49 protein-coding genes, 5 tRNA genes and 1 pseudogene (2 of these 55 cut by a window edge) are annotated in these 57,010 nt (G+C 73.1%); 26 read left to right on the top strand and 29 right to left on the bottom strand.

Annotation, left to right across the window (positions count from 1 at the left end):
* Nucleotides 1-837: the 5' portion of an aldehyde dehydrogenase family protein gene (locus tag FHU34_RS25825; RefSeq protein WP_145784827.1), read on the bottom strand. It extends 729 nt beyond the left edge of the window; 837 of the gene's 1,566 nt are visible here — the first part of the coding sequence; it begins with the start codon at nt 835-837; its stop codon lies off the left edge, out of view.
* Nucleotides 838-1,173: 336 nt separating this feature from the next.
* On the opposite strand from FHU34_RS25825, the gene FHU34_RS25820 reads away from it, so the two are divergent.
* Both FHU34_RS25820 and FHU34_RS25815 read left to right on the top strand, forming a co-directional pair.
* A complete protein-coding gene (locus FHU34_RS25820) occupies nt 1,174-4,071 on the top strand; it encodes a glycoside hydrolase family 9 protein (RefSeq protein WP_244311835.1) in 2,898 nt (965 codons plus the stop codon).
* 114 nt (nt 4,072-4,185) lie between these two features.
* Nucleotides 4,186-4,713: a DUF488 domain-containing protein gene (locus FHU34_RS25815; RefSeq protein ID WP_244311834.1), complete on the top strand. Its 528-nt coding sequence runs from the start codon at nt 4,186-4,188 to the stop codon at nt 4,711-4,713.
* Between the two features lie 9 nt (nt 4,714-4,722).
* Here FHU34_RS25815 and FHU34_RS25810 read toward each other — a convergent pair whose 3' ends face one another.
* The 3 genes from FHU34_RS25810 to bioB are packed head-to-tail and all read right to left on the bottom strand — an operon-like array spanning nt 4,723 to nt 6,424.
* A complete protein-coding gene (locus FHU34_RS25810; RefSeq protein ID WP_145784825.1) occupies nt 4,723-5,229 on the bottom strand; it encodes a GNAT family N-acetyltransferase in 507 nt (168 codons plus the stop codon).
* A 5-nt stretch (nt 5,230-5,234) separates the two neighbouring features.
* Nucleotides 5,235-5,423, bottom strand: coding sequence for a biotin synthase auxiliary protein BsaP (gene bsaP, locus FHU34_RS25805; protein WP_145784824.1), 189 nt, complete (start codon nt 5,421-5,423; stop codon nt 5,235-5,237).
* 5 nt (nt 5,424-5,428) lie between these two features.
* A complete protein-coding gene (gene bioB, locus FHU34_RS25800) occupies nt 5,429-6,424 on the bottom strand; it encodes a biotin synthase BioB (protein WP_124819840.1) in 996 nt (331 codons plus the stop codon).
* 153 nt (nt 6,425-6,577) lie between these two features.
* Here bioB and FHU34_RS25795 point away from each other — a divergent pair, with 153 nt between their 5' ends.
* Genes FHU34_RS25795 through FHU34_RS25780 form a run of 4 tightly spaced genes read left to right on the top strand, consistent with a single transcriptional unit; the run spans nt 6,578 to nt 10,867 of the window.
* Nucleotides 6,578-7,774 carry an 8-amino-7-oxononanoate synthase gene (locus FHU34_RS25795; RefSeq protein WP_145784823.1) on the top strand — a complete coding sequence of 399 codons (1,197 nt, stop codon included), beginning with the start codon at nt 6,578-6,580 and terminating at the stop codon, nt 7,772-7,774.
* A 55-nt stretch (nt 7,775-7,829) separates the two neighbouring features.
* Nucleotides 7,830-8,555: a dethiobiotin synthase gene (gene bioD / locus FHU34_RS25790; protein ID WP_145784822.1), complete on the top strand. Its 726-nt coding sequence runs from the start codon at nt 7,830-7,832 to the stop codon at nt 8,553-8,555.
* Between the two features lie 54 nt (nt 8,556-8,609).
* Entirely contained in the window at nt 8,610-10,190 is a 1,581-nt protein-coding gene (locus FHU34_RS25785; protein WP_244311833.1) for a sensor histidine kinase, read from the top strand.
* Entirely contained in the window at nt 10,190-10,867 is a 678-nt protein-coding gene (locus FHU34_RS25780) for a response regulator (protein WP_145784820.1), read from the top strand. Before FHU34_RS25785 ends, FHU34_RS25780 begins: the two co-directional genes overlap by 1 nt.
* 35 nt (nt 10,868-10,902) lie before the next feature.
* Here the strand turns inward: FHU34_RS25780 and FHU34_RS25775 are convergent, their stop codons facing one another.
* From FHU34_RS25775 to FHU34_RS25755, 5 genes are all read right to left on the bottom strand, one after another.
* On the bottom strand, nt 10,903-11,673 hold the full coding sequence (locus FHU34_RS25775) for an ABC transporter permease subunit (protein ID WP_145784819.1): 771 nt from the start codon (nt 11,671-11,673) through the stop codon (nt 10,903-10,905).
* Nucleotides 11,670-12,602 (bottom strand): ABC transporter ATP-binding protein, encoded by a 933-nt coding sequence (locus tag FHU34_RS25770; RefSeq protein ID WP_145784818.1) that lies wholly within the window; start codon nt 12,600-12,602, stop codon nt 11,670-11,672. The genes FHU34_RS25775 and FHU34_RS25770 overlap by 4 nt, the downstream gene beginning before the upstream one ends.
* An 85-nt stretch (nt 12,603-12,687) precedes the next feature.
* Nucleotides 12,688-13,542 (bottom strand): polysaccharide deacetylase family protein, encoded by an 855-nt coding sequence (locus FHU34_RS25765; protein ID WP_244311832.1) that lies wholly within the window; start codon nt 13,540-13,542, stop codon nt 12,688-12,690.
* A gap of 35 nt (nt 13,543-13,577) precedes the next feature.
* Nucleotides 13,578-14,756, bottom strand: a complete 1,179-nt coding sequence (locus FHU34_RS25760) for a cytochrome P450 (protein ID WP_145784817.1) — start codon at nt 14,754-14,756, stop codon at nt 13,578-13,580.
* A gap of 9 nt (nt 14,757-14,765) precedes the next feature.
* On the bottom strand, nt 14,766-15,434 hold the full coding sequence (locus tag FHU34_RS25755; RefSeq protein ID WP_145784816.1) for a class I SAM-dependent methyltransferase: 669 nt from the start codon (nt 15,432-15,434) through the stop codon (nt 14,766-14,768).
* A gap of 151 nt (nt 15,435-15,585) precedes the next feature.
* Here FHU34_RS25755 and FHU34_RS25750 point away from each other — a divergent pair, with 151 nt between their 5' ends.
* Nucleotides 15,586-16,473, top strand: a complete 888-nt coding sequence (locus FHU34_RS25750) for a hypothetical protein (protein ID WP_244311831.1) — start codon at nt 15,586-15,588, stop codon at nt 16,471-16,473.
* Nucleotides 16,474-16,514: 41 nt separating this feature from the next.
* Here FHU34_RS25750 and FHU34_RS25745 read toward each other — a convergent pair whose 3' ends face one another.
* From FHU34_RS25745 to FHU34_RS25735, 3 genes are all read right to left on the bottom strand, one after another.
* Nucleotides 16,515-19,445, bottom strand: a complete 2,931-nt coding sequence (locus tag FHU34_RS25745) for a M36 family metallopeptidase (RefSeq protein ID WP_208745077.1) — start codon at nt 19,443-19,445, stop codon at nt 16,515-16,517.
* Nucleotides 19,446-19,674: 229 nt separating this feature from the next.
* Entirely contained in the window at nt 19,675-20,256 is a 582-nt protein-coding gene (locus tag FHU34_RS25740; RefSeq protein ID WP_145784815.1) for a TIGR03086 family metal-binding protein, read from the bottom strand.
* Between the two features lie 79 nt (nt 20,257-20,335).
* Nucleotides 20,336-20,938, bottom strand: a complete 603-nt coding sequence (locus tag FHU34_RS25735; protein WP_145784814.1) for a TetR/AcrR family transcriptional regulator — start codon at nt 20,936-20,938, stop codon at nt 20,336-20,338.
* A 388-nt stretch (nt 20,939-21,326) separates the two neighbouring features.
* Here FHU34_RS25735 and FHU34_RS25730 point away from each other — a divergent pair.
* From FHU34_RS25730 to FHU34_RS25720, 3 genes are all read left to right on the top strand, one after another.
* A tRNA-Gly gene (locus FHU34_RS25730) sits at nt 21,327-21,399 on the top strand.
* 34 nt (nt 21,400-21,433) lie between these two features.
* Nucleotides 21,434-21,504: transfer RNA gene (locus FHU34_RS25725), tRNA-Cys, on the top strand.
* A 13-nt stretch (nt 21,505-21,517) separates the two neighbouring features.
* Nucleotides 21,518-21,592 (top strand) — tRNA-Val (locus FHU34_RS25720).
* Between the two features lie 60 nt (nt 21,593-21,652).
* On the opposite strand, the gene FHU34_RS25715 is transcribed toward FHU34_RS25720, so the two are convergent.
* Both FHU34_RS25715 and FHU34_RS25710 read right to left on the bottom strand, forming a co-directional pair.
* Nucleotides 21,653-22,159 (bottom strand): winged helix-turn-helix domain-containing protein, encoded by a 507-nt coding sequence (locus FHU34_RS25715; protein WP_244312007.1) that lies wholly within the window; start codon nt 22,157-22,159, stop codon nt 21,653-21,655.
* 177 nt (nt 22,160-22,336) lie between these two features.
* Nucleotides 22,337-23,071: a GNAT family N-acetyltransferase gene (locus tag FHU34_RS25710; RefSeq protein ID WP_167524904.1), complete on the bottom strand. Its 735-nt coding sequence runs from the start codon at nt 23,069-23,071 to the stop codon at nt 22,337-22,339.
* Nucleotides 23,072-23,174: 103 nt separating this feature from the next.
* On the opposite strand from FHU34_RS25710, the gene FHU34_RS25705 reads away from it, so the two are divergent.
* On the top strand, nt 23,175-23,756 hold the full coding sequence (locus FHU34_RS25705; protein ID WP_145784812.1) for a TetR/AcrR family transcriptional regulator: 582 nt from the start codon (nt 23,175-23,177) through the stop codon (nt 23,754-23,756).
* Nucleotides 23,757-23,801: 45 nt separating this feature from the next.
* The gene (locus FHU34_RS25700; RefSeq protein WP_145784811.1) at nt 23,802-24,758 is read left to right on the top strand and encodes an NADP-dependent oxidoreductase; all 957 of its coding nucleotides are present in this window, start codon (nt 23,802-23,804) and stop codon (nt 24,756-24,758) included.
* Between the two features lie 171 nt (nt 24,759-24,929).
* On the opposite strand, the gene FHU34_RS25695 is transcribed toward FHU34_RS25700, so the two are convergent.
* Nucleotides 24,930-25,172, bottom strand: a complete 243-nt coding sequence (locus FHU34_RS25695) for a DUF6458 family protein (protein WP_091400768.1) — start codon at nt 25,170-25,172, stop codon at nt 24,930-24,932.
* A gap of 148 nt (nt 25,173-25,320) precedes the next feature.
* On the opposite strand from FHU34_RS25695, the gene FHU34_RS25690 reads away from it, so the two are divergent.
* A tRNA-Gly gene (locus tag FHU34_RS25690) sits at nt 25,321-25,393 on the top strand.
* Between the two features lie 48 nt (nt 25,394-25,441).
* Nucleotides 25,442-25,516 (top strand) — tRNA-Val (locus FHU34_RS25685).
* A 67-nt stretch (nt 25,517-25,583) separates the two neighbouring features.
* Here FHU34_RS25685 and FHU34_RS25680 read toward each other — a convergent pair.
* Genes FHU34_RS25680 through FHU34_RS25665 form a run of 4 tightly spaced genes read right to left on the bottom strand, consistent with a single transcriptional unit; the run spans nt 25,584 to nt 33,181 of the window.
* A complete protein-coding gene (locus FHU34_RS25680; RefSeq protein ID WP_244311830.1) occupies nt 25,584-28,358 on the bottom strand; it encodes an FtsX-like permease family protein in 2,775 nt (924 codons plus the stop codon).
* The gene (locus FHU34_RS25675; protein WP_145784809.1) at nt 28,355-31,522 is read right to left on the bottom strand and encodes an FtsX-like permease family protein; all 3,168 of its coding nucleotides are present in this window, start codon (nt 31,520-31,522) and stop codon (nt 28,355-28,357) included. The genes FHU34_RS25680 and FHU34_RS25675 overlap by 4 nt, the downstream gene beginning before the upstream one ends.
* 7 nt (nt 31,523-31,529) lie before the next feature.
* Nucleotides 31,530-32,252 carry an ABC transporter ATP-binding protein gene (locus tag FHU34_RS25670; protein WP_145784808.1) on the bottom strand — a complete coding sequence of 241 codons (723 nt, stop codon included), beginning with the start codon at nt 32,250-32,252 and terminating at the stop codon, nt 31,530-31,532.
* On the bottom strand, nt 32,249-33,181 hold the full coding sequence (locus FHU34_RS25665; protein WP_145784807.1) for an ABC transporter ATP-binding protein: 933 nt from the start codon (nt 33,179-33,181) through the stop codon (nt 32,249-32,251). The genes FHU34_RS25670 and FHU34_RS25665 overlap by 4 nt, the downstream gene beginning before the upstream one ends.
* Nucleotides 33,182-33,407: 226 nt before the next feature.
* On the opposite strand from FHU34_RS25665, the gene FHU34_RS25660 reads away from it, so the two are divergent.
* Nucleotides 33,408-34,400, top strand: coding sequence for an NAD-dependent epimerase/dehydratase family protein (locus FHU34_RS25660; protein WP_145784806.1), 993 nt, complete (start codon nt 33,408-33,410; stop codon nt 34,398-34,400).
* Between the two features lie 16 nt (nt 34,401-34,416).
* Here FHU34_RS25660 and FHU34_RS25655 read toward each other — a convergent pair whose 3' ends face one another.
* Complete coding sequence (locus FHU34_RS25655; protein WP_145784805.1) at nt 34,417-35,391, bottom strand: Acg family FMN-binding oxidoreductase; 975 nt, start codon at nt 35,389-35,391, stop codon at nt 34,417-34,419.
* Between the two features lie 200 nt (nt 35,392-35,591).
* Here FHU34_RS25655 and FHU34_RS25650 point away from each other — a divergent pair, with 200 nt between their 5' ends.
* Complete coding sequence (locus tag FHU34_RS25650; protein ID WP_145784804.1) at nt 35,592-36,230, top strand: response regulator; 639 nt, start codon at nt 35,592-35,594, stop codon at nt 36,228-36,230.
* Nucleotides 36,231-36,240: 10 nt separating this feature from the next.
* Here FHU34_RS25650 and FHU34_RS25645 read toward each other — a convergent pair whose 3' ends face one another.
* Together FHU34_RS25645 and FHU34_RS25640 are read right to left on the bottom strand one after the other, a co-directional pair.
* Nucleotides 36,241-37,917 carry a sensor histidine kinase gene (locus tag FHU34_RS25645; protein ID WP_145785802.1) on the bottom strand — a complete coding sequence of 559 codons (1,677 nt, stop codon included), beginning with the start codon at nt 37,915-37,917 and terminating at the stop codon, nt 36,241-36,243.
* Nucleotides 37,918-38,014: 97 nt separating this feature from the next.
* The gene (locus tag FHU34_RS25640; RefSeq protein WP_167524978.1) at nt 38,015-38,998 is read right to left on the bottom strand and encodes an Acg family FMN-binding oxidoreductase; all 984 of its coding nucleotides are present in this window, start codon (nt 38,996-38,998) and stop codon (nt 38,015-38,017) included.
* 253 nt (nt 38,999-39,251) lie between these two features.
* Here FHU34_RS25640 and FHU34_RS25635 point away from each other — a divergent pair.
* Nucleotides 39,252-41,114, top strand: a pseudogene (locus tag FHU34_RS25635) (heavy metal translocating P-type ATPase); the annotation flags it as partial.
* A complete protein-coding gene (locus tag FHU34_RS33885) occupies nt 41,097-41,597 on the top strand; it encodes a hemerythrin domain-containing protein (protein WP_280116519.1) in 501 nt (166 codons plus the stop codon). The pseudogene FHU34_RS25635 and the gene FHU34_RS33885, both read left to right, overlap by 18 nt.
* A 35-nt stretch (nt 41,598-41,632) precedes the next feature.
* Here FHU34_RS33885 and FHU34_RS25630 read toward each other — a convergent pair whose 3' ends face one another.
* From FHU34_RS25630 to FHU34_RS25620, 3 genes are all read right to left on the bottom strand, one after another.
* Nucleotides 41,633-42,478 (bottom strand): universal stress protein, encoded by an 846-nt coding sequence (locus FHU34_RS25630; RefSeq protein WP_145784801.1) that lies wholly within the window; start codon nt 42,476-42,478, stop codon nt 41,633-41,635.
* Between the two features lie 11 nt (nt 42,479-42,489).
* Nucleotides 42,490-44,883, bottom strand: a complete 2,394-nt coding sequence (locus FHU34_RS25625) for a phosphoketolase family protein (protein ID WP_145784800.1) — start codon at nt 44,881-44,883, stop codon at nt 42,490-42,492.
* A gap of 64 nt (nt 44,884-44,947) precedes the next feature.
* Nucleotides 44,948-45,808: a universal stress protein gene (locus FHU34_RS25620; protein WP_145784799.1), complete on the bottom strand. Its 861-nt coding sequence runs from the start codon at nt 45,806-45,808 to the stop codon at nt 44,948-44,950.
* 153 nt (nt 45,809-45,961) lie between these two features.
* On the opposite strand from FHU34_RS25620, the gene FHU34_RS25615 reads away from it, so the two are divergent.
* The 7 genes from FHU34_RS25615 (at nt 45,962) to FHU34_RS25585 (ending at nt 52,384) form a co-directional block, all read left to right on the top strand.
* A complete protein-coding gene (locus tag FHU34_RS25615; RefSeq protein ID WP_007457155.1) occupies nt 45,962-46,198 on the top strand; it encodes an HTH domain-containing protein in 237 nt (78 codons plus the stop codon).
* On the top strand, nt 46,198-46,776 hold the full coding sequence (locus tag FHU34_RS25610; RefSeq protein WP_145784798.1) for a Clp protease N-terminal domain-containing protein: 579 nt from the start codon (nt 46,198-46,200) through the stop codon (nt 46,774-46,776). Before FHU34_RS25615 ends, FHU34_RS25610 begins: the two co-directional genes overlap by 1 nt.
* Before the next feature lie 93 nt (nt 46,777-46,869).
* Nucleotides 46,870-47,874 carry a diacylglycerol/lipid kinase family protein gene (locus FHU34_RS25605; protein WP_145784797.1) on the top strand — a complete coding sequence of 335 codons (1,005 nt, stop codon included), beginning with the start codon at nt 46,870-46,872 and terminating at the stop codon, nt 47,872-47,874.
* Entirely contained in the window at nt 47,867-48,868 is a 1,002-nt protein-coding gene (locus tag FHU34_RS25600; protein ID WP_145784796.1) for a YihY/virulence factor BrkB family protein, read from the top strand. The genes FHU34_RS25605 and FHU34_RS25600 overlap by 8 nt, the downstream gene beginning before the upstream one ends.
* 71 nt (nt 48,869-48,939) lie before the next feature.
* Nucleotides 48,940-50,430, top strand: coding sequence for a phosphatase PAP2 family protein (locus FHU34_RS25595; protein WP_145784795.1), 1,491 nt, complete (start codon nt 48,940-48,942; stop codon nt 50,428-50,430).
* Nucleotides 50,431-50,438: 8 nt separating this feature from the next.
* Complete coding sequence (locus FHU34_RS25590; RefSeq protein ID WP_145784794.1) at nt 50,439-51,239, top strand: endonuclease/exonuclease/phosphatase family protein; 801 nt, start codon at nt 50,439-50,441, stop codon at nt 51,237-51,239.
* Between the two features lie 47 nt (nt 51,240-51,286).
* The gene (locus tag FHU34_RS25585; RefSeq protein ID WP_145784793.1) at nt 51,287-52,384 is read left to right on the top strand and encodes a hypothetical protein; all 1,098 of its coding nucleotides are present in this window, start codon (nt 51,287-51,289) and stop codon (nt 52,382-52,384) included.
* 113 nt (nt 52,385-52,497) lie between these two features.
* On the opposite strand, the gene FHU34_RS25580 is transcribed toward FHU34_RS25585, so the two are convergent.
* Together FHU34_RS25580 and FHU34_RS25575 are read right to left on the bottom strand one after the other, a co-directional pair.
* Nucleotides 52,498-53,358 (bottom strand): alpha/beta fold hydrolase, encoded by an 861-nt coding sequence (locus tag FHU34_RS25580; protein ID WP_145784792.1) that lies wholly within the window; start codon nt 53,356-53,358, stop codon nt 52,498-52,500.
* The gene (locus FHU34_RS25575) at nt 53,355-54,317 is read right to left on the bottom strand and encodes a TIGR03557 family F420-dependent LLM class oxidoreductase (protein ID WP_145784791.1); all 963 of its coding nucleotides are present in this window, start codon (nt 54,315-54,317) and stop codon (nt 53,355-53,357) included. Before FHU34_RS25575 ends, FHU34_RS25580 begins: the two co-directional genes overlap by 4 nt.
* Before the next feature lie 377 nt (nt 54,318-54,694).
* Between FHU34_RS25575 and FHU34_RS25570 the strand changes: the two genes are divergently transcribed.
* Complete coding sequence (locus tag FHU34_RS25570; protein WP_145784790.1) at nt 54,695-56,056, top strand: cellulase family glycosylhydrolase; 1,362 nt, start codon at nt 54,695-54,697, stop codon at nt 56,054-56,056.
* A 73-nt stretch (nt 56,057-56,129) separates the two neighbouring features.
* On the opposite strand, the gene FHU34_RS25565 is transcribed toward FHU34_RS25570, so the two are convergent.
* Together FHU34_RS25565 and FHU34_RS33130 are read right to left on the bottom strand one after the other, a co-directional pair.
* On the bottom strand, nt 56,130-56,450 hold the full coding sequence (locus FHU34_RS25565; RefSeq protein ID WP_145784789.1) for a DMT family transporter: 321 nt from the start codon (nt 56,448-56,450) through the stop codon (nt 56,130-56,132).
* Between the two features lie 376 nt (nt 56,451-56,826).
* Nucleotides 56,827-57,010 carry the 3' portion of a hypothetical protein gene (locus FHU34_RS33130; protein WP_167524903.1) on the bottom strand. The gene runs 53 nt beyond the window's last position, so 184 of the gene's 237 nt are visible here — the last part of the coding sequence; its start codon lies beyond the right edge, outside the window; the stop codon is at nt 56,827-56,829.

The following is a 57,010-nucleotide window of genomic DNA, read 5'->3' as shown; positions in this document are numbered from 1 at the left end:
CCACTGGGAGAAGTTCCAGATGCCCCAGGCGTTGAGGCCCTCCTGCTCGATGAAGTGTCGCTTGTCGCTGTCAAGCAGCGCGGCGGCGACCTTGCCGCCGTTGGACCGGCCGCCGACGAAGGCGACGGCACCGATCTCGGGCGCCCGGACCAGCACCTCGGACAGTTCCTCGCCACCGCCGCTGACGAGGGTGGCGGGCAGACCGGCGCGGCGCATCAACGCGTGCGCGACGGTCAGACAGACCGCGCCGCCCTGGGACGGGGTCTTGGCGATGACGGCGTTGCCGGCCAGCAGCTGCACCAGCTCGGCGTGCACCAGGACGCTCATCGGGTAGTTCCACGACGCGATGTTGCTGACCGGGCCCGGCAGCGGCTCGCGGCCGTCGGCGAGCATCCGGTCGATCTCGTCCGCGTACCAGCGGACGCCGTCGAGCGCCCGGTCCACGTCGGCGCAGGCCAGCCGCCAGGGCTTGCCGATCTCCCAGACCAGCAGCATGGCGAGCAGGTCGCGGTGGGCGGTGAGTGATTCCAGCGCCTCGCCGACGCGGGCCTTACGGTCGGCGAGCGGGGTCCGGGCCCACGCCCGGTGCGCGGCGGCGGCGTGGGAGACCGCGGCGCGGGCGGTGTCGGCGTCGAGTCGGGGCAGGTTGATGACGACCGTGTTGTCCACCGGGGTGCGGACCGGGGCGGGCTGGCCGTCCGCCCGCCATTCGCCCTCGATCAGGTTGTGCAGAGTGGTGACACCGTCCACCTCGGCGCCGAACGCCTCCGGTGTGGCGGCCACCGCGCGGGCCAGGACCTCGGACCAGGCGGTGCCGTCGGCGAGTCGTAATGCCATCGCTTCTCCTCAGGGTCGACCGGGAACGGCGGCGTCGATGGCACCGCTGATGGTCGTACTGTCTCGCGCGAAGTAGCAGGTCGGCAACGGTGTGTCCCCTTTTCTGGGGTCGCCGGCCCGGGTGCCTGGGGGAGTCCGAGACCGCCTCGTGGACCGCGGGCGTCGACGTGCTGGCTCTTCACAACACGGCAGCCGACAGCTAGATTGACGCTCATCTGTGGGAGCGCTCCCGAGCGCGTCCCGGCTCCACCACCACCGCCGCCGGGCACCCGTTGCACCCCGAAGCCGTCCCGCCTCGGTCGGGCTGCCCGGCGGCGCCACCGACAGGAGTCCGCGATGTCCTACCCGGAACGGATCCGCCGGCGGTCTGCTGCGCAGCCGGTGCGAGATCAGCCCTGGCCGCGGCGGCTACTGGCCGCCGGGGTGGCCCTGCTCACCGGTCTGTCCCTCGTGGTCACCGGGCCGACGTCGTCGCCGGCCTCGGCCGCGCCCGCTACCTACAACTACGCCGAGGCGTTGCAGAAGTCGCTGCTCTTCTACGAGGCGCAGCAGTCCGGCCGGTTGCCGGACTGGAACCGGGTCTCCTGGCGCGGCGACAGCGCGCTCACCGACGGCGCCGGCGCGGGCCTGGATCTCACCGGCGGTTGGTACGACGCCGGTGACCACGTCAAGTTCGGCTTCCCGATGGCGTTCAGCGCCACCATGCTCGCCTGGGGAGCGGTGGAGTACCGCAGCGGCTACGCCTCCTCCGGCCAACTGCCGCACCTGCTCAACAACCTGCGCTTCGTCAACGACTACTTCATCAAGGCGCACCCGTCAGCCAACGTCCTCTACGGGCAGGTCGGCAAGGGCGACGACGACCACAAGTGGTGGGGCCCGGCCGAGGTGATGCCGATGGCGCGGCCCGCGTACAAGATCGATGCGAGCTGTGGCGGCGCGGACCTGGCGGGTGAGACGGCCGCGGCGATGGCCGCCTCCTCGATGGTGTTCCGACCCACCGACGCGACCTACGCGGACAAGCTGCTCGGCCACGCCCGGCAGCTGTACACGTTCGCCGACACGGTGCGGAAGTCGTACCACGAGTGCATCACCGACGCGACGAGCTTCTACCGGTCGTGGAGCGGCTGGCAGGACGAGCTGGTGTGGGCCGCGATCTGGCTGCACCGGGCCACCGGCGAGGCCAGCTACCTGGCCAAGGCCGAGAGCGAGTACGACAAGCTCGGCACCGAGAACCAGACCACCACCCGCTCCTACAAGTGGACGATCGCCTGGGACAACAAGCAGTTCGGCGCGTACGTGCTGCTGGCCAACCTGACCGGCAAGCAGAAGTACGTCGACGACGCCAACCGCTGGCTGGACTACTGGACGGTCGGCGTCAACGGGCAGCGGGTGCCGTACTCGCCCGGCGGGATGGCGGTGCTCGACTCCTGGGGCGCGCTGCGCTACGCCGCCAACACCTCGTTCGCCGCGCTGGTCTACAGCGACAAGACCACCGACACGACCCGCAAGGCGCGCTACCACGACTTCGCCGTCCGGCAGATCAACTACGCGCTCGGCGACAACCCGCGCAACTCCAGCTACGTGATCGGGTTCGGGGCGAACCCACCGAAGAACCCGCACCACCGCACCGCGCACGGCTCCTGGTGGGACAGTCAGACCGTGCCCGTGGAGACCCGGCACACCCTCTACGGCGCGCTGGTCGGCGGCCCGTCCTCGGCCAACGACGCGTACAGCGACAGCCGGTCGGACTACGTGATGAACGAGGTCGCCACCGACTACAACGCCGGCTTCACCTCCGCGCTGGTCCGGCTGACCTCCGAGTACGGGGGCACGCCGCTGGCGAACTTCCCGGTCGCCGAGACGCCGGACATCGACGAGCTGACAGTGGAGACCACCGTGGCGCAGGCCGAGCCGCGGGCCACCGGGCTCAAGGTGATGGTCTACAACAAGTCGGCGTTCCCGGCCCGCGCGCTCACCGACGGGAAGTTCCGGTACTACTTCCGCCCCGACGGCACCGGCACGGTCCAGGTCACCGCCGGGTACACCCAGGGCTGCCCGTCGCCGACCACCGCCAAGCAGTACAGCGGGGACATCTGGTACGTCGAGGTGGACTGCACCGGGTACACCATCGCCCCGGCCGGGCAGTCGCAGCACCGGATGGAGGTGCAGTTCAAGGTCGGCGTGCCGGAGGGCGGCACCTGGGACCCGACGAACGACCCGTCGTACCAGGCCACGGCCGGACCCAACCGCAAGGTGCCGCTGTACTCCGGCACCACCCGCGTCTGGGGCGAGGAGCCGGGGCCGGTCGTGCCGGACACCACCGCGCCGACCGTCCCGGGCACCCCGGTGGCGTCCGCCCTCGGGCCCCGCACCGTCACCCTGAACTGGACACCGTCGACCGACAGCGGCGGCAGCGGCCTGGCCGGCTACGACGTCCGCGAGGTCCAGGTCAACAGCGACACGGTCCTGGTCCGGCCGGTCACCGGCACGACGTTGACCATCACGACGCTGCTGCCAGCGACGTCGTACGAGTTCACCGTCGTGGCCCGCGACGGCGCCGGCAACACGTCGGCCGCCTCGCCGAAGCTCACCGTGACCACGCCGCCGGCCGGCACCGCCGACACCACAGCGCCGACCACGCCCGGCACGCCTGTCGCGTCGGCGGTCACTGCCACCGGCCTGACCCTGGCCTGGACCCCGTCGACCGACAACGTGGGCGTCACCGGGTACCGGGTCTACCGCGAGGCCGGTGGCACCGACGTGCTGGTCGGCTCGCCGACCGGCACCACCCAGGCGGTGTCCGGGCTGACCGCCTCCACGGCGTACCAGTTCTACGTGGTGGCCGTGGACGCGGCCGGCAACACCTCCGCGGCGTCCGCGCCGGTCGCGGTGACCACCGCGGCCCCGCCGGTCGGTGGGGCCTGCTCGGTGGGGTACGCCACGACCGACTGGAACACCGGCTTCACCGCCAACGTGACGATCACCAACACCGGCACCACGGCGATCAACGGCTGGACCCTGCGGTTCAGCTTCGCAGGCGGGCAGACCGTCAGTCAGGGCTGGTCGGCGGCGGTCAGTCAGAGCGGCGCGGCGGTCACCGCCACGAACCTGTCCTACAACGGCACGCTCGCGCCCGGAGCGTCGGTGAGCTTCGGCTTCAACGGCGCGCACAGCGGCACCAACCCGAAACCGACGGCCTTCACAGTGAACAACGCCACCTGCACCATCGTCTGACCCCATCACCGACAGTGCTGCCTCCTGTGTTCGGAGGCAGCACTGTCGGTGATGTTGTGCGGATCTCGCCTGTCGAGCGGGATAACCGCCCGGGATTCCGGGCAAGCCAGCCGTGTGGGGGAGTTGCTGACCGTGGGGCACGGCACGGCCGACCGGGTGCGGCTGGGTGAGCTGCTGACCGCGGGCGGGGTGGCGCTGCTGGTCGACGTGCGGCGGTACCCGGCCAGCCGCACCAACCCCGACGTCCGCCGCGAGGAACTCGAACGATGGCTGCCCGAGTACGGGATCGACTACCGCTGGGAGCCGCGCCTCGGCGGACGCCGGCACGTCCCGGCCGGAGAACCCGAGCCGGACACCTGGTGGAAGGTCGAGGCGTTCCGGGCGTACGCCGCGTACACCCGCACGTCGGAATTCGACACGGCGCTGACCGAGGTGCTGGCCGACGCGGCAGGGCGGACCACGGCGGTCATGTGCAGCGAGAGCCTCTGGTGGCGCTGCCACCGCCGGCTCATCGCCGACGTCGCGGCACTCGGTCGCGGAACACCTGTGGCGCACCTCATGCCGGACGGGCGGCTCAGCCCCCACCAACCCGCCGAAGGCGCCCGCCGACTGCCCGACGGGCACCTGTGCTGGGACGGTTGAAGCGCCCGCTCACTCCACCAGGTCGTCGGCGAGCAGATCCATCAGCAGACCGTCGTGCCACCGCCCGTCCTCGCCGCGCTCGTATCGGCGCAGCACCCCCACCGGACGGAAACCCGCCTTGGCGTACGCGCGGATCGCGGCGCTGTTCGCCGCCGCCGGGTCGATGGTGAAGCGGTGATGGCCGTACTCGTCGATGAGGTGCCGGGCCAGGGTGCGGATCGCGTCCACGCCCAGACCGGCGCCGCGTACCGCCGGGTCGAGGAAGACGTCCAGGCTGGCGTGGCGGTAGTCCGGGTCGGCCTCGGCGTACCACTGGATCGCGCCGACCACCTGGCCGTCGTGCTCGATCGCGTACACGTGCAGGTCGTCGTCGCCGAGGTCGGCGCGGACGGCACCGGTCAGGTCGTCGCTGCCGCGCCACCACCGGCGCACCTCAGGGTCGGCCCGGATCGCCGCGAGGGCCTGCACGTCCGCTTCCGTCGCCGGTCGCAGGGTCACCGCCCGCCCACGCAGCATCGGCGTCAGCCCCGCACTTCGCCGTGCTCGACGCAGATCGCCGACCAGCCCACCGGCAGCACCTGGACCTTCATCCGACGCCGGCACCGGGGGCAGAACCGGGGCGGCTCCAACTGACGAGCCGTGGCGCAGGCCGGGTGGGCGGCCGTCGCCGGCTCACCGCACCTGTCGCACCACAGCCCGGTCGTCGTCATCGTCGTCACAGCGTGGCGGAGAGGGCCTTGACCGGCATCTTCAGCTCGTCCAGCAACTCCAGGTCGGCGGTCGCCGGTCGACCCAGCGTGGTCAGGTAGTTGCCGACGATGACCGCGTTGATGCCACCGAGCAGACCGTCGCGGGTGCCCAGGTCACCGAGGGTGATCTCCCGGCCGCCCGCGTACCGCAGGATGGTGCGCGGCATGGCCAGCCGGAACGCGGCGATGGCCCGCAGCGCGTCCTTGCCCTCCACCACCGGCCGGTCACCGAGCGGAGTGCCGGGGCGCGGGTTGAGGAAGTTGAGCGGCACCTCGTGCGGGTTGAGTTCGGCGAGCTGCGCGGCGAACTCGGCCCGCTGCTCGACGGTCTCGCCGAGGCCGAGGATCCCGCCGCAGCACACCTCCATGCCGGAGTCGCGGACCATCCGCAGCGTCTCCCAGCGCTCCTCCCAGGAGTGCGTGGTGACCACGTTGGGGAAGTACGACTTGCAGGTTTCCAGGTTGTGGTTGTAGCGGTGCACGCCCATGTCGACCAGGTCGTCGACCTGCTCCTTGGTGAGCATGCCCAGCGACGCGGCGACCTGGATGTCGACAGCCGCCTTGATGGCCGCGACGCCCTCGCGCATCTGCTTCATGAGCCGGGCGTCCGGACCGCGGACCGCCGCGACGATGCAGAACTCGGTCGCCCCGGTCGCGGCGGTCTGCTTCGCCGCCTCGACCAGCGACGGGATGTCCAGCCACACCGAGCGCACCGGGGAGGTGAACAGGCCGGACTGGGAACAGAAGTGGCAGTCCTCCGGGCAGCCGCCGGTCTTCAGCGAGACGATCCCCTCGACCTCGACCTCCGGGCCGCACCAGCGCATGCGCACGTCGTGAGCGAGCTGCAGGGCGGCGGGAAGGTGCTCGTCGGGCAGGTTCAACACGGCAAGGATGCCGGCCTGGTCGAGGCCGACACCGTCACCGAGGACCTGGGTCCGGGCCTGGTCGAGGATCTCTGGCATGGCTCGTACCCTACAAGGCGGCCCGATCAGCCGGAATGACCTGGCAGCCCCTATACCTGCCGGCGAGTGGGATCCGTCGGGCGTCGGCGGCGGGTGGTAATTTCGCCCGGCGGGTGTCGGGCTGACCGGCACGGACGGCGGTGAAGGGGTGACGTGGCGGACTGGCTGGCGGCGCTCGACCGCCGCGCGGATCTGCGGGCGAAGGCTGGGCTGACCCGGCGACTGCAACCGCGTCCCGCCGCCGACGGGATGACCGATCTGGCCGGTAACGACTACCTCGGCCTGGCCACCCACCCGGAGGTCACCGCCGCAGCCACGGCTGCGCTGTCGGCGTACGGGCTGGGGGCGACCGGGTCGCGCCTGGTGCGGGGTTCCACCGACGCGCACGAGGCGTTGGAGACCGAGCTGGCGCAGTGGCTGGGCACCGACCGCGCTCTCGTGTTCTCGTCCGGCTACCTGGCGAACCTGGGTGCGCTGCGGGCGCTCGTCCAACCTCGGACGCTGCTCGTCTCGGACGCCCACAACCACGCGTCCCTGATCGACGGCTGCCGGATCTCCGGTGCGGAGACGGTGGTCACCCCGCACGCCGACGTGGACGCGGTGGCCGCCGCGCTCGCCGCCGCCCCGGGGCGCCCGGCGGTGGTGGTGACCGAGTCGGTGTTCTCGGTCGACGGTGACCTCGCCCCGCTGACCCGGCTGCACGCCGTGGCCCGCCGTCACGGCGCGCTGCTGCTGGTCGACGACGCGCACGCGCTGGGCGTGACAGGTCCGGCCGGCGCCGGTGGGGTGGCGGCGGCGGAGCTGGCCGGTGAGCCGGACGTGGTGGTCACCGCCACCCTGTCCAAGGCGCTCGGCGGCGCGGGTGGCGTGGTGGCCGGCCCGGCCGAGTTCGTCCGGCACCTGGTCGAGACGGGGCGTACGTTCATCTTCGACACGGCCCTGCCCCCGGCTGTCGCCGCCGGTGTGCACGCCGCGCTGCGGCTGACCCGGGTCGGCGACGACCTGCGCGTGGAGCTGGCCGACCGGGTGGCGTTGGCGGTCGGTCGACTGCGGTCGGCGGGGTTGACCGTCTCCGCGCCGGACGCGGCGGTGATCTCGGTGACGGCTCCCGGCCCGGACGCGGCGACCGCCTGGGCCGCCGACTGCCGGGACCAGGGTGTCGCGGTGGGTTGCTTCCGGCCGCCGTCCACCCCGGACAGCCGGTCCCGCCTGCGACTCACGGTCAGCGCCGGGGTGCCGCGGGCGGCGTTCGAGCGGGCCCTGGAGGTCATCGTGGACTGTGCGCCCGTGAGCGCGAGGAGTGAGCCGGGTTTGCGAGCCCCGCAGTCGCGAACAGCGGTGACACAGTGAGCGCGAGGAGTGAGCCGGGTTTGCGAGCCCCGCAGTCGCGAACAAAGGTTGCGCAGTGACCGGGTGGGAGGGGCCGGTTCTGGTCACCGGGACCGACACCGAGGTCGGCAAGACCGTGGTGACGGCGACGATCGCGGCCGCCGCGCAGGCTGCCGGGTTGCGGGTGGCGGTGGTCAAACCGGGTCAGACCGGTACGGCGGGTGGTGAGCCGAGCGACGTGGACGCGGTCAACCGGCTGGCCGCCCCACTGACCGGGCGGACCCTGGCCAGTTATCCCGATCCGCTGGCTCCGTTGGCTGCCGCCCGGGTCGCCGATCTACCGCCGTTGGAGCTGTACACGGCGGTGGACGCGGTGCGTGACGAGGTCGACAAGCACGACCTGGTGTTGGTCGAGGGCGCGGGTGGGCTGCTCGTGCCGATGGGGCTGCGTCCGTCGGGGGAGCCGTGGACGATGGCCGATCTGGCGGTGTCGCTGGGCGCGCCGGCGGTGGTGGTCGCCCGTGCCGGGTTGGGCACGCTCAATCACACGGCGCTGACCCTGGAGGCGCTGGACCGGCGTGCCGTGCCGGCCGGTGTGGTGATCGGCGCCTGGCCGGCGCGGCCGGAGCTGGTGCACTGGACGAATCTCACCGATCTGGTGCCGAACCTGCTCGGCGCGGTGCCCGACGGCGCCGGCGCGATGGACCCGGGGGTGTTCCGGCGGTCCGCCCCGGGTTGGCTCACCCCGGCGCTGCACGGTGTGCTCGACGACTGGCGGGTCTGGGCCGAGGAGAGCGGCTGAACACCTGACTTTCGTCAGTGTCCGCGCAGGTCGGGCGTGGGTAGCCTGACCGCCGTGCGGATCCTCGACTCCTCGTCGCCGGGCCGGCTGGACCGGCGGCGTCGCCTGTTGTCGGACGTGCTGCTCTGGGCGGTGGTCGCCGCCCCGGTCGGGTACGCCGGCTTCAGCCCGCCCTACGCGCCGTACGCGGTGCCGCTGGTCGTCGGCAAGTTGGTGATGCTCGGCGCGGCGGTGGTGGCGAGTCGACGTCAGCCGTTGCTCGCCCCCGTGCTGGTGGTTCTGGGTTCGGTGGTCGACGGCAACTTCGCGTTCGCGATTCCGGTCTTCAGCTACCTCGCCGGGCGGCGCACCGCGTCGGTGGGGCCGGCGGCCGGTGTCTTCGTGCTGATCGTGGGCGGCGGCACGGCGCTCAACCTGGGGCTGCTCGGCACCGGCGCCGCCACCTGGTTCCTGCTCGCCTCGGTGCTGCTCTTCGCCGCTGTGTTCCCCTGGTTGGTCGGCCGGTACCGGCGTCAGCAGCAGGAGTTGGCGGACGCCGGTCGGCGGCACGTTGAGGCGTCGACCCGTGAGCAGCGCGGCGCCGCCGAACGGATCCGGCTCCGCGAGCGGGCCCGGATCGCCGGGGAGATGCACGATTCGCTCGGTCACGACCTCAGCCTGATCGCGTTGCGTGCCGCCGCCCTGGAGGTCGCTGCCGACCTCGACGACCGGCACCGGGCGGCGGCGGGGGAGTTGCGGGCCAGCGTCTCCGCCGCCACCGAGCGCCTGCACGAGATCATCGGTGTGCTCCGTGAGGAGGGGGGCGCGTCGGTGCGGCCGAGCGGGGAGACCGTCGCCGAGCTGGTCGAGGGTGCCCGGGAGGCCGGCATGGCGGTACGGATGGAGGCAGCCCCGGGGGCTGCGGAGCTACCGGCGATGACCGGTCACGCCGCCCACCGGATCGTGCGGGAGGCGTTGACCAACGCTGCCCGGTACGCGCCCGGCGCTCCGGTCGAGGTGTCGGTGACCCGCGTGGGCGACCGGGTGGAGGTGGCCGTCGTCAACGACGCCCCGCCGGCGGGGCCGTTGCCCGCTCCGCCGTCGCAGGGCAGCGGGTTGCTCGCCCTCGCCGAGCGGGTTCGTCTCGCCGGTGGAACGCTGCACGCCGGCCCCCGTACCGACGGTGGTTTCGCCCTGCGGGCGGCGTTGCCGGTCACCGGGCCGGTGGAGACCGCCGCTGGGACGGGGCTGGCGGCACCGTCCGACGCGGCGCAGCCCGACGCGGTGGTGGAGCCCGATCCGTCGGAGCGGCCGGTGGACGCGGAGCGGCGGCTGCACGACGCCCGCCGACGGGTGCGGCGCAGTCTGCTGGTGGCTCTGGTGGCACCGGTCGGGTTCGCCCTGGTGCTTTCGCTCGTCTACTACCCGGTGGCGACGGCGGGCACGGTGCTGGACCGGGCCACCTTCGACCAGATGCGCCTCGGTACGGCCCGGTCGGAGCTGGCCGGCCTGCCCCGCCGGCAGTTGGAACGCCCGACGACCGCCGACCGGGACGGCTGCGAGTACTACACCGACGGCAACTTCCCCCTCGCGCAGCCGACCTGGCGGCTCTGTTTCACCGACGGCCGGTTGGCCAGCAAGGAGTGGATCGCGTAGTGAACAGCGACACGGCCGGCGCGAAGCGGGTCCGGGTGGTCCTGGCCGACGACGAGGCGATGATCCGCGCCGGTGTCCGGGCCATCCTCGCCACCGATCCCGGTATCGAGGTGGTCGCCGAGGCGGGCGACGGGCACGAGGCGGTGGAACTGGTCCGCGCGCACCGACCCCGGGTCGCGTTGCTGGACATCCGGATGCCCCGGCTGGACGGTCTGGCGGCGGCCGCCGAGATCCGTCGGGTCGTGCCGGACACCGCGACGATCATGCTGACCACGTTCGGCGAGGACGACCACGTGGCGCGGGCGCTCGGGCACGGCGCGAGCGGGTTTTTGCTCAAGGCCGGCGACCCGCGTGAGTTGATCTCCGGGGTGCACGCGGTCGCGGACGGTGGCGCGTACCTGTCGCCGACCGTGGCCCGCCGGGTGATCGAGCTGGGCGCCGGGCGGTTGGCCCGCCGACCCGTGGCGCGCGACCGTACCGCCGGGTTGACCGAGCGGGAACGGGAGGTGCTGGCCCTGGTGGGGGCGGGGTTGTCCAACGCCGAGATCGCCCGCCGGCTGCACCTGGTGGAGGGCACCGTGAAGAGCTACCTGACCAGCATCTTCACCCGGTTGGACGTGCGCAACCGGGTGCAGGCGGCGATCCTCGCGTACGAGGCCGGGCTGGTCGACGGCTGAGCGAGGGCCGGGCAGCCCTCGCTCAGCCGCGGTCGTCACGCGTCGCGACGGCGCAGGGCGACCCGGCCCAGCAGGAGCGCGGCGCTCGCCCACCCGGCGAGCAGGAGCAACCCGACCAGCCGTGGGTACGGAGCCGCGTCGCCGGACATGAAGTGACCGCCGGCCACGCCGGGGAACACGTCGGCGATCCGGGTCAGCACGTCGATGTCCGGCTCCTGGAGGGACCGCGGCACGATCATCAGGGTCGCCAGGAGCACGGTGATCGTCAGGACCGCGCTCCGCAGCGCGGCGCCGAGGCCCAGCGCGAGCACGCCCACCAGCGCCAGGTAGACCGCCACCGCGGCGATGTCGCCGATCGTCTCGGCGGCCGGGGCGCTGCCCCACTCGCCGAGCACCGGCCAGGCGACCAGGGCGCCGACGCCGCCGAGCAGCAGACCGAGGGCGAAGGTGACAGCTCCGGCGACCACTGCCTTGCCCAGCAGTACGCGGCCACGCGACGGGGTGCACTGCAACGCGGTCCGGATGGTGCCGCTGGTGAACTCGGAGGTGATCGCCAGCAGGCCGAGCGCCAGCACCACGTACTGGGTCATCTCGACCGAGTCGATCAGCACACTGCCGACGGTGACGACACCGGCGTTGTCGGCCGGATCGTCGTTGGTGTTGCCGTTGGCGACGTAGATGGCCAGTTGGCCGGCGCCCGCTGCCGTCACCAACAGCCCGGCCAGAGCCGTCCACCAGGTGCTCCGCACCGAGGAGAGCTTGGTCCACTCGGCGGCCACGATGCCACCACGGGTACTGGTGCTCATCGCGCGCCACCTCCGGTCGGTCCGCCCGCGTACTCGACGCTGTCGGCGGTGAGTTCCATGAACGCCTCTTCCAGTGACGCGCCGTGCGGGCTCAGCTCGTGCAGTCGTACCCCCAGTTCGTGGGCCAGGTCCCCGACCCGGTCCACTGTCGCGCCGGTGACGGTCAGCTCGTTGCGGTCGGCGGCCGTGACTGTCGCGCCGGTAGCGGTGAGGCGCGCGGCGAGGGCGGCCAGGCCGTCCCGGTGCGGGCTGCGGACCCGCACCGCGACCGCACTGCCGGCGATCACCTCGTCGGTCGGCGCGTCGGCGAGCAGCCGTCCCCGACCGATCACCACGAGCTGGTCGGCGGTGAGCTGCATCTCGCTCATCAGGTGGCTGGAGACGAAGACCGTCCGTCCCTCGTCCGCCAGCGAGCGCATCAGGTGACGTACCCAGCGCACCCCGTCCGGGTCGAGGCCGTTCACCGGCTCGTCGAACATCAGCACCGGTGGGTCGCCGAGCAGCGCGCCGGCGATGCCGAGCCGCTGGCCCATGCCGAGGGAGAGGGTCCGCCCCGGCTTGCGGGCGGCCCGCGCGTCCAGGCCGACGGTGTCCAGCACCTCGTCCACCCGGCGGGTGGGGATGCCGTTGCTGCGGGCCATGGCCAGCAGGTGTGCCCGGCCGGAGCGGGTCGGGTGGATGGCCCGGGCGTCGAGCAGTGCCCCCACCTCGTGCAGCGGCCGGCGCAACTCCCGGTACGCGCGCCCACCGACCAGGGCCTGCCCGGCGGTGGGGCGGTCCAGCCCGAGGATCATCCGCATGGTGGTGGACTTGCCGGCGCCGTTGGGGCCGAGGAACCCGGTGACCCGGCCGGGCGCGATGTCGACTGTCAACGCGTCGACAGCGACTGTCGCGCCGAAGCGTTTCGTCAACCCACGTAATGTGATCATGTGTTGACGCTAGGCGAGCGACCCACTGCCGCACCGCGCCCGAACGGCACCTCCCGACCCTGACTTTCGTCATGCCCCGGCGGGCTCAGAGCACGTAGTCCTCCAGCAGCGCCGGGGTGAGCCCGGCACGGTGGATCGCCTTCAGCGCAGCGAGGAGGTCGTCCATAAGCGCCGGCCGGAAGTGCATGAGCAGCACGTCACCGGGTTGCACCACCTTCTCCGGGGTCTGGTAGCGCACCTTCCCCTCGTGGACGGTCTCGGTCCAGTGCAGGACCGCCTTCGCGCCGCAGTCGTGGGCGGCCTTCAACGTGGTGCTGTCGTGTTCGCCGAACGGTGGGCGGAACAGTGTCGCCCGCTTGCCGAACAGTGCCTCCAGCTTGTCCGCCGCCCCGCAGATCTCCCGCTTCTGGTAGTCGTACGACCGGCCGGCCAGCGAGTTGTGGGTGATGGTGTGGTTCTCGACGACCCCGCCCGCGACCTGGATCTGCCGGAAGTACTCGGGGTACTCCTCCGCCGCCGGTGAGTTCAGGAACATGGTGACCGGTATGCGCGCCCGCCAGACGAAGTCGGCCACCTCGCTCGGGCGGGCCAGGCCGCCGTCGTCGATGGTGATGAACGCGACCTTCTGGTCGGTCGGCAGGCGGTGCCAGAACGGGGCCGCGCCGGTCGTGGGCAGCGGCACCGGTTGCGGCGGCGGCGCCTCGGGGAAGGTCGGCACCTGGGACAGGTACCAGTCCAGGCTACCGGGAGCGGGCTTCGCCGTCGCGGACGGAGAGGTGGACGGCGAGGCCGACGGCGCGAACGGCGAGGCCGACGGCGCCGGCTGGTGCGCGCTGATCCGTCGGGCGTGCAGTGTCGGACCGGCTGTGCAGCCACTCAGCACCAGCAGGGCCAGAAGCGTTACGGCGGCGAGGCTCCGACGAGCAGGGGTCGCTGACACGCCCGGAAACCTACCGAAGCGATGTGAGGATCCGGTCAGGCCGGTACGACCGGCGAGCGCCGGACGACGAAGGCGTCGGGCATCCGGAAGGTGAGATTGTCCGGGCACCAGGGCGGACGGACCACCCGCACCCCGTCCAGCAGCCGAGCGGCCTCGGCCACCACCACTGCCGCCTCCATGCGGGCCAGCACGTCGCCGACGCAGCGGTGCGCGCCCGCCCCGAACGCCAGGTGCCGGCGTGACCCGCGCTGGCCCGGGCGGAACTCGTCGGGCGACTCCACGACCGCGGGGTCCCGGCCGGCGCGGCCCAACCACAGCACGAGGCTGCTGCCGGCCGGCACCGGCGTCCCGCCCAGGGTGCTGTCCGTCGCCGCCACCCGCCGCCAGGTGACGATGGGCGGTTCCAGCCGCAGCCCCTCCTCCACGACGTCGGCGACGGCGACCTCGCCGCTGCGCAGACCGGCCCGTACCGCCGGCTCGCCGGCCAGCCGGTGCAGCAGCAGGGTGAGGAACTGGGAGGTGGTCTCCTGCCCGGCGACCAGCAGGAAGAAGAGCGCGCCGACCACCACGTCCGGCGGGTGCCCGGCCGCGCGCAACTCGGCTGCCAGGCCGCCGCCGGTGGCAGCGAAGTCCCGCAGTACGTGGTGGAACCGGCCCACCTCGGCGGCGAGCGCCACCTGCCGGTCGGTGTCCAGCGGTGCCCAGAACAACTCCAGCGCGGTACGGGCGAACTCCTTGACCGCGCCGACCGGGGCGTCCGGCAACTCCACCAGCCGCGCCAGCACCAGCAGCGGCAGGTCGGCGGCGAGGTCCGCGTACAGGTCGACCGACTCGTCGGCGTCGAGCGCGGCGGAGAGCCGGGCGACCCGGTCCCGCACCAGCGCGGTGAGCCACTGCCGTTGCGCGGCGACCCGGGAGGGGTGCAACGCGTCCGCGACGATCGCCCGGATCTGCGGATGGCTGACACCCGAATTGTTGGCGAGGGTCGGCGGTAGCCGGAACCGGTGCCCGGCGAGCACCCGCAGAGCGGTCACCGGCATCGGCGTCACCGCGTCCAGCGCGTTGTCCGGCAGATAGGTGACCGGGTCGGCGAGGACCTGACGGACCAACGCGTGTCGGGTGACGACCAGGTGGGTGCCGCCGACGTGGTCCGGCACCCGGGCCACGTCCGGCCACGCGGGGTCGGTCACCTGCGCCCAGCTGCGGAACAGCACCCGGACACGCTAGCCGGAGGCCCCCGGCAGCCCGGCCCGCAGTCGCCAGACGGTGGTGCGCTTCACCCGGACGCTCTCCAACGCCTCCGGCACCGGCACGTCGTACACGGCCAGCTCGTCGAAGCGGTCCCGGGGCAGGAACGCCCGGTCGGGGTCGCCGACGAGCACCGGTGCGCCGGCCCGGGTGGCGCGGAGCAGGAACCGCAGGAACCGGCGAGCCATCGCGTCGCTGTAGAAGACGTCGCCGGCCAGCACCACCTCGGCGTCCCCGGCGTCACCGTCGAGGATGTCGCCGAACTCGGCGTCGACGCGTACCCCGTTGGCCTCGGCGTTGAGGGCGACCGCCGCGACCGCCAGGTCGTCGACCTCGACGGCCCGAACGGACGCGGCTCCGGCGCGGGCGGCGGCGATGGCCACCAGGCCGGAGCCGGAGGCGAGGTCGAGCACCCGGCGGCCGGCGACCAGCTCCGGGTGGTCGGTCACGTAGCGGGCGAGCGCCTGCCCGCCGGCCCAGGCGAACGCCCAGAACGGCGGCGGCCGGTCGGTGGAGAACTCGCCCTCGGTCAGCTCCCACAGCCCGATCGGCTCGTCCGCCTGGTGCAGTCGCACCTCGGGGACGAACGCGACAGGGGTGAGCCGGGCATGCAGCCGGACGAACGTGCTGGAGAGCTCGGACACGTCACCGATTGTCCCAGCGGCCCGACTCCGGGCGTGTCGCGGGGGAGTGGTGACCGGTTCACCACGGTCGGTGAAAACCCCTCCCGTCCTTACCGGCCGGTGCGAACACACCCGTCTGGTCGGCCCCTCGCGCTGCTCCTAGCGTTGCCCAGTGGAGACGACCGAACGGAGGGCGGCGGTGGTGACGGTGTGGCGGTACGCGGTGCGGGTCGGGGTGGTGCTGGCCTGTCTGAGCGGGGTGGGGCTGGCACTGGCCGCTCCGGCGCAGGCGGCGTTCACCACCGAACTGAGTGGGCTGCCGGCCCGGTTCACCGCCGGCGAGCAGGTGCGTACGGTGTCCGCCGTCGTCTCCCGCACGGATCGGCGCGGAGGCTGCGTGAAGGTGCGCTGGTCGATGGTGCTGAGCGTGCAGGGCCTCCGACTCGACCAGGTCAAGATGGACCGGGTGGAGGAGGCCGGCGACTTTCCCCTGGAGATCCGGACCGAGGGCGACGTCGCCCGGCTGACCGACCGGCAGCTCGACCCGGGCACCCTCTGCCCGGGCCGCACGGTCACCGCCCGCTACCGGGTGGCCTTCGCCGAGGACGTCACCCAGGGACGGGTCACCCTCGCCGCCGAGGCGTACGACGCCAACTCGCGCCTGCTGGCCCGGCAGACCGCCACCCGTTCGGTGGTGGCCGCGGGTGGCACCCCGACCAGCAAGCCGACGCCGAGCGTCACCCCGCCGGAGCCCACCGACCCGCCGAGCGAGCCGGCCGAGGAGGAGACCACGTCCGGGGAGGAACCGGCCGCCGACTACCCGGCCGACGCCGCACCGCCGGCCGCCGGCCGCCCGGTGTCGCAGTCCGGCGGGTTCGGTGCGGTGCAGGCCGCCTTCCTGCTCGGCGCGCTGCTGCTCTTCCTCGGCATGGGGTTGCTGCTGCGGCTGCGGCAGCTGACCCGGGCTTCGGGCGACGGTGCCGACGAGGCCGACGGCCCGCCGGTGGACCGGCGGTGGGAACGCCCCACCGTCGACAGGTGGCGACCGGCCCGCCGCTGAACGAGGACGGTGGGGGCCGGCTGCCGCCGGCCCCCACCGTGTCACTTCGAGAACGCCTGGAACTCGGCGATCCTGACCTGGGCACGGGCCGGGCTGGCGGTCGCGCAGTCCGTCGTCGTGGCCGGGTCGGCGTCCTGCTCGCCCGCGTACTGCGGACCGCCGGTGCACTGGCTGGCCAGCACCTCCAGCCGCAGGTGCGTGGCGACCGTCGTGGGCACCGCGAACGTCCGCAGGTTGATGTCCCGGACGTACGCCCGGTACGCCCCGCCGGGGAACGCGTCGCCCGCGCTGGTGTAGATGCGCTTCCACCGCGCCGGGTCCGCGCAGTCGGTGGTCGTCGCGTCGCAGGCGGACACCGTGAACGAGCGCAGCGCGCTGAGCGCGTTCTGGCTGCCGGTGTCGGCGTCGCCGGTGATCGCCGGGCGCAGCATCGCGCTGACGTTCACCCGCTTGACCGTCTGCGGGCCGTCGCCCGGCAACGCCACGGTGAGCTGCCGGCCGGCCACCCCGTCCAGCGAGGCCCAGTTCGTCGCCTCGGTGTCGTCGCCGATCCGGTCCAGGTTGACCCCGTCACCGGTGATCGTCGCCCCGGACGCGGTGGACGCCAGGTTGCGGCTCATCCGCAGGTCGACGTAGCCCTGCTTGCCGGCCGTGGCGACCACGCTGAGCCGCTGGTGCCCGAAGCCGGGGGCGACGGCGAGCAGGTCGTACGTGCCGGCCACCATGTCCACGGTGTCCGGGATCGGCGTGGCCGGGTCGGTGTCCGCGATCGGCGTGGCCCGAGCCTCGTACGCCCCGACGTACACCCGGATCGGCGCGTCGGCGCTGTCCCCGCGCGGGCGCAGGGTGAGCGTCGCGTTGCCGCCGCGCGGTGAGGCGAAGCTCGGCGTCGGGTCGGTGTCGCCGGCGCCGTTGGTGGCGGCGTCCCGGCCCATCCCGGAGCGGGCGAACTCGGCCCAGATCAGGTCCTGGTTGGCGCCGCCGAAGCGGAGCAGGTCGGCGGTGAGCATGTTGTCCCGCATGTCGAGCATGCTGACCTGGCTGGCGGCCTGGAGCAGGAACGAGTCGAAGACCAGCTGCGACCAGCGCCGGTTGCCCGGGCACTGGTCGGCGGCGACCTTCCCCTGTGCGCAGTCGAGCTGACGCTGCGGGGTGCCGAGGCCGTACCGCTTCACCAGCGCGGAGCGGACCCGGAAGTTCGTGGCGCCCCAGATCTCCCCGTCGGCGTGCACGGCCGGTCCGCCGGTGTTGTAGCCGATGTCGGAGTAGTTCAGCGGGCTGCGGCTGAGGTCGTGGTTGCGGATGCCGCTGACCAGGTTGCCGGTGACGTAGCCGCCGGTGACGAAGGGCGTCTCGCCGGGCGCGCGCAGCCCGTGCTGGAAGAGGTACTCGGCGGCGAGCAGGTCGCCCCACGACTCACCCATCGCCCCGCCCTGGTGGCCGCTGATGCCGCTGTCCGGGCCGGCGATCATCCGGTTGGTGATCGCGTGGGTGTACTCGTGGCCGATCACCGTCATGTCGTAGTCGCCGTCCACGCACGGCGGGTACGGCCCGCCCGCCTGCGGCTGCCACAGGTACATGTTGGTGGTCGGCGGCAGCCCGTCGCGCGGGGTGCCCTGGTTGGCGTTGTTGCGGTTGCCGGTCAACGCGCCCTGCTGGGCGCGGCCCTGCTCGGCGTCACCGCCCAGCCCGGACGGGGTGAGGTTGACCGCCTGGAGGTTCCACGCCGACTCGGTGAAGCCCAACTGGTACGACCAGTCGTGCATCCGATTGTGCATGGCGAACAGGTTGGCGATCGAGGCGTCCGCGTCGTTGCGTTGGGCGGAGGTGAAGACCTCGGGGTTGCACTTCGCCTGGTGCCACTGGTCGGTGAACGGGTACTCGTAGCGGCGTTCCGGGCTGGTGGGGGCCGGGACGACCGGGGTGTTCGCGCCCCAGGAGAGCACCGTGTTGGCCGAGTTGCCACGCGAGGTGTACGTCGGCGTGCCGGTTGCCGCGTCGACGTCCCACGGCTGGCCGGTGGCCGGGTCGCGGGAGGCTGCCACGCAGCCGGGCACCGGGTCGCCGCACCAGCGCACCCGGGGGTCCTGCCCCGGGCCGAGGTCGCGGGGCGGGGTGGCCGGGAAGACCGCCCAGCTCGGGTTGTCCGAGTCGTAGTCGACGAGATCCTCGCGGACCAGCACCTGCCCGGTGTTGCCGTCCACGTAGGTGGTGAACGCGGCGGGGTGCTCGGTGTCCGCGCCGATCATGGTGACCTCGTACGCGGCCCGTGGCCCGTCCACCGGGGTGGGTACGGCCACTGCCCGGATGGTGTGGCTGGCCACCGCGTCGGCGGTCAGCCTGGCGTCGGCGAGCGCGGCCGCGTACGCCTGCTCGGCGGTACGGGTGGCCGGGGCGGGGATGCCGCCGGTGCGGGCCAGCGAGGAGCTGACCGAGAGCACGGTGCCGCCCGCGACCGCGAGCGTGACGAGCCCGTCCGGTCCGGCCGGCAGGTCGCCGAAGCGTTGCCGGAGGGTGACCACGGCACCGCTGCCGATCGGCCGGACCAGCACGCGGTCCATGGCGGCCACCGAGGCGGCGTCCAGCCCGAACAGGTCGCGGTTGGCGGTCAGATAGGCGCGGGCGGCGGCCTCCGGGTCGGCGGGCAGCCCGGTGGCCAGAGCTGTGCGACCGGGGCCGAGCGCCTGCGGGGTGCCGAGCCGGTTCCAGCGGACGTCGGGGTCGGCGGCGCGGGCCAGGCCGCGCTGGCGGGCGTCGGGTGCCGCCGTACCGGTGCGGTTGTCGGCGTCGGCGGGCTCGTGGCCCTCGGCGAATGGTCCGGACGTGCGCTCGGCGGACGCCGCGTTGCCGGTGGGGGCCGCGGTGCTCACGCCGGTGGGGAGCAGCGCGGCGACCGTCGCCGTCGTCGCCAGGACGGCGATGAGCCGGCGTCGGCGCCGGCTCATCGGGGGTGACCACTCCGGTTGTGGCACGGGACCTCCTCGTGGGAGCGGGATGGCCGGCGGTCGCCGGCCGTGGATGCGCGGTGACGCATGCACACCTGTGGATATCAGTCGATCGTGGTGGCGGCAAGGTCCGGGGACGTCGACATGTCGCGGGATCGCGGAAAGACGAAGCCGCCCTCGGGGTGTCCCGGGGCGGTCGCGACGATCGGTGTGGGGAGGTGGGGCCGGTGGTCGGCCGGCTACGGGTGCGGCGTGGTCAGTCGGTCGGCGCCCAGTCGGGGTCGCGGCCGAAGGCGGCCAGGAGGTGGTCCTGTTCGTCGGCGTCGTCGGGCACCCGTACCCCGGTGTGGACCAGGTTGTTGCGCCGGTAGTCGTCGATCTGCCCGGCGAACCACTGGGCGGCCACGTGCACCGCGTCCGGATCGAGCCGAGGCTGGGCGCCGATCGCCACGGCCACGTCCCACCCGTGGATCAGGTGCTCGGCGAGGAGTTGCCGGAGGTATTCCGCGGCCGGGGTCTCGCCACTGGAGAGGTGCACGGTGCGGTCGATCGTGCCGGGGTGGGTGGCGGCGATCTCGGCCTGCGCGGCGGCCTCCCGTGCGGTCGATATCGGGTCGGTGCCGAGTTGGTCGCCGTCGAGTCGGTCGCCGACCTCCTCGATGGTCCGGCCGGCGAGCAGCGGGACGCTCCACCGGGCCTCGGTGACCACGTGGTTGACGAGCGTGCGGACGTCCCAGTCCGAGCAGGGTGTCGGGTCGGACCACTGGCCGGGCTCGACCTGGTCCACCCGGTCGACGAACTCGGCCAGGCTCCGGCGGTACGCCTCCAGCAGATCCATGCTGCCGATTGTTCCGGTCGGCGGGGCGGGGCGAGCCGTTTTGCCCGGCCTGGTCGGGGATTGGTGCTGGCTGCCCGGGTCAGTCCAGGTCGGCGGGGTCCAGGCCGAGCTCCCGGGCGGTGACCAGCCGGACCCACTCGCCGAACTGCCGGCGGGAGATCACCCGGTCGTGCACGGCCAGTTGGACGGCGAGGCCGTCCATGACCGCGCTGATCCGCCAGGCGGCTCCGTCCGGGTCGGCGCACTGGAAGGTGCCGTCGGCCACTCCGGTGGAGATCACCTCGGCGAGGTCCTGACGCCAGCGCAGGTCGAGTCGGCGGGAGACCTTCTCCAACTCCGGGGCGCGCAGCGACTCGGACCAGCCGTCTATCCACATCGACCAGGAGGTTGCCCGCCCGGCCGGGGTGTAGAGCTTGAGGATCTTGCGGAGCTTGGTCAGCGGCGGGGCCGAGGAGCGGGTCACCGCGTCCAGTCGGGCCAGATCCTGCTCGACCGCGTACGCGAAGGCCTGCGCGAGCAACCGTTCCTTGGTGGCGAAGTGGTAGAAGACCAGGGCCTGGCTCACGCCTGCCGCGTTCGCCACGTCCGCCGTTCGGGTGTTGGCCAGACCGCGCTCCACGATCACGTCGCAGGCGGTGCGCAGCAGGGCATCCAGGCGGATTTCGGCCGCACGTCTCGTCACGACCGTTACCGTAGCCCATCCGAGTGAACACGAACAGTTACCGCCGCCTGCTGAGCGGCGCTGTGTCAGTCGGAAGCCGGACACTTTCCCGGGGTGCCGTCGGTCGTTCTGTAGGGGAGCATTCACCGAGGTCTGCCGCCCGAAAGCAGTGTGCGGACGGTTCCGCCGGTCGATCTGCGACACGGTGATGACGATCGTTGCCTGGTGGTGTCGGAGTGTGACTGCCACCAGCAGGCCGAGGCGCCAGACCATCCTCCTAGGAAGCCTGCGGGGGGTGGCGGTGATCTCGTCCACCGAGGGCCAGACGCGCCGAGACGACCCCGAGTTGGCAGTCGTTCACCGGCTCGGCTAAAGTTCTCATCCGTCACCCGGGAACGTCCGGGGGCGTGCGGACGTAGCGCAGCTGGTAGCGCATCACCTTGCCAAGGTGAGGGTCGCGGGTTCGAATCCCGTCGTCCGCTCGGAGCTGCCGCCACGCATGACGGGGGCAACCTCGGTGGGGTGGCCGAGAGGCGAGGCAACGGCCTGCAAAGCCGTGTACGCGGGTTCAAATCCCGTCCCCACCTCGGCAACAAGCACGGGCGATTGGCGCAGTGGGAGCGCGCTTCCTTGACACGGAAGAGGTCACTGGTTCAAACCCAGTATCGCCCACCACAGGAAACGGCTCGTCACTGAAAACCCGGTGACGAGCCGTTTCGCATGTGGCGCCGACAGTCAGTCCACGCTGAGCCGGTAGCCGATCCCGCGTACGGTCTGCACACCCACTGTGGCGTCGGCGCTGCGCAGCTTGCGCCGCAACCGCTTGACGGCCGAGTGCAGGACGGACGAGTCGCCGAGGTAGGCGCACCCCCAGACCGACTCGAAGAGCTTCTCGTACGTCCAGACTCCGACCGGCGTGCTGGCGAGTTGGGTGAGCAGACGGTGTTCGAGCCGGGTCAGGGCCAGCGGCTGCCCCTGCCACGTCACCAGGTGGTCGAGAGGGTCGATCTCCAGGTCGCCGAGGGTGATCCGGCCGGAGGTGGGGGTCGGGGCCGTCGCGAAAGCGGCGACGGCGGCCGCAGGGGTGGCGGCAACGGTGGGTTCGGTCGCAGGGCCGACGACCGGGGCCGGTCCGCCGATCGCGGGCGGACCGATCATCGCCTGCAACGCGGCGAGGTCGGTGCAGATCACCAGGGTGCCGAGCCCGTCCAGTCGCCGCACCATCCGTTCGCGTACCGACACGTCGGCCGTCACGCAGAACACGAGGGACACGCCATCGATCACTGTTGTACCTCCCCAGGTGCCAGTGAAAGACAACGCTGTCTGAACCCCATAGTCAATGGTTTCCGGCCGGTAGCCATCGTGATCGACTCGGATCCGCCGACGTCGGGCCTTCCCGGCGCGGTCGGCGCGTACGGCTCAGAACGTCAACACGCGGAACTCGCCCGCCGGCCGGAAACCGAGGCGGCGGTAGACCGACTCACCGATCGGCGAGGAGGTGAGCGCGGCGGTGCGGGCACCCCGCTCACTGGCCAGGCGCAGTGCCGCCCTGGTCATCGCCGCGCCGATTCCCCTGCGCCGCTGCTCGGGCTGCGTACCCACGAAGTAGAGCGTGACCAGGCCGTGGCTGAGCCAGGCGACGGCGGTGCCGACGACACGGCCGTCGTCCAGCCGACCGGCCAGTCTGATCACCGTGCCGTCACCGGAGAACGCCTTCTCCCGCTCGATCGTCGCCGCCACGCCGTCCGTCGGGATCCCGGACACCCGGGCGTAGGCCCTGACGAACGCGGCGAGGTCGGTGGTCTCGGCGATGTGCAGGCCGGCCGGAGCCGGTTCGTCCGCCGCCTCGTCGATCACCGCTGTCATGATCGGCAGGCGGGCGAACTCGACAGCCCCGAGGGAGACCAGGCCGTCGGCCGTGCCGGGGTCGCTGTCCGGGCCGACCCACCACACCCGGGGTACGCCGTGCAGGCGCTGCCGGGCCTCCAGGAGCGCGTCCTGCGGTGTGCGCCCGGTCACGCGCAGCACGCCGTTGAGGGTCGGGTGCGGCACGTCGCTGCGGTAGGTCGCCAGGTCCGGACCTCCGACCGGGCCGATGTTCCAACCGAGCAGGTACGCCCGGTGCGCGGCCAGCACCGTGTCCAGGGACTCCATGATCTGGATCGTAACGCGGTGTCGGGCACCCCCTCGACCAGCCAAAACGGCCGTGACCGGCAGTACTTTGTCGATCGTTCCAGATCGCGGGTAGCGTTCAGCCATGGCACGTACCCGTGAGTTCGACCTCGACGCCGCCGTCGACGCCGCCATGGACGTGTTCCGGAGCAAGGGCTACGAGGGCACCTCGATGCGCGACCTGTCGGAGGCGACCGGCCTGGGCAGCGGTTCGATCTACGCCGCGTTCGGCAGCAAGGACGGGCTCTACCTCGCGGTGCTGGACCTGTACCGGCAGCGGTACGCCGCGCCGATGGTCGATCTGCTGCGCTCCGGCAACGACGCGCGAGCGGTCATCCGGGAGGTGTTCGTCGGCACTGTGGACGACATCGCCGGCGACGGCCGGCACCTCTCCTGTCTCATCGTCGGCGCGTCGATGGAACGGGCCCACCAGGACGTACGGGTCGCCGATCGGCTCCGCTCGACCACCCAGTCCCTGGAAGCGGCGCTCTACGACCTGCTGGCCGAGGCGCAGTTGCGGGGCCAGATCACGTCCGACCGCAGCGCCACCGACCTGGCCGGCTTCCTGGTGACCAACCTTCAGGGCCTGCGGGTGATGGGTGCCATCAACCCGGACCGGGCGGCGCTGACGCGCTACGCCGAGGTCGCGCTCACCTGCCTGGACTGACCACCGGACACGGTGGTCGGCTGTTACCCGAATGAGGAGTCGAGCATGAGAGCGGTCGGACTGTTGCGCTACGGCGGGCCCGAGGTGCTGCGGGTGGTCGACCTTCCGACGCCGCACGCCGGCCCGGGGGAGGTCCGTGTCCGGGTACGCGCCGCGGCGGTCAACCCGGCGGACACCCAGATCCGGGCCGGTATGTTGCCGGTGCCACTGCGCGGCAGCGACCCGCTGCTGCCCGGTCACGACATCGCCGGCACCATCGACGAGGTGGGCTCCGGCACCAGTGGCGCACTCGCCCCGGGCGACCCGGTGATGGCCATGGTCAATCCGAGCCGGGAGGCCGGCGGCGGGTACGCCGAGTGGGTCGTGCTCCCGGAGGCCTGGGTGGTGCCCGCTCCGGCGGGCGTGTCACCCGCCGAGGCGGCCACTCTGCCGTTGAACGGATTGACCGCCCTGCACGCCCTGGATCAGTTGCGACTGGAGCCCGGCAGCACCCTCGCGGTGACCGGGGCGGCCGGTGCCGTCGGCGGCTATGCGGTTCAGCTCGCCAAGGCCGCCGGTCACCGGGTGCTGGCCGACGCGGCGCAGGGTGACGTCGACCTGGTCGCCGCGCTCGGCGCCGACGTGACGGTGATCCGAGGGCCGGGCGTCGCCGACCGCCTCCGGGAGCACGCCCCGGACGGGGTGGACGCCGCTGTCGACGCCGCGTTGCTCGGTGGCGCGCTGCTGCCCGCGGTGCGCGAGGGTGGTGCCGTCGCACTGCTGCGCGGCGGGCCCGACCCGGTGCTGCGGGCGCAGGCCGACCAGCGGAAGATCGACATGGTGTCGGCGTTCGTGTACGAGTACGAGGGGCGCCGCGACAAGCTCGACCTGCTTCGGCGACTCGCCGAGGAGGGTGCGCTGACCCTGCGGGTCGCCGGCCGGTTTCCGCCGCAGGAGGCGGCCCGCGCGCACCAACTCCTGGAAGCCGGAGGGGTACGCGGCCGGTTGGTCATCGAGTTCTGATTCCGCCGCCGGCACCACCGGAGCGCGGTGGTCCACTCACCGGCTGCGACGCCTCCCGGCGTCTGCTGCGGCGCGGGGTCGCCGGTGCGACAGGCCGGCCGCCTTCGACGAAGGCGGCCGGCCTGGAATCACGTTGGTCTGGCGGCTCCGCCAGCGGTAGAGCTGGCCGGGTCACAGCGGCGGGGCGATGTCCCGCCGCTCCTCGACCTGGCGGTACTCCACCGGCTGCTCGGTGGTCGTGACCACCTGGCGACGCCGACCCCAGATCAGGGTGGTCATGATCAGGCCGAGCACGCCGGCTCCCATCAGGATCCAACCGACCACGTCGAGGTTGATGCCGCCGACGCTCGCGTCCAGCGCGAAAGTGAGGATCGCGCCGAGCGCGATCAGGAAGATGCTGGTGCCGATACCCACGACAGCCTCCTTAAGGGGGTGTGGTGCGCTGTCGAGCCCTTCAATACCCCGGTGGCGACCAGCGCAATCGCCGGCCGCCCAGGGTGCCGCGCAAAGCGATCTTGGCATCGGGTAGAGTTCACCTGTCGCCGGCGGTTGTCGGGGACGTGCGGACGTAGCGCAGCTGGTAGCGCATCACCTTGCCAAGGTGAGGGTCGCGGGTTCGAATCCCGTCGTCCGCTCGCGATCTGCCCCATCGGGGCCTGACTGCCGGGTTCGGCGGTCGCCACGGGCGATTGGCGCAGTGGGAGCGCGCTTCCTTGACACGGAAGAGGTCACTGGTTCAAACCCAGTATCGCCCACCATCCATACGCAGATCAGCTGGCCCGTTACCGGACATCCGGTAACGGGCTTCGCCGTTCCGGCAGCCTGTCACTCGCCGGCGCGGAGAACCTCGCTCAGCCGGTCGCGTCGCCGCAACGCCGACTCGACAGGTACGACAGTGGTGGCCGCCGCCAGCAGCACCACGCTCACCAGGCCCAGCAGCCACCACGGCAGGACCGCCGTCGGGTCGGCGCCCTGGCCGGTGAGCAGCCGCAGGTCGAGCGGGCCGAGCGTCAGATGTGCGAGCAGGGCCGCGAGCAGCGGACCGCACACCGCGGCGACCACTACCGGTGGCAGCACCTCTCCGGCGGCGACCCAACGGGCGTCGCGTGGTCGCAGGCCGAGGGTCCGCAGCCGGGTCAGGGTCTGCCACCGCTGCGCAGCCCCTGCGGCGGCGGCGAGCGTGAGGCCGAGCAGCCCCAGCGCCAGCAGCACCGCGGCGGCCGTCCACGCCAGCCGGAGGAGCCCCGCGGTCAGTGGAGCCACTCGCTGCGCCCGCAGGACGTCCGCGCGCAGTACGACGTCGGCGGCGACGCCGCTGTTCGACACGGCCTGCGCCGCGCCGGGGCCGGTCACCCAGACGGTGTTCGGAACGGCGGGCAGCCCGGCGTCGGCGAGGGCCGTGGCGTCCACGATGACGACGTCGGCGGCACCGCCGACGGAGGGAGCGGTGCCGACCGCAGCGAGACGGATCGTCGGTGCGCCGTCGCGGGGTAGCTGCAGCCGCGTGCCGGTCCGCAGAGCGCCGTCGCCCGATCGGACCAGCGCCGGGACGTCCCCGGCGCCAGGACCAGGTGCCGTGAGCCGGGCCAGCGCCGGCGCGTCCGGCAGCGGAGTGGTGGCCAGCAGGCGCTGGAACGCGGCCGTGTCCACGATGACCAGTCGTGGGGTGAGCAGTGTCGATTCGCTGAAGAGGCGTGCGGAGTCGGTCACCTGCGCGACGACGACCTGCCCCACCCCGGGTGCGGCGGCGATGCGCTCGGCCAGCGCGGGCGTGGCGGCCTCGGCGTCGGCGCCGACGTCGAGGCGGGCGTCGGCGCCGACGGTGCTCCACGCGCCGTCGCCCAGACCTCGGGTGACGGTGGTGCCGAGGATGAGCGCGAACGACGCGAGCGCCGTGGTGCTGACCAGCACCAGGAGCGGCAGCGCGCGTCCGGCCGTCGTGGCCGCCTGGGCGGCACCGAACACGGCCAGCGGGCGGCGCGAGCGCAGGGCCCGTCGGAGCGCGAACCGCGTCCCGAGGGGCAGCAGTCGGAGCAGGAGGAGCGCGCCGACGAGCGCGCCCAGCGCGAGGGCGCTGATCGGCAGGATCAGGTCGCCGGTCAGCTCGCCGGTGTCGTCGTCGGAGGCGACGGGCAGGAGCCCGCGTTGGTGCAGTGTGACGAAGGCGGCGACCGCGGCGATCAGGACAGCGGCTTCGACGGCGGCGCGGCGCAGTTGGCCGGTGGCCCGGATCCAGCGTCGAGCGGCCGGGTTGGCGGGTTGACGTCGGTCGCGGCTGGCACGGGCGGCGGCGAGGGTGCCGAACGCCGGCCCGGCGACGGCACCCGCCAGGACCACGGGAACGGCCCAGGCCCAGGAGACGCCCGGAACGGCGGCGCGGGCGAGCGCGAGCCCGACGGCGGCGGCCGACAGGGACACCACGGTGGACTCGACGATCAGTTCCGCGCCGACGTCGGGTATCGCCGCCCCACGCTGCCGGGCGACGCTCAGCGCCGGGGTACGGCGGCGGACCAGCAGATCGGCGGCGAGCAGCAGGACCAGTACCGTGGCGGTCAGCACCCCGGCGAGCAGGACGGCGGCCTGTGCGGAGGCGGCGCTGATCTGCGTACGGGCGTCGCGCAGCGCGGTGTCGAGCTGCGATTCCCACCTCAGGGACTGGTCGCGGTCGCTCGATGCGCCGGAGGTGGCCTTGAGCTTGACCACCTGGCTGGCGAGCGCGGCGGTGGCGTCCCAGGTGAGCGCGCCGGGAACGGGTGCGAAGTGGACGGTGCGCCGCAGTTGGTCCTCGTCCACGGCGAGCCGGGCGTCCGGTAACGACTCGCGGGACAGCAGGCCGCCGAAGCGGGTGATCCCCACGCCGTCGACGCCGGGCGTCGGGCGCAGGAGCGCCGGGGCGAGTCGCCAGGCCGGGTCGTCGCTGTCCGCGGGTCGGTAGATCCCGCTGATCCGGACGTCCGTGTCGCGCCCCTGGCCGTCCTTGACCGGGATGCGATCGCCGGGGCCGAGGTCGAGCGCGGCGGCGTCCGCCTCGGAGAGACCGACCTGCACCGGCCAGGGCGGTCCGTCGTAGGGGGTCTCCACGTATTCGTCGGCGACGGCGGGGCCGGGCGCGCCGCCGGCGATCCAGGCCACGTCCGGGCCGTCGAGGTCACCGGCCAGGTAGGTGAACTGGAAGGTCCGCGGCACGGTGCCGTCGGTGATGTTGAGGATCGGACCGTTGACGACGGTGACGGGCGGGAGCAGCGCGGCGTCCAGGTCGGGCCCGAGCGCGGACGTCACCCGGGCGCGGAAGTCGTCGACGCCCTCGGCGAGGCGGGGCATCCGGACCCGTCCGCCGGTCGGCCCGTCGTCGCGTTCCCAGTCGGCGTGCGCGAGGACGTTCGCGTCGGGGCCGGCGCGGCGGACCGTGTCCTGCACGGCGTCGTCGGCGGCGGCGCGGAGCAGCGCCGGTGCTGCTCCGGAGAGCAGCGCGACGGTCGCGATGACGGCGGCGGTGAGCAGCAGCGGTCCGGCGTCGGTACGGCCACGGCCACGGATGCTGGGCCAGTGCAGCGCCGGCAGTCGGCGGGTCAGCCACCGGCGGGTCAGCAATCGTTTCACGGTGCCACCCGCAGGTGTGCGGCGTCGGCCCGGCGGACCTGGACGGTGACCACGACGGCGACCGCCAGCATGCATCCGGCCAGCAGTACGGCGAGCAGCGCGGCCTCGGCCGGCCACGGCCAGTGTGGATGAGCGGCCGGGACGGGCGCGGCGCCGGTGTCGGAGCGCACCAGCAGGGGAGCGACGACGCCGGTGGCGAGCGCGCCGACGGCCGCGCCCGCCGCGAGCAGGGGCAACAGGACACCGGCGTGCTGGCCGAGCAGAACGGCCCGGATGCCGCGCCGGGACATTCCCAGGCCGCGCAGCCGCGCCACCTCGACGGCGCGGACCTGGAGGTCACAGGTGACGTGCAGGACGACGCCGGCGAGCAGCAGCAGGGCCGCGGCCGGGACGATGAGCCGCAGCGCGGCCGGCAACCCAGCCTGGAGCGGACCACCGATGAGGCGGGCGGTCTCCGCTTCGCGGGTCGCGACGGTCCCCAGGTGCAGGTCGGCGGCCCGTTCGGTGGCACCGGGCCCGGCCGGGTGACCGACCCACCAGGCATCGACCGGGAACGTCAGGTCGCCGGTGACGACGCGTGCGCGGGACAGCGTGTCCAGGTCGGCGAGGACGGCGACGGCGCCGGGGGCGGACGGCACGGTCGGCACGACCTCGGCGACGACGACCGGGACGGGCGTGATGCCGACTGTGACGCTGAGCCGGCTGCCCCGGTCGGCACCGACCTCGCTGGCAAAGCGCTCGGAGACCGCGACGGGCACCCGGCCGGGGTCCGGGAAGGCGGTGGCGACGAGGGTCCGGGCGGCGTCCTCGGCACCGCCGAGGTCGACTGTCGCGGCCATCCGCAGCGTCGTTCCCGTTGGCGTGGCGGACACCAGGGCGGTCGGGTCGGTCACCTTGCCCGGGACCGGCGGCGCGGACGTGGCGGTCCAGTCCGATCCGTCGGTGGACTCCGCCGCCGATCCGGCGGGCGGCACGGTGAGCGTGACGGCCATGGCGACGCGTCCGCCGACCGGTTCGGCGGTGACCGGCAGAGCGACCGCGACGAGGCGCAGCCCGTCAGCCGTCGCGCAGGCGGGCAGTCGGACCTCCCGGCCGTCGAGCGGTACGGCGGGACCGGTACAGGACGTGCGGAGGCCGATGGCGTCCTGCAGCAGCAGCCGGGGCGTCACGGCGAGCGGGGTGCCGCCGGTGGTGGTCCCGCTCAGGACGAGCGGGGCGCCGGTCGGGATGGCGAGGCCGGTGACCCGGGTGCGTGGGGCCAACGCGGCGCCCACGTCCGCCCAGCCGCTGTCGCTGTCCAGCCGTCCGCGCAGCAGCGCGTCGGCGCGGGTGGTGTCGACGGCGACCAGGCGTGGCGCGTTGCCGGCGGTGCCGAGCCACTGACCGACTGAGGTACCACGGCTGAGGACCGGACTCACCACCCCCGCGGTGGCCGCGCTGACGACCGCGCCGTCTCCGGCCACCGGTGTCGTGGTGAGGGTGAGGGCGAGGTCGGTGCCGACGGAGACCGCGGCCTGGTCGCGCTGCGACTGGTGCCAGGTGGTGTCGAAGGCGAGGCCGAAGGTTCCGGCCGCGCAGGCCAGCCCGACGAGCAGCCCGGCGGCGACCGCCTGGGGACGGCGGGCGGCCTCGGCGACAGCCAGTGGAAGCGCCAGCCCGCGGGCGCGGTACGCCAGCCGGTCGACGCCACGCAGGGCGGGCAACACCACCCGGAGAGCCAGGGCGGCGCCTGCGGTGAGCAGCAGCGCCGGCGCGAGCACCCGCACCGCGTCGGCGCGTGGGCTGGCGGCGGTGGGCTGCGCGTACAGCTGCCACCATCCGACGGCGGCGAACACCGCGAGCATCAGGTCGGCGCCGGACCGGGCCAGCAGTTCGCGGCGGGTGCGCCGGTCGCCGGCCGCCGGGACGGGCCGGATCGCCAGGACGGTGAGGACGGCGGCGAGTACCAGCGCGCCGCCGGCGACCGCGAGGACCTGGGCGCCGATGATGGCCGGCCGGGCGGTCAGGCCGACGCCGTCCAACGGCGGTAGGTGGGTCAGGCCGGCGTGCAGGGCCGACGAGGCCGGTATCGCGAGCGCGGCGGCGACGACGGCGACGAGTCCGGCCTCGAGTGTCGCGGTGGCGGCGAGCTGGCGACGACTGGTGCCCAGGGCGGACCGCAGGGCGGTCTCGTCGGAGCGTAGGCCAGCGGTCAGTCGGCCGGCGAGGACGAGTGCCGTAGCGGCCAGCACACCGCCGAGGACGGCGACGGCGAGCACGACGGCGGCGGTAACACGCCGTTGGTCGTCGGCGGCCCGTAGGGTCAGCGGCAGCTCGGAGGAGACACGGGCGAGCTGGACGCGGTCGCCGAGGGTGCCGGCCAGCCGGCGGTCGGCACTCTGGACGGCCCCGGCCACGGCCTCCAGGTCGCGGCGGTTGTTGTGGGACAGGTCCGGATGGGCGGTGACCTCCATCCGGTCGACGGTGGCACCCGTGGTGACCAGGTCGGCGAGGTCGACGAGGAACGGGCCGTAAGCGTTGACCGGCTGCATGAACCGGCCGTCCCGGTAGCCGATGGCCGAGCCGGCCGCGGCCAGCGGGTCGCGGTCCCAGCCGCGCCCCGGCAGCGGGCGTACGACACCGACGACTGTCACGTCGAGGGCCGGGACGGGCGGGTGGGCCAGCTCGGCGCCGAGTCGCACCCGGCGACCGGGGGTGAGGTCGAGCAGCTGGGCGGTGGACTCCAGCAGCACCGCGTCGCCCGGCTGTCGTGGCCAGTGCCCGGTGACCAGCTCGGCTCGGGTCGGCAGATCGTCCAGCCCGGACAGGTACGCCTGGGCCCCGACGGTGGTGCCCGGGGCGAGCGTGGGCGGTAGCGCTCGCAGCACCGTCGACGCCCGCGCGGTCGTCGTCACCGGGAGCGGTGCGAGCGCGGAGGTCACTGCGGTGCGGGTGTCGGCGGCGACGGAGGACACGTCCGGGCCCTCGACAGTGCCGGTGTAGACGGTCACGTCGACGGCGGCGGGGGCGGCGCGGGCCATGGCGACCTGCAGCGCCCGCTCGGCGGTGCGGGTGACCAGCAGGGTGCAGGTGCCCAGCAGTGTCGCGCCGATCGTGACGACCCCGAGGAGCGCGGCCAGCAACGGCCACTGCGCGCGGGCGCGCCGGCTGACCAGCCTCAGCATCGTCGCGTCACCTGACGTCCGGCACGGGCTGGTACGACTGCCCGGCGGCCTGTTCGTCGAGGTGCCCGTCGTGGATGCGGATCACCCGGTCGGCCAGGGCCATCATCACCGCGTCGTGCGTCGACACCAGGACGGTGACGCCTTCGGACTCCACTATGCCGCGCAGCAGGGCCATCACCGACAGGCCCGTCTCGGCGTCCAGTTGCCCGGTGGGCTCGTCGGCGAGCAGTAGGCGGGGCGAGGCGGCCAGCGCGCGGGCGATCGCCACCCGCTGCTGCTGGCCGCCGGACAGCTCGGCCGGACGCTGCCCGGCGTGGTCGGCCAGGCCGACCAGCTCCAGCAGCAACTCGACCCGCCGCTCGCGATCGGCCGGGGCGACACGGGCCAGCCGCAGCGGGGCGGCGACGTTCTCCGCGGCCGACAGCACCGGGATCAACCCGAAGCTCTGGAAGACGTACGACAGCTTCTCGCGCCGCAGTCGGGACAGGCCGTCCTCGTCGAGCGCGGTGACGTCGGTGCCGTTGACGTGCACGGTGCCGGCGTCCGGGCGGTCCAGGCCGCCGATGACGTTGAGCAGGGTGGTCTTGCCCGAGCCGGACCGGCCGACGAGCGCCACCATGGAACCGGCGGCCACGTCGAACGACACGCCGCGCAGGGCGTGGACGACGGTCGGCCCGGTCTGGAAGCGCCGGTGTACGCCGCGCACGCGCAGCAGCGGTTCGCTGCTCATTCGCCGTTTCCCGAATCGGGGCGGATCGTGATGTGGTCGGGTTCCAGGGCCAGCCGGACCCGTCGGGTCAGCGCCAGCGCCTGGCGGAACTCGCGGGGCACCTGGACCCGCCCGGCCCGGTCCATCACGGCGTACTCCTCGGCGATCGTGTGTGTGTCGCCCGCCGCGTCGGTGGTGGTGCGGCGCAGCACCTCGCTGCTGGTGCGTCCGTCCCGGATCGCGATGGTCCGTTCGACCTGGCCGCTGACCTCGGGGTCGTGGGTCACCACGACGACGGTGACGCCGTACCGTCGGTTGACGTCCCGCAGCACGCCGAAGACCTCCGCGGACGTGGCGGCGTCCAGCTCGCCGGTCGGCTCGTCGGCGAGCAGGACCTGCGGCTGGTTGGCCAGTGCCACCGCTATCGCTACCCGCATCTGCTGCCCCCCGGAGAGCTGCCCGGGACGCCGATCGGCGCAGTCGGCGACACCGAGGCTGTCCAGCAGGTCCGCCGCGCGTTCCCGGCGCTCCTCCTTCGCGGTGCGCGCCGCCGCCATCGGCAGGTCCACCATCTCCCGTGCGGTCAGGTAGGGGATCAGGTTGCTCGCCGTCTGCTGCCGTACGAACCCGACGGTGTGCCGCCGGTAGTCCACCCGGTCCGCGCGGGACATCGTCAGCAGATTCCACTTGTCGACCCGGACCCGCCCGGCGGTGGGGGCGTCGATGCCGGCCAGGATGGACAGCAGCGTCGACTTGCCCGACCCGGAGGCACCGACGACGGCTACCAGCTCACCGCTCTCCACGGCGAGGTCCAGCCCCTGCAATGCCTGCACCTCGATCGAACCGGTCTGGTAGATCCGCACCAGGTTCTCGCAGACGATGAGCGCGTCCCGGCCGAACTCGGGTGCCCGCGCGGATGGCTGTGGCAGGGACAGCGGGGTGCTGGTCATTCCCTTCTCCGTCCTCGTGCCGACGTCGAGCCACCACATGCGCCGAGCGCCTCGATTGCCCGTCCTGACGCAGATTGAAGCAGCTTCGCAATCGGCGGCTTCGTTGACCATGCCCCTGGGCGGCTATCCTGCATCCTGGGCTGAGGCCTGCGGTTCTGCCACGGGCAGATCCGCTACCGGTGAAACGGGGTGCCGCCCGCCGACCCGTGCCGGCAGGGTGGCGTGCATGAGACTGCTGGTGCTGGGCGGAACGGGCTTTGTCGGCGGAGCCACGGTCACCGAGGGCGTACGCCGTGGTTGGTCGGTGACGGTGTTCAACCGCGGGCTGCACGGGGTGGTGCCTCCTGGCGTACACCGGTTGCGGGGTGACCGCACCGCGCCGGACGGCCTGGCGGCGCTGGCCGGCGGTGACTGGGACCTGGTGGTGGACACCTGGGACGGTGCGCCGCGCGCCGCCCGCGACGCCGCCCGTGTCCTCGCCCATTCGGTGGGCCACTACGTGTACGTGTCCAGCGGTTCGGTCTACCGCGACCCGTCGGCGCACGGGCTCGACGAGGACTCCCCGGTGGTGGACGCCGACGCGGACTCTGTCGACGGCGACTATCCGCAGCTCAAGGCCGGTGCCGAACGTGCCGTGCGAGAGGTGTTCGGCGACCGGGCGCTGATCGCCAGGGCCGGTCTGATCCTGGGTCCGGGGGAGGACGTCGGCCGGCTGCCGTGGTGGCTGCGGCGCGTCGAGCGCGGCGGTGACGTGCTCGCGCCCGGGCCGGCCGGCCTGTCGGTGCAGTACGTCGACGTCCGCGATCTGGCGGGGTGGATGCTCGACGCGGGCGCCCGGCGGCTGGGCGGCACTGTCAACGCGGTCGGTCGTCGCGAGCAGACCACGATGGGTGAGCTCCTCGACGCGTGCGTGGCCGTCACCGGTGCTGATGCCCTGCTGCGCTGGACCGATCCGGCCCGGATCGTCGCCGCCGGTGTGCAGCCGTGGAGCGACCTGCCGATCTGGATGCCGACCGGCCACCCGTACCGGGGGCTGTTGGAGCAGGACGTGACCCGCGCCCACGCCGCCGGGTTGACCTGCCGGCCGGTGGCCGAGACCGTCGCCGACACCTGGCAGTGGCTGCGCGAGGTCGGTGCCGTTCCGCCGCGCGCCGGGCGACCGCATCGCAGCTCGATCGGGTTGGACCCGACCCGGGAGGCGGCGGTGCTCGCCGCCTGACCGCGTCGGTCGCGGCTCAGGCCGGCACCGCCGGCAGGTCGAGCACCTCGTTCACGTCGCGCCGGGGGGTCGGTCGGCCCGGCTGGCCGTACCCGATCCGCAGCACCATCTGTGGCGTGCCGAACCGCCCCAACGACAGCCGCAGCTGCTCCCGTGCCGTCGGCACTTCGATCGGTTGGGAGAGCATCGACACGCTGAGCCCGGCGTCGGTGGCGACGAGCAGCAACCGTTGCAGGGCCTGGCCGGCGATCACCTGGTCCACTGCCGTGTTGCCGAACGAGCCGAGCACTCCGACGAGGGGCTCCGGCTCGAAGTCACGCCCCGCGGCGCGGTCGCGCCCACCGAATCCGCGCGTCGGTAGGACGTCCTGCGGCTCGCCCTGCGGACCCCCGGCCGAGGCGGGTACGCCGTCCGGCGCCGGCTCCCGACGCAACCACCGCTCGCTCTCCGCCCGGTACGCCGGGTCCCGCTCCAGCACCCGGTGTGCGCTGCGGGCGATCTCGCCGAACGCGGCGACCGCGCTCACCCCGATCAGCAACTCCAACCAGCACTGCTCGGCACGAGCGGCCTCGCCGAGGCGCCACCGGACGTCGGCCGGCACCCGGTCCGGCCAGAACGGCAGCCGGTTGCTGAACCGGCGGGGGATGGCCGCGTACAGGCTCTGCTCGGCCAGGGACGGACGACGCGGGGTGTCCGGCACCAGCCGGGCCAGCAGGTCCGGTTCGGCCGGGTCGGGGCGCAGTCGGACCCGGGCCGGGATTGCGGCGACCGCCAGCGCCATCCGCAGGTTGAACAGCGCCGCGCCGCAGGCGATCCGGACACCCCAGCCGCTCGGGTCGGTCGCCGGCAGCCGTCGGGTCGGGTCGGCGAGCACCTCGATGCCGCCGTCGCGCAGCCGCAGCCGCCACGGCTGGGTGTTGTGCAACGACGGCGCCCGGACCGCGTCCACGGCGGCGGCCCGTAGCTGGGCTTCGGTGTAGCCGATGTCCATGGCGGTGCTCCTTTCCCGGCGCGCCGGCGGCTGACGGTGCCGTTGCGGCTGGCGTACCTCCACGTTGCGCCGTCGGGTCGGCCGGGGAGCAGGGCCGGACGTCCCGACCGGTCGGGCCCGACCGCCCCCGAACGTCGGCTCGACCCGGTCGGGACCTTCGGCCCGTGCGGCGCGATGGGGTACGGGGGTAGAAACGAAGGATGATCCGCGTCTTCCTCCTCGACGACCACGAGGTCGTCCGCCGTGGCCTGGCCGACCTGCTGCAGAGCGGCGGCGACATCGAGGTGGTCGGCGAGTCCGGCTCCGCGCAGGAGGCGGTGCGCCTCATCCCGGCGTTACGGCCCGACGTGGCGATCCTCGACGCGCGGCTGCCCGACGGCAACGGCATCGACGTGTGCCGTGACGTCCGCGCCGTCGACTCGTCCATCAGGGGCCTGATCCTCACCTCGTACGAGGACGACGAGGCGCTGTTCGCGGCGATCATGGCAGGCGCCGCCGGATACGTGCTCAAGCAGATCCGGGGCACCGACCTGGTCGACGCGGTGCGGCGGGTGGCGGGCGGGCAGTCGCTGCTCGACCCGGCGATCACCGCTCGGGTGTTGGAGCGCATCCGCAACGGGGTCGAGCAGCCGCGCGAGCTGAGGTCACTCACCGAGCAGGAGCGCCGGATCCTGGAGTACGTGGCGGAAGGGCTCACCAACCGGGAGATCGCGGCCAAGATGTTCCTGGCGGAAAAGACGGTGAAGAACTACATGTCCAGCGTGCTGGCCAAACTGGGCCTGGAGCGCCGCACCCAGGCCGCCGTCCTGGCCACTCGCCTGCTCGGCAAGACCCCCTGACCCGGGCCGCTCAGTCGCCCAGCGGCACGGACCAGCTCACCTCGGCGCCGTGCGGCTCGACCGGGCGGATGGTGAAGGTGCCGCCGTGCCCCTCGGCGCGTTCACGCAGGTTGACCAACCCACCCCGGGCGGCGGCCGGGTCACAGCCCACCCCGTCGTCGGTGACCGTCACGCTCACCCGCCCGGCGTCGACGCGTACGGCGACGGCCACCCGGGTGGCCTGCGCGTGGCGGACCGTGTTGGACAACGCCTCGCGCAGCACCGCGGTGAGATCCGGGCGGATGGCGTCCGGCACGGCGCTGTCCACCGGGCCGGTCACCTCCAGGTGCGGTGTGAAGCCCAACGACTCGGCGGCCAGCTCGATCGCCTCACGGATCTCGGTACGCAGCGCGGCGCTCATCGGCGTCCGCAGCTCGAAGATGGTCCGGCGGATGTCCCGGATCGTGGCGTCCAGATCGTCGACGGCCGTGTTGATCCGCTTGGCCACCTCCGGTCGCCCCATCATCGGCGCGGCGCTCTGCAGTTGCAGGCCGGTGGCGAAGAGCCGCTGGATCACCACGTCGTGCAGGTCACGGGCGATCCGCTCGCGGTCCTCCAGGACCACCAGCAACTCCCGTTCCTCCTGACCGCGCGCCCGTTCCATGGCCAGCGCCGCCTGACCGGCGAAGCTGCCCAGCAGGGCCACGTCGTCCTCGCTGCTGACACCGCCGCGATCCGTGCGGTGTGCCACGACCAGAACGCCGTGCAGCGTCTCGGCGGTCGCCAGCGGTGAGATCACCGCCGGCCCGGTGCGCAGCAGAGCCGGCCACGGCGCGGCGTGCGCCAGGTCGTCCACCCGGTCGTGGCGGCCCTCGGCGACCGCCGCGCCGAAGCTGGTGTCGGCCACCGGCAGGACCGTGCCGACCAGTGCCTGGGCCTGCGCGTCGGCACCGTCGACCACCTCGACGGTGAACTGCGCGAGGTCGGCGTCGTAGAGCAGCACCAGCGCCAGCTCGGCCTCGGCGACCTCCCGGGCTCGGCGGGCGACAAGTGCCAACGCGTCGGTACGGCGTACCTCGCCGAGCAGCACCGAGGTGATCTCGGCGGTGGCCGCGAGCCACCGTTCCCGCCGGTGCGCCAGCGCGTAGAGGCGGGCGTTCTCGATGGCCACGCCAGCGGCGGCGGCGAGCGCGACGACGATCTCCTCGTCGTCGTCGGTGAACTGCGCTCCGCCCTGCTTCTCGGCCAGGTAGAGGTTGCCGAACACCTGGTCGCGGATGCGCACCGGCACGCCCAGGAAGCTGTGCATCGGCGGGTGGTTGGCGGGGAAACCGTAGGAGCGGGGGTGCTTGGTGATGTCCGGCATCCGCAGCGGTCGCGGCTCGTCGATGAGCAGACCGAGCACTCCCCGCCCGTGTGGCAGGTCGCCGATCTTCGCGTGCTGCTCCGGGGTGATGCCGTGCACGATGAAGTCGTGCAGCAGCCGGTCCGGGCCGAGGATGCCCAGGGCGCCGTACCGGGCCCCGACCAGGTCGCAGGCGGACCCGACGATGCGTTGCAGGGTGGTCCGCAGGTCGAGGTTGCTGCCGATGCCGACCACCGCGTCGAGCAGGGCACGCAGCCGCTCCCGGCTGGTGACGACGTCACCGACCCGCTCCAGCATCTCCTGGAGCAACTCGTCGAGGTGGACCCGGGACAGTGGGCTCAAGCCGAGCGACGGGGTCGCCGAAGGGTCCTGACGAGGCGGCGGCACGCTGCTGGTCACCGGGGGATGGTAGCGCCGGTGACCTCGCCGGCAGAGCCCCTCAGCGGACGGCGGAGGTGTCGACCACCTGCGCGGTGGTCAGCCGCGGCGTGTGCGGTGGCCCCGCGTGTGCGGGGTCCGCGATGCCCAACCGGAGCACCAGGTACGGGAAGCCGATCCCGGAGAGCAGCTGACGCAGGGTCTGCCGGGTGCCCGGCACCTCCACCACCGCGCTGAGCGGCACCACCGACACGCCGAGGCGGGTGGCGGTGAGCCATCCGGCGGACAGGGCCTCGCCCGCGCGCAGCCAACTGTCCGGTACGTCCTCGTCGCCGTGCAGCATCGCGTACGCCGCCGCCTGGTCGTGCCCGGGGCCGATGGGCAGGCTGCCGGGGCGGCCGAAGTCGCGGCCCGGCACCGTGGTCTGCGCGGGCTGCTCGGGCAGCACCTCCGCCGTCAGCCCGGTGCCGGCCTCGGCCCGGTTCGTCCAGTACGCCAGCTCGGCGCGCAACTCCGGATCTTCCGCCTCGACCGTGTCGGCGTGCCCGGCGGTGGCGGCCAGCTCCAGCACCTGGTCGCGGTCGAGGATCTGCAACCGGCCGCCCTCGCCGGTCACCGCGCGGGTGATCTGTTCGATCGCGGAGGTCGGCACCGGCTCGTCGCTGACCGGCCGCCGGTCGGTGTGCCGCACCTGCATGCACTGCACGAGGCGCATGGCGTCCGGGTCGGCCGGGACGCGGCTGAGGTCGGTCAGCCGGGCCAGCAGCTCACCGTCGTCCGGGTCAGGCCGCCGTTCCACCACGGCGCGCCATCCCTGCGCGGCCAGCGCCACGCGGGCGTGGTGCAGGGCGGTGCCGCAGCTGACCGCGAGCAGCCGGCCCTCCGGGTCGGAGGCGGCGAGCTGCCGGTCGGCGACGGAGCGAAGTTCCAGCGCATCGGGCAGCACCCGCCAGCGCCACGGCTGGGTGTTGTGCACCGAGGGGGCGTGGCCGGCGGTGGCGGCGGCCTCCGCCAGCGCGGTGGCCGGCTGGCTCTCCTGACTCATGGTCACGACCTTTCCGTCTCTACTCATCGTGCCTCACGATGCGGTGCCGCGCGGTGGGTTGCCGTTCCATCCTGGCGGCATCGGGCGTGGTGAGGCAGGGGCCGTAGGTCCCGTCGCACCGGGTCGTCCCGCCCGCCCAGCCCGACCTCACCCCACCGAGCCACCAGCCCCGGGCCACCAGCCCGCACCCGGCCGCCGGGCGAATCGGGCGGTGTCGGGTCGATGCGACGCTGTGGGCTGCGACGATGCGCAGATGGCAGCGGAGTCGACCGAGTGCGTCGACCAGCAGCCGGCGCGCAGCCGCGTCCGGCGGTGGTGGGCGTGGACGCCGCTGCTCGGGCTCGGCGTCGCGGTACTCGCCGGTGCCGCGCTGCGGGTCGCCGGGCAGCGGGACACGGCCGAGGTGATCTGGGCGGCCGTCACGGTGGCCGCGCTGCTCCCCGCCGCGTGGTCGATGCTGCGCTCGTTGTGGCACCGGCACTTCGGCGTCGACGTGATCGCCGTGCTGGCCCTGGCTGGCGCGCTCGCGGTCGGGGAGTACCTGGCCGGGGCGGTGATCGCGGTGATGCTGGCGACCGGACGCTCGCTGGAGGCGTACGCGCAGCGCCGCGCCACCCGGGACCTGCGGGCGCTGCTGGCCCGGGCCCCGCGTACCGCCCGCCGACGCGGCCCGGGAGGCGCGATCGAGGTGGTGCCGCTGGATCGGGTGGAGGCGGCGGACCGGCTGCTCGTGGGGCCCGGCGACGTGGTGCCGGTCGACGGGACCGTCGACGAGGCGGCCACCCTGGACGAGTCGGTGGTGACCGGCGAGTCGCGGCTGGTCCAGCGGGCGGCCGGGGAGTCGGTGGCAAGCGGCGTGGTGAACGCGGGGGCCGCGTTCGGGATGCGGGCGGTGCGGAACGCGGCGCAGAGCACGTACGCCGGCATCGTGCGGCTGGCCGAGGAGGCGACCGCGCACAAGGCCCCGATGGTCCGGCTGGCCGACCGGTACGCCGCCGCGTTCGTGCCGTTCACGCTGGTCCTGGCCGGGCTGGCGTGGCTGCTCTCCGGTGACGTGGTCCGGGCGGTCGCGGTGCTGGTGGTGGCCACCCCGTGCCCGCTGCTGCTGGCCACCCCGATCGCCATCGTCTCCGGGCTGTCCCGGGTGGCCCGGCGTGGTGTGCTGGTCCGCGACGGCGGCTCGCTGGAACTGCTCGGCCGGGCCCGAACCCTGCTGGTGGACAAGACCGGCACGCTCACCGCCGGCCACCCGCGTGCCGCCGAGACGGTCGTCGCGCCGGGCGGCGACCGGGACGAGGTGCTGCGGCTGGCGGCCTCGGTGGAACAGCTCTCCCCGCACGTGCTGGCCGCCGCGCTGGTCCGGCAGGCCCGGGAGCGCGGGCTGGCGCTGACCGAGCCGACCGACGTGACCGAGGAGCCGGGCCGAGGGGTCAGCGGCCGGGTGGACGGCCGGTTGGTCCGTGTCGGTCAGTTCACGGGCGAGCTGCCGGAGTGGGCGGACCGGGCGCGGGCCCGCACCGAGCTGGCCGGCTGGTCGGCGGTGTGGGTCAGTGACGACGGCGGGGTGCTCGGCGCGATCCTGCTGGAGGACCCGGTACGCCCCGACGCCCGCCGGACCGTGCGCCGGCTGCGAGCGGCGGGGCTGCGGCGGATCGTGCTGGTCACCGGCGACCGTCCGGCAACCGCCGCGCAGGTCGCCGCGACCGTCGGCGTGGACGACGTCCTGGCCCGCTGCACACCGCAGGAGAAGGTGGCCCGGGTTAAGGAGGAGGCCGCCCGGGCGGTCACCGTGATGGTCGGCGACGGGGTGAACGACGCGCCGGCGCTGGCCGAGGCGCACGTGGGTGTGGCGATGGGTGCCACCGGGGCGACCGCCTCGGCGGATGTGGCGGACGCGGTGCTCACCGTGGACCGCCTGGACCGGCTCGCCGACGCTGTGGAGATCGCCCGGTACGCCCGTCGGATCGCCGTGCAGAGCGCCACCGTCGGAATGGGGCTGGCCGTGCTGGCGATGCTCGTGGCGGCGGCTGGTCGGCTCCCCCCGGTGGCCGGCGCGTTCCTTCAGGAGGGCATCGACGTGCTGGTCATCCTCAACGCGTTGCGGGCCCTGCGGGGTGGACTGCGCCGCCGCGAGGTCGCACCGCGTACCCGGGAACTGCTCGCCCGCGCCGCCCGGGAACACCAGGCGGTACGCGGTGTGCTGGCCGGGCTGCGCGACACCGCCGACCTGGTCGCCACCGAACCGGCCTCGCCGAGGTGCCTGCCGGCGGTACGCGAGACGCACCGCCGGCTGACCGAGCAGGTGCTTCCGCACGAGGCCGCCGAGGATCGAGAGCTCTACCCCGCGCTGGCCGAGCCGCTGGGCAGCGGCGAGGCGACGTCCACGATGAGCCGCGCGCACGTGGAGATCCGCCGCCAGGTCGACCTGCTCGGCGTCCAACTGGGGCAGACCGACGATGGGCGGCTTCGTCCGGACCAGGTTCCCGACCTGCTCGCGAGCCTCTACGGGCTGGACGCCGTGCTCCGCCTGCACCTGGCGCAGGAAGAGGAGGAGTTCTTCACCCTCGACCCGACCGAGCCGGTGCCCGAGCGCCGCTGACCCCGGTGCCGCACGCGGGCGGCCCCGGGTGTGCCTCAGCGTTCCCGGACCACAGCGACCGGGCAGTGGGAGTGCTGGATCAACTGCTGGCTCACCGAGCCGAGCAGCATTCCGGCCAACCCGCCCCGGCCCCGACTGCCGACCACCACCAGCCGCGCGTCGCGGCTCGCCTCGATCAGCATCGACGCCGGGCTGCCCCCGACGAGGTCGACGGTGATGTCCAGCTCGGGAAACGTCCGCCTCCACGGCTCCAGCGCCGCCTCGACGGACGCCCGCTCGTCGGGGACCCCGGCCGCCCCGCCGGGGCCGGGTGTCCAGGCGTGCAGCACGCGCAGGGGCACCTGCCGTTGCGCGGCCCGTTCGGCCGCGAAACCGAGCGCCACCAGCGACGCGTCCGAGCCGTCCACGCCGACCGCCACCGGGCCGACCGGCCCGCCGGCCGTCCCGTCCCGAACCACCACGACCGGGCAGTGTGCGTGCGCCGCCACCGACACCGCCGTCGACCCGGCCAGCAGACCACCGAAGCCACCGTGCCCCCGACTGCCGAGCACCAGCAGGCTCGCCTCCGCTGAGCGCTCCTGCAACACCAGGGCAGGCGGCCCGTCGTACACCTCGCCGGTGACCGTCAGGCCGGGGTTCGCTGTGGCGGCGTCGCCCGCCGTGGTGCGGACCAGGTCGTCGACCTGCCGGCGAGCGGTGTCGTCCGGCCAGACCCCGGGTGCCACACCCGGACCGACCCAGCCGGCGACTGTCAACCACTCGAAGACGTACGCCAGCCGCACCGGTTGGCCGCTGTGCCGACCTTCCTCCAGCGCCCAGTCGAGGGCCACCGACGCGTCGGTGGAGCCGTCGTAGCCGACCAGGATCTCCGCGTCGCGCACGTCGTCCTCCTTCAGGGGTTGGTCGGGTCGGTTTCGCGGACCCAGCGCCACTCGGCGACCTGGGGGTCGTCCTCGCCGTACTGGCGGGTGTAGTCGCGGGCCGCCTGCCGGGCGTCGGCCATCTGCTGGCGCAGGTGCGCGGCGCGGGCGGCCAGGCCCGGCACCCGGTCGATGACGTCGATGACCAGGTGGAAGCGGTCCAGGTCGTTGAGCATCACCATGTCGAACGGGGTGGTGGTGGTGCCCTCCTCCTTGTAGCCGCGCACGTGCAGGTTCTCGTGGTTGGTGCGGCGGTAGGTGAGTCGGTGGATCAGCCACGGGTAGCCGTGGTACGCGAAGATGACCGGCCGGTCCGCGGTGAAGATGGTGTCGAACTCCTTGTCGGTCAGGCCGTGCGGGTGCTCGGTGTCCGGTTGGAGTCGCATCAGGTCGACCACGTTGACCAGTCGCACCTTCAGCTCCGGGAGGTGCTGGCGCAGCAGCTCGACGGCGGCCAGAGCCTCCAGGGTGGGCACGTCCCCGCAGCAGGCGAGCACCACGTCCGGCTCGCTGCCGCCGTCGTTGCTGGCCCACTCCCAGATGCCGAGGCCGCGTCGGGTGTGCTGGATCGCCTCGGTCATCGTCAGCCAGTTCGGCGCGGGCTGCTTACCGGCGACGACCACGTTGATGTAGTGCCGGCTGCGCAGGCAGTGGTCCATCGTCGCGAGCAGGGTGTTGGCGTCCGGCGGCAGGTAGACCCGTACCACTTCGGCTTTCTTGTTGACCACGTGGTCGATGAAGCCCGGGTCCTGGTGGGAGAACCCGTTGTGGTCCTGACGCCACACGTGGCTGGACAGCAGGTAGTTCAGCGAGGCGAGCGGCTGCCGCCAGGGGATGGCCCGGGTCACCTTCAGCCACTTGGCGTGCTGGTTGAGCATCGAGTCGACGATGTGGATGAACGCCTCGTAGCTGGTGAACACGCCGTGCCGGCCGGTGAGCAGGTAGCCCTCCAACCAGCCCTGGCACAGGTGCTCGGAGAGCACCTCCATGACCCGGCCGTCGGGGGAGAGATGGTCGTCGCCGGGCACCGTGGCGGCCACCCACGCACGGTCGGTCACCTCGAACGCGGCACCCAGCCGGTTGGAGGCGACCTCGTCCGGGCCGAACAGCCGGAACGTCTGCGGGTTGGCGCTGATGACGTCACGGATCCACGGCCCGAGCGCACCGGTGGCACCGGCCATCGGCTGACCCGGCTCGGGGACCTCCACCGCGTAGTCGCGGAAGTCCGGCAGGGTCAGGTCGCGCAGCACCACGCCGCCGTTGGTGACCGGGTTGGCGCTCATCCGCCGGTCCCCGCGCGGCGGCAGGGTCCGCACCTCGTCGACCGGTGCGCCGGTCGCGTCGAACAACTCCTCCGGTCGGTAGCTGCGCAGCCACCGCTCCAGCTCGGCCAGGTGGGCGGGGTTGTCGCGGACGCCCGACAGCGGCACCTGGTGGGCGTGGAAGGTGCCTTCGACCTGGGCGCCGTCGACCTCGCGTGGGCCGGTCCAACCCTTCGGCGTCCGCAGGACGATCATCGGCCAGCGGGGGCGTTCGACGACGCCCTGCGAGCGGGCTCGCCGCTGGATCTCGGCGATCTCGTCCAGCGCGCGGTCCATCGTCGCGGCGAGGATGCGGTGCACCTGGGCGGGGTCGTCACCGGCCACCACGTACGGCTGGTAGCCCGACCCGCGCAGGAGGTCGAGCAGGTCGGCCTCGGGGATCCGGGCCAACACGGTCGGGTTGGCGATCTTGTAACCGTTGAGGTGCAGGATGGGCAGCACCGCGCCGTCGCGCGCCGGGTTGAGGAACACGTTGGAGAGCCAACTTCCGGCCAGCGGCCCGGTCTCCGCCTCACCGTCGCCGATCACGCAGGCCACCACCAGGTCCGGGTGGTCGAACGCGGCGCCGTAGGCGTGGCTCAACGCGTACCCCAGCTCGCCGCCCTCGTGGATCGAACCCGGCACGTCCGCCGCGACGTGGCTGGGGATGCCGCCCGGGAAGGAGAACTGGCGGAACAGCCGGGACATCCCGGCCTCGTCGCGCGCCACGTCGTGGTACCGCTCCGACCAGGTGCCCTCCAACCAGGTGTTGGCCACGATCGCCGGGCCGCCGTGGCCGGGGCCGGTGACCAGCATGGCGTTCAGGTCGCGCGCCACGATCACCCGGTTGAGGTGGGCGTAGATCAGGTTGAGCCCGGGGCTCGTGCCCCAGTGCCCGAGCAGCCGGGGCTTGATGTCGTCGGCGGTCAGCGGCTCGCGCAGCAGCGGGTTGTCGAGCAGGTAGATCTGCCCGACGGTCAGGTAGTTCGCCGCTCGCCAGTAGGCGTCCAGCCGGCGCAGCTCCTCGTCGGTCAGAACGCGGTGTGTGTCGAGAGCGGTATCCATGATGCTGCCTCTCGCGGGTAGGGGGCTTCCGGGCTTCAGCCTCGCCGCTGCGGACGCCCCGGGTTCAGGGCCGTTGGTCCCGCTTCGGGTGGGCGTCGGGCCCGGTCAGCGGCTTCTCGGCCAGGCCACGAACGACGACGACCGGTGCCGGTGAGTGGTAGAGCAGGGACTGGGCGACAGCGCCCAACATGGCTCGGCCCGGTTCGTCGCCACGGGCGGCGACGAGCACCACCTGTGCCGACCGGGATGCCTCGATCAGGACCTCGGCGGGATCACCCCGGACGACACGGCACTCGACGGGCACCGAGCCGTGGCTGCCGACGTGCTGGGTCAGCGCCTCGTTGAGCTGTTCGGCGACCGCGTCGGTGTCCTCGTCGTGCTCCACCGCGCGCAGCGCCACCAGCCGGCCGTCCCGGCGGGCCGCACACTGCAGGGCCCATTGCAGCGCGAGGTGCGAGCTGGGCGAGCCGTCCACCCCGACCAGCACCGGGCCCTGCGGCGGTGGCTCGCGGCGTACCACGAGCAGGGGGCAGCCGGCCCGGGCGGCCAACTGCACGGCGGGGGTCTCGGCCGGTACGCACTGACCGCTGCCGGCCATCCCGCTGTCGCCGACGGCCAGCAGGAAGGCCGTCTCCGACCGGCGGATCAGGGTGGGCAGCATGGCGCTCTCGACGATCTCGCTGCGGACGGTGAGCTCCGGCTCGGTCTGGTGGGCGAGCTGGGCCGCCGTGGTGATCAGCTTTTCGGCCTCGTCGCGGGGTGCGGCGACGGTGTCGGCGGCGAAGGCCGCGTGCCAGTCGAAGGTGTGCAGCAGGTGCAGTGGCCGGTGGTGTCCGGCGGCTTCCTGCGCGGCCTGTTCGACGACCGGGAGGTCGAGTGTCGACCCGAGGCCGACCAGCACCGCCGCGTCGGCGGGTACGGCCATCCGATATCACCTCCCGGGCGTCGCGCCCGGCACGACCACGCTGTCCCTGACCGAGGGTAGTCGGGCGAGCACGGTGGCGGGGTGGATCGGCCGGCACCGCGGTCGCGTCAACTGGGGTTGACACGAGTTGCGCTGTCAACGTATGTTGACGGCATGAGTCAGGCGACAGAACTCGCGGCGGCAGCCGGCAGCACCGACCCCCGGGTCGGGCTGCGTGCCGTCCGCGCGCTACGCCGGCTGCTCGAGCGGCTCGAGGTGGTCCAGGTGGACAACGCCCGACGACAGGGCTGGTCCTGGCAGGAGATCGCCGACGCGCTCGAGGTCAGCCGGCAGGCGGTCCACAAGAAGCACGCCGGGCGACCGGCGGTCAACTCATCCTGGGAGGCGTGATGTTCGAACGGTTCACCGACCGGGCGCGCGACGTGGTGCGGCGGGCACTGGAGGAGGCACGGGTCGAGGGTCAACGGCCGGTGGGCACAGAACACCTGCTGCTCGCCCTCCTCGCCGACGACGCGGGCCTGGCCAGCCGGGTGCTCGCCGACGCCGGTGTGCGCGCCGACGACCTGCGTGAACGCGTACGCCGGCACACCACCACCGGTGGCGTCGGCCTCGGCGACGCCGACGCGGCGGCCCTGCGGGAGATCGGCATCGACCTGGCCGCGATCGTGGCCCGCATCGAGCAGTCCTTCGGCCCGGACGCGCTACGCGAGGCAGTGCCGGCGCCGCGCCGCCGCTGGGGGCGCAAGCGGTACCTCGGCGGCCCCTTCTCGCCCCGGTCCAAGAAGGTGCTGGAGCTGTCCCTGCGGGAGGCGCTGCGTCTGCGTCACAAGCACATCGGCACCGAGCACATCCTGCTCGGGGTTCTCCGGGAGGGGCACGGGCTGGGCGCGCTGGTGCTCACCGAGTCCGGGATCAACCTCGATGATCTGCGCCGTCGGGTGGAGGTCGCGCTCCGGGCGGCGGCCTGACGGGTGAGCGCGCGTTGAAACCTGTCTGTGGTGCTTCCGACGCCGCCGGGTCGCCGGGTCGCTGAAGCCGTCCGGTTGCTGCACACTGGCGCCGTGGATGCTGGACACGACAGGCGGCCCTCGGGCGGCGACGGCGGGCTGCGCTCCGCCGTGGTGGTCAACCCGGTGAAGGTCGACGATCTCGACGAGCTGCGCCGGACCGTCGACGACGCCCTCGCCGCGGCCGGCTGGCCCGCGCCGCAGTGGTACGAGACCACCCCCGACGACCCTGGCCGGGGCCAGACCGAACAGGCCGTCAAGGACGGCGTCGACCTGGTCTTCGCCTGCGGAGGCGACGGCACCGTGATGTCCTGTGTCAGCGCGCTGGTGGGCACCGACGTGGCCCTGGCCGTGCTGCCCCAGGGCACCGGCAACCTGCTCGCCGCCAACCTGGGCCTCTCCACCGACCTGGCCGCCGGGTTGCAGGTCGCCGTCGAGCGGGGCCGACGACTGCTCGACGTCGGCGCCGTCGAGGACAAGTACTTCACAGTGATGGCGGGCATGGGCTTCGACGCCCAGATGCTCGAAGCCACCAACGAGACCACAAAGGCCCGCATCGGCTGGCCCGCGTACGTGATGGGCGCCGCCCGCCACCTGCGGGACCGGCCGATGCGGGTGCAGATCCGCATCGACGACCGCCCACCGGTACGCCGCCGGGCCCGCTCGGTCCTGATCGCCAATGTCGGCCGACTCCAGGGCGGCGTCACACTGCTCACCGAGGCCGAGCCGGACGATGGTTGGCTCGACGTCGCAGTGCTCACCCCGCACAACCTGCGGCACTGGCTCGCGCTCGGCTGGGCGGTGGTCCGCCGCCGCGGTGAGGTGCCCCGGATGGAGGTCTTCCGCGGCAAACGCGTGGTGATCATCAGCAACCGGGCCCAGCCGCGTGAGCTGGACGGCGACCTCATCTCCCCGGGCCGGCAGCTCCGGGCGGAGATCCGACCGGAGTCGCTCTGGCTCTGCGTCCCCCAGCCCGAGGACGCACCTGACCTGGCCGTCGACGCGCAGGGCGCCGGGAAGCGGGGCGAGCAGCTGATCGAGGAAGCGCGCCGTGAGTAGCACCAAGATCGTGCCGGAGACCCGGCTGATGGCCGACGAGGAGCTGTCCGCCGACGACGCCTGGCACACACTGCGCCGGCAGGGCGGCTGGCACCTGCTGCGCGACGCGTTCATCAGGTTCCGCTACGGCGACGGCTTCAGCCACTCCCGGGCCTTCGCGCTGCAACTCTGTCTCGCCGTGGTGCCGTTCCTGATCGCCCTCACCGGGCTGATCAGCGAGCTGGGCGTCGAGGAGGGCGGCCGGGTCGTCGCCGACACCGTGCTGGCGCTCACCCCCGGTCAGAGCGCGGAGGTCGTCGGCGACCTGCTCGGCGAGGGCGAACGCGTCGAGGACGCCGGCGAGCTGGCACTGACCCTCGGTCTGCTCACCGGCCTGTTCGCGCTGACCACCACGATGGCCCAGATCGAGCGGGGCGCCAACCGCATCTATGGCGTCGAACGGGACCGCCCGGCGCTGCGCAAGTACCTCCGCGCCGCCGTGCTGGCCGTCACCGCCGGCCTGCCCGCCCTCGCCGGCTTCCTGATCCTGGTCGGCGGCGGCGCGATGGGCCGCTCGGTGCGAGAGCACTACGAGTGGGGCGCGCTCGCCAACGTCATCTGGGACGTGGTCCGCTTCCCCCTCAGCCTCGGGCTGACCGTCCTCGCCGTGGCCGTGCTGTTCCGGCACGCCCCGCGTCGCAACCAGCCCGGCCTGTCCTGGCTGTTCTTCGGCGCCGGCATCGCCACGGCCCTGTGGTGGCTGGCCAGCCTGCTGCTCGCCGCGTACGTGCGGTTCAGTGACGGTTTCGGGCAGACCTACGGCGCGTTGACCGGCATGATGGCGCTGCTGCTCTGGGCCAACCTGACGGGCATGGCGCTCTTCGGCGGGCTGGCGTTCGCCGCCCAACTGGAGGCGCTGCGCATCGGTGTCCAGGAGCCGGCCCAACCGGACCTGTGGGAGCCCGACACCGACCGGGCCGAACTGCTCGACACCGGGGACATGACAGCCCTGTAGCGACGCCTCGCGTGTACGCGTGACGCGGATCGGGTAAAGCGCCTCGCCAGAGCCGACAAGGGAGGTGCGGGGTGACCGCGGTCAAAGAGGTGGCACGGCGCCCGCTCGGGCATTTCGCCGAACGGAGCATCGCCGGCCTGGTGGCCGTCACCGGCGCCGGGGTGGCCTTCGGGCTGCTGTTGATGCTCGTGCGGGTGCGGTGGAGCCCCCTGCAGGATGCCGACCACGCCGCCGCCGAGTGGTTCAACGGGCTCGTCGCCCCACATCACGCGCTCGTCACCGTCCTCCAGGCGGTGACCGACCTGGGTGGCCGACCGATCCTCATCTGGTTGGTCACCATCGCCGTGGTCGGGCTGCTGATCCGGCGCCAGCCTCGCCTCGCCGTCTACCTGATCATCACCGGGGTCGGTGGCCTGATCCTGGACCCGTCCCTGAAGACGTTGGTCGGCCGGCTCCGCCCGATCGTGGACGTGCCGATCGCCAGCGCCCCCGGCAACAGCTTCCCGAGCGGGCACGCGCTCGGCTCGTTCGTCGCGTACGGGGCACTGCTGCTGGTGTTCCTGCCGGCCATGGCGCCCCGCTGGCGTAAGCCGGCGATCGTCGGCGTCGGCGTGCTGGTGGCACTGATCGGTCTGACCCGGATCGCGCTGGGCGTGCACTTCGTCTCGGACGTGCTGGGCGGTTGGCTGCTCGGCGCGGCCTGGCTGGGCGTCACCGCGTACGCCTTCCGGCTGTGGCGTCGCGAGCGCGGGCGACCGGTGCCGCCGCTCACCGAGGGCCTGGAGCCGGAGGCGGGGCACGACATCGCGCCCGCCCCGGCCGAGGAGCACGTGCTGGCCCACCCCCGCTCCGCGGTGGCTGAGCTGCTGGTCGGCTGGGTGCTCGTGTTCGGTGCGCTCTACGGCTTCGGCACCTACGTCAGCTACCACGCCAAGGGCACCTTCTTCGACACGCTCGACACCGACGTGCCGCGCTGGTTCGCCGAGCGGCACACCGACACGTTGACCGAGGTGAGCTGGTGGTGGAGCAAGTTCGGTGACACCCACGCGATCCTGCTGATCTCGTTGGTGTTCTGTCCGCTGGTGCTGGCGGTGTGGCGGCGCTGGAGGCCGGTGCTGTTCGTGGTGTTGGCGATGGTCGGTGAGCTGACCCTGTTCCTCGCGTCGGCCCGAGCCGTCGACCGGCCCCGCCCGGCGGTGGAGAACCTCGACGGGCAGATGCCCACCTCGTCGTTCCCGTCCGGGCACATCGCCGCCACGATCTGCGTCTGGCTGGCGATCACCCTCATCGTGTTCCCGCGTACCGACAGGTGGTGGCGTTGGACCTTCGTGGGGTTGGCAGTGCTCATGCCGGTCGGCGTGGCCACCTCCCGGATGTACCGGGGCATGCACCACCCGACCGACTTCATGGGCGCGATCCTGCTGTCCGCGCTCTGGATCGGGCTGCTCTACCTCGTGATCCGTCCCAACGCCGACCTGAAGGAGGGCAACCAGCCGGCCATCGAGTCGGAGGACGTGGACACCCTCGACGACGAGCTGGCGCGGGCCGGCCGGGCGGACTGAGCGTCGCCGTGCTGCGGGTGATGACCTGGAACATCCGCACCGGCGGTCGGGACCGTGGCGGCTCCGACCGGCTGGACCGGGTGGTCCAGGTCATCGAGGAGCAGGCACCGGATGTGCTGGCCCTCCAGGAACTGCGCGGCTTCGACCGCGACGGGCTGATGGGAGCCGTGGCGGATCGGGTGGGGATGACACCACACCTGGCCCGGTCCTGCTTCGGGCAGCCGGTCGCGGTCCTGGTCCGTCCGCCGTACCGGGTCGTCGACACGGGGACCCTGCGCCGGCCGTTCCACCACGCCGCCGCCCGCGTCGTGGTGGACACCGCCGCCGGCCCGTTGACCGTCTTCGGCACCCACCTCTATCCGTACTCCGGCGGGCGACGGCGGATGGAGGTCGACTGGCTGGCCGCCGCGATGCGACGCAGCCGAGGGCCGCTGACACTGCTCACCGGTGACCTCAACTCGCTCGACCCGACCGTCGACCACAGCGCGCGCCTGGCCGACATGCCCACCCTCTACCGGCGGCGGCACCTGCGTCGGGGCGGTGGCGCGGTGGACACCCGGGCGATCGCCCGGCTGCTCGCCGCCGACCTGGTCGACCTGTGGCCGGCGTGCAACGTCGGGGCGCCGGAGGCCGACGGCCACACCGTTCCCACCGGGTTCGGCGGTGCCGAGTTCGCCGGGATGCGCCTGGACTATCTGCTGGGCACCCGTGCCCTGGCGGAGCGGGTGCGCGACTGCCGGGTGATCCGCGGCGGAGCGGCGGACACGGCCTCCGACCACTATCCACTCCTGGCCACCGTCGACCTGTGACCGGAAGGGGCCCCCGCGCGTGGCGCGGCACGGCTACCGTGCCCACCGTGACCGACCGCCCCACCGTCCGGCCGCCGCTTCCCGGGCCACCGACTGATCGTCCGGCCGCGCCGACGGTGACGCTCGCCGCCCGAGCCCCGTCGGCCGTGCACACGGCCGAGCCGGCCACCGTCGCGTTTCCGCTCGTCGCGGCCGTCGCGCGCGGTGTCGCGCTGGTCTTCGTGCTGCCGGTACGCCTGCTCTGGGAGCTGATCGCGGCTACCGGCCGGCTGCTGTACCGGCACCTGCTCAGCCCCACCGGTCGGTTCCTGCGCGACTGGCTGGTGGCACCGCTGGTCTGGGCCCTGCACCGGCTGCTGTGGCGTCCGCTGGTCTGGTGCGCCCACAACCTGGTCTGGCTCCCGCTGACCTGGGTGGCCCGCAACCTCCTCTGGTTGCCACTGGTGTGGCTCGGCCGGGGTGTCGCGTGGGTGGCGCGCACTCTCGTCTGGTCGCCGCTGGTGTGGCTGGCCCTGGGCGTCGCGTGGGTTGCCCGGACTCTCGTCTGGTCGCCGCTGGTGTGGCTGGCGTACGCCCTCGCCTGGGTGGCCCGCACGGTGGTCTGGTCGCCGCTGGTGTGGTTGGCCCGCCGAGGGCTGCGCCCGCCTCTCCTGGCTCTGGGTCGCGTGCTGGTCTGGCTCACCGAGCATCTGGTCCTGCGGCCGCTGCGATGGGTGGGCGCGGCGCTCACCCCCGCCGGCCGCCTGTTGTGGCGCGGCGTCGGCATGCTCGCCGGGGCGTTGGGCGCCGGGCTCGCCGGGCTCGTACGCGGAATCTGTTGGGTCGTCGTGGGGTTCGGCCGGTTGGTCGTCGTGGTGGTGGTCGGTGCGTGGCGTACCGCCGGTTGGGTGCTGCGGCTGGTCTACCGACTGGTCCTGCGCCCGATCGGCCACGGGTTGCGCTGGTTGTGGCGGCACACGGTGCGTCCGCTGCTGTCGGGCGTCCGTTGGGTCTGGTCGGTGACGGTCGTGCCGGTGGCGCGCGGCCTGCGAGCGGTCTGGCGGGCAACCGTCACGCCGGCGGCCCGCTGGACCCGCCGCGCGGTGCTCGACCCGGCCCGCATGGCCTCCCGGGAGGTGCTCACCGCTCTGGGGCTGCGTCGCTGACCGCGCCTTACAGCACCAGGTTGACCAGGACGGTCAGCACTACCGAGGCCACGATCGAGAAGAGGATCATCAAGAGGCAGCCGATGCCACCACCGAGTGGGCGGATCTCCGTGTTACCGAAACGCATGAGGTTCACCTGTCCGTGAGTGCGGATGTGGGGCGAGGAGTTGGCGGATCGCGTCCGCGACCGCCGTCGGAGCGGTAGTGACCACGTTGTGCGCGGCACCGGGTACGACAGTCAGGGTGGCGTCCGGCACGAGCCGGGTCGCCTGGTCGCGCCACCGCGCCGGCGCCACCGGGTCTCGACCGCCGCTCAGCACGAGGGTCGGTGCGGTGATCCGCACGAGGTCCGCCTCGATCGCGTTGTGCACCGAGTGCGACAACGTCGCGAAGACCCGCCAGGGCCGGGCGTCCCAGATGTCGCGGACCAGGATCGGCGCCTGCAACGGTGCCTCGCGCAGGGTGTCCACCAGCCACCTGCCGAACAGGGCCCGCCGGGTTCGGGCCACCGGGTCACTGGTCGGCCCGGCCAGCACCAGCGCGCGTACCGCACCCGGGTGGTTCGCGGCGACCGCGGCGGCGACCTCCGCGCCGAACGAGTGCCCCACCAGGCAGACCGGCGGCAGGTGGTACGCGTCCAGCCAGGCGGCCAGGTGGTCGGCGTGCCGGGCCACGTCGTACGCGCCCCGGGGGTGTTCGGTCAGCCCGAAGCCGGGCAGGTCCGGCGCGTACACCGGGTTGGTGGTGGCGAGCGCGACGGCCAGCGGGGTGAGATAGCGGTGCGAGACGGCCAGGCCGTGCACCAGCACCACTGGCATCGCCCCGGTCGCCGGGTCGGCACCGCGCCGGGTGTGGGTGCGCAGTCCGTCGACGAGCCGCCAGTCGCTGGTCAGCCCGGCGGCCGGCCGGGGGGCGGCCAGGGCGAGCCGAAGCTCGCCCAGCCCGAACCGCCCACCTGTCGTCGGGTGGCTCACAGCTCGCGCAGCCGGGGCAGCAGCTGATCCTGCGCCCAGTCCAGGAACATCGGCTGGCTCTCCCCACCGACCTGGATGATCGCCACGTGGGTGAAGCCCGCGTCGACGAACGTGCGGAACGCCTCGACGTGCACGTCCACGTCCGGGCCGCAGGAGATGCCCTCGGCGACGTCCTCCTCCCGGACGAACTGGGTGGCGGCGGCGAACGACTCCGGGCCGGGCAGGTCGGCGTTGACCTTCCACCCCATCCCGAACCAGCGGAACTGGTCGTGCACGATCTTGCGGCACTCCGCCTCGTCGGGGCCGTAGCAGATGGCCACCTGCCCGTAGCGGGGCTGGCCGGCACCCCCGGCGTCGTCGTACATCTCGATGATGTGCCGGTCCGGTTCGGTGGAGATGATGCCGCTGCCGTACTCGGCCGCCAGCGTCGCGGACTGCCGGCCGGACGCCGCGATGGCCATCGGCACCGGCCGCTCCGGCCGGTCCCAGACGTAGGCGTCGGGCACGTCGAAGTGGTTGCCGGAGAACGTCAGTGTCTCGCCGTTGAGCAGCGGCCGGATGATCTGCAATGCCTCCTCGAACATCTCGTGTCGCTGCTGCACGTGGGGCCAGCTACCGACGACGTGCTCGTTGAGGTTTTCGCCCGCCCCGAGGCCCAGGGTGAATCGGCCGTCCGAGAGCGCCCCGATCGTGCTGGCCTTCTGCGCCACGACGGCCGGGTGGTAGCGGCGGATCGGGCAGGTCACGAACGACATCAGCTGCGCGCGGGAGGTGGCGTGGGCGACCGCGCCGAGCACCGACCAGGCGTACGGCGAGTGGCCCTGGGAGTCCAGCCAGGGGTAGTAGTGGTCGGACATCACGAGTTGGTCGAAGCCGGCCGCTTCGGCTCGGATGGCGTGGTCCACCAGTTGTTTGGGACCGGCCTGCTCGCTCATCAGGGTGTAGCCGACGCTGACCATCCTGGTTTCCCCTCTCCACCGACGGATCGTTCCCGGGATACCCAGGTCGGTAGCCGTCAACCCTCCCGTCCGGTTCGGCTCCGGCGATGCTTGACGGATCGCGGCGACCTGCCTACCGTCGCTCTTAACCGGTTAAGAGCCGGATGTGGCGCACATCCTGTGGTGGGGATGATCGCCCCGTGACGGCCTGCGCCTGCGTGGGCCGTTGCGGCTGTCCGGGCCCAGAGCCTGTCTACTGAACCGGTTGCGACGGCCTATCCATCGCCCTACGCTGATGCGTGCGCTCCGGGAGCCGGGCGCGGCTGCCGGGCTGCAGCCGCCTTCCCCTGTCTCGTCCCACCCCTGTCGGGCACCGGGGGTTCTCCCTGAGGAAGGCCATGAAGACTCGACTCTCTGCCGTCGGCGCGGCGCTGCTCGCGTTGCTCGTCGCCGTGCTGGCGTTCGGCCAGCCGGCGCACGCGGCGGCCGGCTTCTCCGTCGCGGGCGGCAAGCTGTACGACGCCAACGGCACCGAATTCGTCATGCGTGGCGTCAACCACGCGCACACCTGGTATCCACAGCAGACCAGCTCGTTCGCCGACGTCAAGGCGCTCGGGGCGAACACCGTGCGGGTGGTGCTGTCCAGCGGCGACCGGTGGACCCGCAACACCAACGCCGACGTCGCGAACGTCATCTCACTGTGCAGGGCCAACCGGCTGATCTGCGTGCTGGAGGTGCACGACACCACCGGGTACGGCGAGCAGAGCGGCGCCATCACCCTCGCCCGCGCCGTCGACTACTGGCTCGGTCTCGCCGACGTGCTCGTCGGCCAGGAGCGGTACGTCATCGTCAACATCGGCAACGAGCCGTACGGCAACCAGAACTACGCGTCCTGGGCCACCGACAACGCCAACGCGATCAAGCGCCTGCGTACCGGCGGGCTGACCCACACCATCATGGTGGACGCGCCCAACTGGGGGCAGGACTGGTCGTTCACCATGCGGGACAACGCCGCGTCGGTCTTCGCCGCGGACCCGGCCCGCAACACCGTCTTCTCGATCCACATGTACGGGGTGTTCGACACCGCCGCCGAGATCAGCGACTACCTGGGCCGTTTCCGATCGGCGGGGCTGCCCATCGTGGTCGGTGAGTTCGGCTTCAACCACTCCGACGGGGACCCGGACGAGGACGCCATCCTCGCGTACACCCAAGCCAACGGGATCGGCTGGTTGGGCTGGTCGTGGAGCGGCAACGGCGGCGGCGTGGAGTATCTCGACCTGGCCACCTCCTTCAACCCTGCCAACCTGACCACCTGGGGTCAGCGGCTCTTCAACGGCGTCAACGGCATCCGGCAGACCGCCCGGGAGGCCAGCGTCTTCGGCGGCACCCCGCCGCCGACCACGCCTCCGCCCACCACCCCGCCGCCCACCACGCCTCCGCCGACCACGCCTCCGCCGACGGGTGGCTGCTCGGCGACCTACACGGTGACCAACCAGTGGCAGGGCGGCTTCCAGGGTGAGGTCCGGGTGACCGCCGGCACCGCCGCGATCACGGGTTGGACCACCCGGTGGACGTACGCCAACGGCCAGAGCGTCACCCAGGCCTGGAACGCGACGCTGACCAGCAGCGGAGCCACGGTGACCGCGCGCAACGCGGACTACAACGGCCGACTGGCCGCCGGTGCGAGCACCAGCTTCGGTTTCATCGGCGGCTGGACCGGCAGCAACGCCCCACCTGCGGTGAGCTGCACCGCCAGCTGAGCAGGAAGAGTGATGGTGGCCGGGCCCGCGCGGGCCCGGCCACTCCGACCCCGCGCGGGGACCGTCGGTTCGGTCAGTGCTCCCCGGACAGGTTCACGATGACCACCCCGGCGATGATCAGCGCAATGCCGGTGAGCTTGGCCAGCCCGACCCGCTCGTCCAGGAACACCGCTCCGATCGCCACGATGGCTGCGGTGCCCAGACCCGACCAGAGGGCGTACGCGACGCCGACCGGGATCTCCTTGACCGCCTGCGCCAGCAGCAGGAACGCCAGCACGTAACCGGTCAGGCAACCCACCGTCGGCCAGAGCCGGCTGAACCCCGCGGTGCTCTTGAGCAGGCTGGTCGCCAGCACCTCGGCGAGGATGGCGATCCCCAGCAGCACGTACGCCATGCGGTCCCCAGTCCTGAATGCTCGACGGCGGATGTCGGTGGTCAGGTTATCGCCGGCGTCCGCCGTCGCTCGACATCCAACCGGCACCGTCGTCGCGTGGCCCCGTTGCGGCGGCCGGCGGACGACCCCGGCACATGCCACTCGGCCCCTTTGGAGCTGATGTCGCAAACGATTCAGCCGCGCATGCCCCTCATGACGTGATTCCCTGCCCGCCTGCCCGCCTGCCCGCCTGCCCGCCTGCCCGCCTGCCCGCCTGCCCGGCTGTTGCCCGCGCGCCGGCTGCTTACCTGGCCGGCTGCCCCCTGCTCCTTGCCCGGCTGGCTGCGGTGATCGGGTTCGTTGGTTGAGCGCGATATTCATGCGGCGGGCGAATCGTTTACGACATCAGCTCCATAGGCAGTCCGGGACGCCATGTTCGTCTCGCTGCCGACCGCGCCAGCCGCGCTGCCGCGCCGACCGCACCCACCGCGCCGACCGCGCCGACCGCACCCATCGCGCCGACCGCGCCGACCGCGCCGACCGCACCCACCGCGCCGACCGCACCCACCGCGCCGACCGCG

Source organism: Micromonospora taraxaci, from assembly GCF_007830095.1.
In the GTDB taxonomy this organism is placed as follows: Bacteria; Actinomycetota; Actinomycetes; order Mycobacteriales; family Micromonosporaceae; genus Micromonospora; species Micromonospora taraxaci.
The sequence above is the reverse complement of the archived record's forward strand: the minus strand, read 5'-3'. Positions and strand labels throughout refer to the sequence as shown.

Excerpts from the sequence above, each read along its gene's own strand:
- FHU34_RS25565 (WP_145784789.1), bottom strand. The coding sequence starts at position 56,450 with ATGGCGTACGTGCTGCTGGGGATCGCCATCCTCGCCGAGGTGCTGGCG.
- FHU34_RS25665 (WP_145784807.1), bottom strand. The coding sequence starts at position 33,181 with ATGACCAGCACCCCGCTGTCCCTGCCACAGCCATCCGCGCGGGCACCC.
- FHU34_RS25640 (WP_167524978.1), bottom strand. The coding sequence starts at position 38,998 with ATGAGTCAGGAGAGCCAGCCGGCCACCGCGCTGGCGGAGGCCGCCGCC.
- bsaP (WP_145784824.1), bottom strand. The coding sequence starts at position 5,423 with ATGACGACGACCGGGCTGTGGTGCGACAGGTGCGGTGAGCCGGCGACG.
- FHU34_RS25675 (WP_145784809.1), bottom strand. The coding sequence starts at position 31,522 with ATGCTGAGGCTGGTCAGCCGGCGCGCCCGCGCGCAGTGGCCGTTGCTG.
- FHU34_RS25570 (WP_145784790.1), top strand. The coding sequence starts at position 54,695 with ATGAAGACTCGACTCTCTGCCGTCGGCGCGGCGCTGCTCGCGTTGCTC.
- FHU34_RS25620 (WP_145784799.1), bottom strand. The coding sequence starts at position 45,808 with ATGGCCGTACCCGCCGACGCGGCGGTGCTGGTCGGCCTCGGGTCGACA.
- FHU34_RS25625 (WP_145784800.1), bottom strand. The coding sequence starts at position 44,883 with ATGGATACCGCTCTCGACACACACCGCGTTCTGACCGACGAGGAGCTG.
- FHU34_RS25810 (WP_145784825.1), bottom strand. The coding sequence starts at position 5,229 with ATGCTGCGTGGGCGGGCGGTGACCCTGCGACCGGCGACGGAAGCGGAC.
- FHU34_RS25660 (WP_145784806.1), top strand. The coding sequence starts at position 33,408 with ATGAGACTGCTGGTGCTGGGCGGAACGGGCTTTGTCGGCGGAGCCACG.
- FHU34_RS25615 (WP_007457155.1), top strand. The coding sequence starts at position 45,962 with ATGAGTCAGGCGACAGAACTCGCGGCGGCAGCCGGCAGCACCGACCCC.
- FHU34_RS25700 (WP_145784811.1), top strand. The coding sequence starts at position 23,802 with ATGAGAGCGGTCGGACTGTTGCGCTACGGCGGGCCCGAGGTGCTGCGG.
- FHU34_RS25650 (WP_145784804.1), top strand. The coding sequence starts at position 35,592 with ATGATCCGCGTCTTCCTCCTCGACGACCACGAGGTCGTCCGCCGTGGC.
- FHU34_RS25710 (WP_167524904.1), bottom strand. The coding sequence starts at position 23,071 with ATGGAGTCCCTGGACACGGTGCTGGCCGCGCACCGGGCGTACCTGCTC.
- FHU34_RS25770 (WP_145784818.1), bottom strand. The coding sequence starts at position 12,602 with ATGATCACATTACGTGGGTTGACGAAACGCTTCGGCGCGACAGTCGCT.
- FHU34_RS25820 (WP_244311835.1), top strand. The coding sequence starts at position 1,174 with ATGTCCTACCCGGAACGGATCCGCCGGCGGTCTGCTGCGCAGCCGGTG.
- FHU34_RS25575 (WP_145784791.1), bottom strand. The coding sequence starts at position 54,317 with ATGGTCAGCGTCGGCTACACCCTGATGAGCGAGCAGGCCGGTCCCAAA.
- FHU34_RS25670 (WP_145784808.1), bottom strand. The coding sequence starts at position 32,252 with ATGAGCAGCGAACCGCTGCTGCGCGTGCGCGGCGTACACCGGCGCTTC.
- FHU34_RS25740 (WP_145784815.1), bottom strand. The coding sequence starts at position 20,256 with ATGGATCTGCTGGAGGCGTACCGCCGGAGCCTGGCCGAGTTCGTCGAC.
- bioB (WP_124819840.1), bottom strand. The coding sequence starts at position 6,424 with ATGCCAGAGATCCTCGACCAGGCCCGGACCCAGGTCCTCGGTGACGGT.
- FHU34_RS25775 (WP_145784819.1), bottom strand. The coding sequence starts at position 11,673 with ATGAGCACCAGTACCCGTGGTGGCATCGTGGCCGCCGAGTGGACCAAG.
- FHU34_RS25610 (WP_145784798.1), top strand. The coding sequence starts at position 46,198 with ATGTTCGAACGGTTCACCGACCGGGCGCGCGACGTGGTGCGGCGGGCA.
- FHU34_RS25705 (WP_145784812.1), top strand. The coding sequence starts at position 23,175 with ATGGCACGTACCCGTGAGTTCGACCTCGACGCCGCCGTCGACGCCGCC.
- FHU34_RS25655 (WP_145784805.1), bottom strand. The coding sequence starts at position 35,391 with ATGGACATCGGCTACACCGAAGCCCAGCTACGGGCCGCCGCCGTGGAC.